The organism is Reichenbachiella versicolor, assembly GCF_003171675.1.
Lineage (GTDB): Bacteria > Bacteroidota > Bacteroidia > Cytophagales > Cyclobacteriaceae > Reichenbachiella > Reichenbachiella versicolor.
This window is the reverse complement of sequence record NZ_QFZQ01000008.1, coordinates 57,672-115,342: the sequence shown is the minus strand read 5'-3', so window position 1 is coordinate 115,342 and position 57,671 is coordinate 57,672. Positions and strand designations below refer to the sequence as shown.

47 protein-coding genes and 1 tRNA gene (2 of these 48 cut by a window edge) are annotated in these 57,671 nt (G+C 36.7%); 29 read left to right on the top strand and 19 right to left on the bottom strand.

Going from position 1 to position 57,671, the window contains the following annotated elements; genetic code table 11:
* Positions 1-251, bottom strand: the 5' portion of a protein-coding gene (locus tag DKG80_RS16575) for an NAD(P)/FAD-dependent oxidoreductase (protein WP_162555934.1). Its footprint begins 823 nt before the window's first position; only the first 251 of its 1,074 coding nucleotides appear in the window; the start codon lies at positions 249-251; its stop codon lies beyond the left edge, outside the window.
* Between the two features lie 597 nt (positions 252-848).
* Here DKG80_RS16575 and DKG80_RS16565 point away from each other — a divergent pair.
* The 5 genes from DKG80_RS16565 (at position 849) to DKG80_RS16545 (ending at position 8,215) form a co-directional block, all read left to right on the top strand.
* A complete protein-coding gene (locus DKG80_RS16565) occupies positions 849-1,502 on the top strand; it encodes an MBL fold metallo-hydrolase (protein WP_109832487.1) in 654 nt (217 codons plus the stop codon).
* On the top strand, positions 1,499-2,194 hold the full coding sequence (pssA, locus tag DKG80_RS16560; RefSeq protein ID WP_162555933.1) for a CDP-diacylglycerol--serine O-phosphatidyltransferase: 696 nt from the start codon (positions 1,499-1,501) through the stop codon (positions 2,192-2,194). The genes DKG80_RS16565 and pssA overlap by 4 nt, the downstream gene beginning before the upstream one ends.
* 112 nt (positions 2,195-2,306) lie before the next feature.
* Positions 2,307-5,696: a type IX secretion system sortase PorU gene (gene porU, locus DKG80_RS16555; protein ID WP_109832485.1), complete on the top strand. Its 3,390-nt coding sequence runs from the start codon at positions 2,307-2,309 to the stop codon at positions 5,694-5,696.
* A gap of 33 nt (positions 5,697-5,729) precedes the next feature.
* Positions 5,730-6,941, top strand: a complete 1,212-nt coding sequence (gene porV, locus DKG80_RS16550) for a type IX secretion system outer membrane channel protein PorV (protein ID WP_109832484.1) — start codon at positions 5,730-5,732, stop codon at positions 6,939-6,941.
* Between the two features lie 5 nt (positions 6,942-6,946).
* Complete coding sequence (locus DKG80_RS16545; protein WP_109832483.1) at positions 6,947-8,215, top strand: M16 family metallopeptidase; 1,269 nt, start codon at positions 6,947-6,949, stop codon at positions 8,213-8,215.
* Positions 8,216-8,324: 109 nt separating this feature from the next.
* Here the strand turns inward: DKG80_RS16545 and DKG80_RS16540 are convergent, their stop codons facing one another.
* Together DKG80_RS16540 and hemA are read right to left on the bottom strand one after the other, a co-directional pair.
* Positions 8,325-10,508 carry a WG repeat-containing protein gene (locus DKG80_RS16540; protein WP_109832482.1) on the bottom strand — a complete coding sequence of 728 codons (2,184 nt, stop codon included), beginning with the start codon at positions 10,506-10,508 and terminating at the stop codon, positions 8,325-8,327.
* Positions 10,509-10,510: 2 nt separating this feature from the next.
* Positions 10,511-11,782, bottom strand: a complete 1,272-nt coding sequence (gene hemA, locus DKG80_RS16535) for a glutamyl-tRNA reductase (protein WP_109832481.1) — start codon at positions 11,780-11,782, stop codon at positions 10,511-10,513.
* Positions 11,783-11,989: 207 nt separating this feature from the next.
* Here hemA and guaB point away from each other — a divergent pair, with 207 nt between their 5' ends.
* From guaB to DKG80_RS16495, 8 genes are all read left to right on the top strand, one after another.
* Entirely contained in the window at positions 11,990-13,456 is a 1,467-nt protein-coding gene (gene guaB / locus DKG80_RS16530) for an IMP dehydrogenase (RefSeq protein WP_109832480.1), read from the top strand.
* Between the two features lie 221 nt (positions 13,457-13,677).
* On the top strand, positions 13,678-15,654 hold the full coding sequence (locus tag DKG80_RS16525; protein ID WP_245907028.1) for a GAF domain-containing SpoIIE family protein phosphatase: 1,977 nt from the start codon (positions 13,678-13,680) through the stop codon (positions 15,652-15,654).
* A 1-nt stretch (position 15,655) separates the two neighbouring features.
* The gene (locus DKG80_RS16520) at positions 15,656-15,997 is read left to right on the top strand and encodes an STAS domain-containing protein (RefSeq protein WP_109832478.1); all 342 of its coding nucleotides are present in this window, start codon (positions 15,656-15,658) and stop codon (positions 15,995-15,997) included.
* Positions 15,994-16,413 carry an ATP-binding protein gene (locus tag DKG80_RS16515; RefSeq protein ID WP_109832477.1) on the top strand — a complete coding sequence of 140 codons (420 nt, stop codon included), beginning with the start codon at positions 15,994-15,996 and terminating at the stop codon, positions 16,411-16,413. Before DKG80_RS16520 ends, DKG80_RS16515 begins: the two co-directional genes overlap by 4 nt.
* Complete coding sequence (locus tag DKG80_RS16510; RefSeq protein ID WP_109832476.1) at positions 16,410-18,359, top strand: peptidylprolyl isomerase; 1,950 nt, start codon at positions 16,410-16,412, stop codon at positions 18,357-18,359. Before DKG80_RS16515 ends, DKG80_RS16510 begins: the two co-directional genes overlap by 4 nt.
* Positions 18,352-19,233: a peptidyl-prolyl cis-trans isomerase gene (locus tag DKG80_RS16505; RefSeq protein ID WP_162555932.1), complete on the top strand. Its 882-nt coding sequence runs from the start codon at positions 18,352-18,354 to the stop codon at positions 19,231-19,233. Before DKG80_RS16510 ends, DKG80_RS16505 begins: the two co-directional genes overlap by 8 nt.
* A complete protein-coding gene (locus DKG80_RS16500; protein ID WP_109832474.1) occupies positions 19,211-20,554 on the top strand; it encodes a peptidylprolyl isomerase in 1,344 nt (447 codons plus the stop codon). The genes DKG80_RS16505 and DKG80_RS16500 overlap by 23 nt, the downstream gene beginning before the upstream one ends.
* A 4-nt stretch (positions 20,555-20,558) precedes the next feature.
* Positions 20,559-21,524, top strand: a complete 966-nt coding sequence (locus DKG80_RS16495) for an AAA family ATPase (protein ID WP_109832473.1) — start codon at positions 20,559-20,561, stop codon at positions 21,522-21,524.
* Between the two features lie 114 nt (positions 21,525-21,638).
* On the opposite strand, the gene DKG80_RS16490 is transcribed toward DKG80_RS16495, so the two are convergent.
* The 7 genes from DKG80_RS16490 to DKG80_RS16460 all read right to left on the bottom strand — a co-directional run bounded on the left by DKG80_RS16490 (position 21,639) and on the right by DKG80_RS16460 (position 29,476).
* The gene (locus tag DKG80_RS16490) at positions 21,639-22,079 is read right to left on the bottom strand and encodes a hypothetical protein (RefSeq protein ID WP_162555931.1); all 441 of its coding nucleotides are present in this window, start codon (positions 22,077-22,079) and stop codon (positions 21,639-21,641) included.
* Between the two features lie 232 nt (positions 22,080-22,311).
* On the bottom strand, positions 22,312-23,157 hold the full coding sequence (locus tag DKG80_RS16485; protein ID WP_245907027.1) for a DMT family transporter: 846 nt from the start codon (positions 23,155-23,157) through the stop codon (positions 22,312-22,314).
* Positions 23,157-23,810, bottom strand: a complete 654-nt coding sequence (locus DKG80_RS16480; RefSeq protein ID WP_109832471.1) for an ABC transporter ATP-binding protein — start codon at positions 23,808-23,810, stop codon at positions 23,157-23,159. Before DKG80_RS16480 ends, DKG80_RS16485 begins: the two co-directional genes overlap by 1 nt.
* Before the next feature lie 358 nt (positions 23,811-24,168).
* Positions 24,169-24,588, bottom strand: coding sequence for a DUF1987 domain-containing protein (locus DKG80_RS16475; RefSeq protein ID WP_109832470.1), 420 nt, complete (start codon positions 24,586-24,588; stop codon positions 24,169-24,171).
* A 296-nt stretch (positions 24,589-24,884) separates the two neighbouring features.
* Positions 24,885-25,541: a response regulator transcription factor gene (locus DKG80_RS16470; protein ID WP_109832469.1), complete on the bottom strand. Its 657-nt coding sequence runs from the start codon at positions 25,539-25,541 to the stop codon at positions 24,885-24,887.
* Positions 25,542-25,544: 3 nt separating this feature from the next.
* Positions 25,545-27,305, bottom strand: a complete 1,761-nt coding sequence (locus tag DKG80_RS16465; RefSeq protein ID WP_109832468.1) for a hybrid sensor histidine kinase/response regulator — start codon at positions 27,303-27,305, stop codon at positions 25,545-25,547.
* Positions 27,306-27,364: 59 nt separating this feature from the next.
* Entirely contained in the window at positions 27,365-29,476 is a 2,112-nt protein-coding gene (locus DKG80_RS16460; protein WP_162555930.1) for a sensor histidine kinase, read from the bottom strand.
* Between the two features lie 149 nt (positions 29,477-29,625).
* Here DKG80_RS16460 and sucC point away from each other — a divergent pair, with 149 nt between their 5' ends.
* The gene (sucC, locus tag DKG80_RS16455) at positions 29,626-30,834 is read left to right on the top strand and encodes an ADP-forming succinate--CoA ligase subunit beta (RefSeq protein ID WP_109832466.1); all 1,209 of its coding nucleotides are present in this window, start codon (positions 29,626-29,628) and stop codon (positions 30,832-30,834) included.
* Between the two features lie 70 nt (positions 30,835-30,904).
* Positions 30,905-30,978 (top strand) — tRNA-Arg (locus DKG80_RS16450).
* Between the two features lie 92 nt (positions 30,979-31,070).
* Here the strand turns inward: DKG80_RS16450 and DKG80_RS16445 are convergent.
* The 7 genes from DKG80_RS16445 to DKG80_RS16415 form a co-directional block, all read right to left on the bottom strand.
* Positions 31,071-32,024 carry an arsenic resistance protein gene (locus DKG80_RS16445; protein ID WP_109832465.1) on the bottom strand — a complete coding sequence of 318 codons (954 nt, stop codon included), beginning with the start codon at positions 32,022-32,024 and terminating at the stop codon, positions 31,071-31,073.
* A 94-nt stretch (positions 32,025-32,118) separates the two neighbouring features.
* The gene (locus tag DKG80_RS16440) at positions 32,119-33,240 is read right to left on the bottom strand and encodes an NAD(P)/FAD-dependent oxidoreductase (protein WP_109832464.1); all 1,122 of its coding nucleotides are present in this window, start codon (positions 33,238-33,240) and stop codon (positions 32,119-32,121) included.
* Between the two features lie 331 nt (positions 33,241-33,571).
* Positions 33,572-34,261 (bottom strand): hypothetical protein, encoded by a 690-nt coding sequence (locus DKG80_RS16435; protein WP_109832463.1) that lies wholly within the window; start codon positions 34,259-34,261, stop codon positions 33,572-33,574.
* Positions 34,262-34,364: 103 nt separating this feature from the next.
* Positions 34,365-35,147: a type I methionyl aminopeptidase gene (gene map / locus DKG80_RS16430; protein WP_109832462.1), complete on the bottom strand. Its 783-nt coding sequence runs from the start codon at positions 35,145-35,147 to the stop codon at positions 34,365-34,367.
* Positions 35,148-35,251: 104 nt separating this feature from the next.
* Positions 35,252-35,860, bottom strand: coding sequence for an SPOR domain-containing protein (locus tag DKG80_RS16425; RefSeq protein ID WP_245907026.1), 609 nt, complete (start codon positions 35,858-35,860; stop codon positions 35,252-35,254).
* Positions 35,861-36,095: 235 nt separating this feature from the next.
* The gene (fumC, locus tag DKG80_RS16420) at positions 36,096-37,499 is read right to left on the bottom strand and encodes a class II fumarate hydratase (protein WP_109832460.1); all 1,404 of its coding nucleotides are present in this window, start codon (positions 37,497-37,499) and stop codon (positions 36,096-36,098) included.
* Positions 37,500-37,794: 295 nt separating this feature from the next.
* Entirely contained in the window at positions 37,795-40,212 is a 2,418-nt protein-coding gene (locus DKG80_RS16415) for a TonB-dependent receptor domain-containing protein (protein WP_221409148.1), read from the bottom strand.
* Positions 40,213-40,647: 435 nt separating this feature from the next.
* On the opposite strand from DKG80_RS16415, the gene DKG80_RS16410 reads away from it, so the two are divergent.
* The 6 genes from DKG80_RS16410 to DKG80_RS16385 all read left to right on the top strand — a co-directional run bounded on the left by DKG80_RS16410 (position 40,648) and on the right by DKG80_RS16385 (position 46,902).
* Complete coding sequence (locus DKG80_RS16410; RefSeq protein WP_109832459.1) at positions 40,648-41,343, top strand: DNA-binding domain-containing protein; 696 nt, start codon at positions 40,648-40,650, stop codon at positions 41,341-41,343.
* Positions 41,344-41,543: 200 nt separating this feature from the next.
* The gene (locus tag DKG80_RS16405) at positions 41,544-41,750 is read left to right on the top strand and encodes a helix-turn-helix transcriptional regulator (RefSeq protein ID WP_109832458.1); all 207 of its coding nucleotides are present in this window, start codon (positions 41,544-41,546) and stop codon (positions 41,748-41,750) included.
* 4 nt (positions 41,751-41,754) lie between these two features.
* Positions 41,755-42,984 carry a DNA cytosine methyltransferase gene (locus DKG80_RS16400; RefSeq protein WP_109832457.1) on the top strand — a complete coding sequence of 410 codons (1,230 nt, stop codon included), beginning with the start codon at positions 41,755-41,757 and terminating at the stop codon, positions 42,982-42,984.
* Entirely contained in the window at positions 42,984-45,563 is a 2,580-nt protein-coding gene (locus DKG80_RS16395) for an ATP-binding protein (RefSeq protein WP_109832456.1), read from the top strand. The genes DKG80_RS16400 and DKG80_RS16395 overlap by 1 nt, the downstream gene beginning before the upstream one ends.
* Positions 45,560-46,258, top strand: coding sequence for a hypothetical protein (locus tag DKG80_RS16390; protein ID WP_109832455.1), 699 nt, complete (start codon positions 45,560-45,562; stop codon positions 46,256-46,258). The genes DKG80_RS16395 and DKG80_RS16390 overlap by 4 nt, the downstream gene beginning before the upstream one ends.
* A complete protein-coding gene (locus DKG80_RS16385) occupies positions 46,255-46,902 on the top strand; it encodes a hypothetical protein (RefSeq protein ID WP_109832454.1) in 648 nt (215 codons plus the stop codon). Before DKG80_RS16390 ends, DKG80_RS16385 begins: the two co-directional genes overlap by 4 nt.
* 9 nt (positions 46,903-46,911) lie before the next feature.
* Here the strand turns inward: DKG80_RS16385 and DKG80_RS16380 are convergent, their stop codons facing one another.
* Entirely contained in the window at positions 46,912-47,439 is a 528-nt protein-coding gene (locus DKG80_RS16380) for an RNA methyltransferase (RefSeq protein WP_109832453.1), read from the bottom strand.
* 222 nt (positions 47,440-47,661) lie between these two features.
* Between DKG80_RS16380 and DKG80_RS16375 the strand changes: the two genes are divergently transcribed.
* The 6 genes from DKG80_RS16375 (at position 47,662) to DKG80_RS16350 (ending at position 54,535) form a co-directional block, all read left to right on the top strand.
* The gene (locus tag DKG80_RS16375; protein ID WP_109832452.1) at positions 47,662-48,192 is read left to right on the top strand and encodes a hypothetical protein; all 531 of its coding nucleotides are present in this window, start codon (positions 47,662-47,664) and stop codon (positions 48,190-48,192) included.
* A gap of 191 nt (positions 48,193-48,383) precedes the next feature.
* Positions 48,384-50,957 (top strand): DNA mismatch repair protein MutS, encoded by a 2,574-nt coding sequence (gene mutS, locus DKG80_RS16370; protein WP_245907025.1) that lies wholly within the window; start codon positions 48,384-48,386, stop codon positions 50,955-50,957.
* A gap of 193 nt (positions 50,958-51,150) precedes the next feature.
* Entirely contained in the window at positions 51,151-51,615 is a 465-nt protein-coding gene (locus DKG80_RS16365) for a helix-turn-helix domain-containing protein (protein WP_109832450.1), read from the top strand.
* The gene (locus DKG80_RS16360; protein WP_245907024.1) at positions 51,602-52,177 is read left to right on the top strand and encodes a PIN domain-containing protein; all 576 of its coding nucleotides are present in this window, start codon (positions 51,602-51,604) and stop codon (positions 52,175-52,177) included. Before DKG80_RS16365 ends, DKG80_RS16360 begins: the two co-directional genes overlap by 14 nt.
* 95 nt (positions 52,178-52,272) lie before the next feature.
* A complete protein-coding gene (gene lptB / locus DKG80_RS16355; protein ID WP_109832589.1) occupies positions 52,273-53,004 on the top strand; it encodes an LPS export ABC transporter ATP-binding protein in 732 nt (243 codons plus the stop codon).
* 37 nt (positions 53,005-53,041) lie between these two features.
* On the top strand, positions 53,042-54,535 hold the full coding sequence (locus DKG80_RS16350; RefSeq protein ID WP_245907023.1) for a GH3 auxin-responsive promoter family protein: 1,494 nt from the start codon (positions 53,042-53,044) through the stop codon (positions 54,533-54,535).
* A 54-nt stretch (positions 54,536-54,589) separates the two neighbouring features.
* On the opposite strand, the gene asnS is transcribed toward DKG80_RS16350, so the two are convergent.
* On the bottom strand, positions 54,590-56,041 hold the full coding sequence (gene asnS / locus DKG80_RS16345) for an asparagine--tRNA ligase (protein ID WP_109832448.1): 1,452 nt from the start codon (positions 56,039-56,041) through the stop codon (positions 54,590-54,592).
* A 130-nt stretch (positions 56,042-56,171) separates the two neighbouring features.
* On the opposite strand from asnS, the gene DKG80_RS16340 reads away from it, so the two are divergent.
* Together DKG80_RS16340 and DKG80_RS16335 are read left to right on the top strand one after the other, a co-directional pair.
* Entirely contained in the window at positions 56,172-57,164 is a 993-nt protein-coding gene (locus tag DKG80_RS16340; protein WP_109832447.1) for an adenosine kinase, read from the top strand.
* 215 nt (positions 57,165-57,379) lie between these two features.
* Positions 57,380-57,671, top strand: partial view of a TetR/AcrR family transcriptional regulator gene (locus tag DKG80_RS16335; protein ID WP_109832446.1) — the 5' portion only. The gene runs 257 nt beyond the window's last position; the window shows 292 of its 549 coding nt (coding positions 1-292); it begins with the start codon at positions 57,380-57,382; its stop codon lies off the right edge, out of view.

The window sequence follows — 57,671 nt, the reverse complement described above, 5'->3', positions numbered from 1 at the left end:
TGAAGAAACTGCGATGATAACACCTTCTCTAAACGTCGATAGGTTTCTAACATGGATGGAAATAAAGAATCGGCCATCCAAGTTTTAACCATTCTTCGTCCAGTAATAGGATTGTAGAGCCCCGCAGCCACCATCGAAGAAATATTTTTATTTGGCTCGTCCAATACGTCAATAGCCTTGCCTTTTTCTATCAATAGATTTGATAAAACTGCTCCTGCGATACCGTGCCCGACTATTAAGAAATCTTTCAATACTGGATGTTTAATTGATTAGCTATTCAATGGAACAAATTTGCAGACTAAGAATCTAATAAAGCGATTGAAAATGTAAATTTTCTATTTATCACTATATACCTACTGATATCCAACAAAAGAATTAGAATCCGAGTTTCTAATTTTCAATTTCCTCCTGATAAAAATCACATTGACAACCTATACACTCAACCAACACCCATTGTAATTTTAATGTCAATAAGCACAGACAAAAATTTATAATGACTATTGATTTGATCTTTTTTATCTCAGGTATAGCGATACTTTCTTGTCTCTCCTATTCTGCGTATAGTTGGTATTTGATCTATGCAAAAACTCAAGGAGCTGACTTAAAAACCGTTTTTCAAGAAGGTTTTTTTGAACCTAAATTTATTAAACACGAGAACAACGAGGTCACGTCTTACGAAAGAATAAAACTGAACATACTTTTTACTCTGCTTTATACCTCTTTTTCTATTTTCATATTACTATTTATTTCTACTATTCTGTTTTTAGATAAGTAAGTAATGCTTCGGCGTTGGATTTATTTGTGATTGACTAATAAACCGACAAATTTGTGGATTAAGTATTATTGCTATGATCCAAATTCAAAATTTCGTATTTAACCCATTCATGGAGAATACGTACGTCTTGTACGATGAGACTAATGAAGCTATTATCATTGACCCAGGCTGTTATGAAGATGTAGAGCAACGCGATCTGGTTGAATTCATAGAAGATATGAATCTAAAAGTCGTAGGATTAGTGAATACACACTGTCATATTGATCACGTCTTTGGAAATGCTTTCATTTCGAAAAAATACAATGTAGGCTTACAGATTCATAAAGAAGACGAAGCGACTTTAAAATCTGTAGAAGTGTATGCCCCAGCATATGGCTTCCAAGGTTATCATCCTGTCGAAGCAGAAAGTTTTTTTGAAGAAGGTGATCAAATCAAGTTTGGTAATTCGGAATTGGACATATTATTCACACCAGGTCATGCTCCTGGACATGTAGTGTTTTTTAATAAAGATCAAAAAATATGTATAGGTGGAGATGTGCTGTTCGATGGCAGTATCGGTAGGACAGATCTACCTGGAGGGGACTTCGATATCTTAATCAAAAGCATACATGAAAAACTATTCAAGTTAGAAGACGATGTGGTAGTTTATCCTGGCCACGGCGGTAGTACAACTATCGGAAAAGAAAAAATAAGCAATCCTTTTTGCGCTATCAATCAGAACTCGTGAATATCAAAAAACATATTCCCAACTTCCTTACTTGCTGCAATATATTCTTTGGCTGTTTAGCAGTCATAGAGGTTTTTCAAGGCAGCCTCAGTAATGTCATCTTTTTTACTATGCTATCTGCTATAGCCGATTTTTTAGATGGATTCGCTGCCAGATTATTAAAATCATACTCTGAGATAGGAAAAGACCTTGATTCACTCGCAGACATGCTCTCTTTTGGACTTGTTCCCAGTCTGGTTGTATTTAAAATGGTACAAAACCTAGGAGTATCTGAATGGTGGTGGAGCTATACACCTTTAATCATTGCCATTCTTTCTGGAGTGCGCCTTGCAAAGTTTAATAACGATGAAAGACAGTCTGATACTTTTTACGGATTACCGACTCCTGCCAATGCTATGTTTTTCTGTTCACTTCCACTTTTGATTGCTCATGAAGTTTTTGGTGAAATTGTCAATAATCCGATAATTCTAGTGATCATGTCTGTATCGATGGCTTTATTGTTGGTCTCAGAAATCAAAATGATTGCTTTAAAATTCAAAGGCTATGGATGGCAAGGAAACCAAAATAAATACGTTACTATCCTTATTAGCATCGGTTTATTAGTGACATTCAAATGGATTGCACTGCCATTGATTATTGTGCTTTACGTCATTATTTCTATATTAGCTTCTCTTTTCGACTCTAATAAATAATTTCTATAGGATAAATCTTTACCCGAATAACAATAGTCTACCAGCGTCAACCACTCCTCTCAAAGGAACAATTGTTTAAAACTTCGTGTATTGATATAGTAATTATTACTTCATGAGATTAATTCTAACATGTTTATTCATTCTAGGCTTTACAGCAGCTCATTCGGCTACTGACAGGTCTGTATTGTCTGAAGGTGAGTGGTACAAAATCGCAGTACTCGAAGATGGAATTCACAAAATAGATCAAAATTTGATCCGACAATTAGGCTGGGACCCTTCAAATATTGACGCCAACAAAATAGCTGTTTTTGGAAATAGTGTAAATGGTATACTTCCACAAAGAAATAGTGAAGCTCGTCCAGATGACTTGATTGAGATTCCAGTTTATACTGAAGGACTATCTGATGGCAACTTCGGATCCGATGATGGGATCTATTTCTATGGGAAAAGCTCTAATGGATTATTTTTTGATCAAGACAGTCAAACCTTAACCTTCGAAAAGAATTTCTATAGCGATACATCATTCTATTTCATCACCATCAAAGAGAATGCACGAAGAATAGAACAATCAGACAATCTAACTGATGGTAGTAATCCTAAGACTTCGTATCTAAAATTAACTCCTTACGAATTAGATGAGGATAACTTACTTGCTGCTAGTGGCAATTCTGGATCAGGTAGAATGTTTGTCGGTCACCTGATGACTCAATCAAGCAAGATTACCAATATTACTTACCCTAGTTTGGACGTAGTCGATGGATCAGAAGTAATTGTTCAATATCAGTTAGTCTCAAGGGACAAACAAGATTCCAATTTTGATATAATTCTAGGCGGCATGAATATTGGGAATGTTGAAATGACTCCAGTGCCAGATATCGAGTATGATAATGTCGCTGATATCCAATCAGGACTTTTTTCAACCAACACCAATAATACTTCGGGATGGTCCTCTGGAATAAAAGCATCTATTGTATTCAATAATAACACTGCGTCTAAAGGGTATCTAGACTACTTGCACATTGTTACCCGAAACAACCTGAATTTATCAAGTGGACAACTTCTAGTACATGTGGAAGAAGCAGGTTCGTTTTACGAAATCAAAAATGTGACTTCAAATACTCAGGTTTGGAATTTAAGTGACTACTCTCAGCCTACAACAGTAAATCTTTCTATATCGGGCAACACAGCAAAGTTCCTAGCCAAGGAAGAACAAACTAGGTTCATCGTATTTAACCCTTCTCAAGCCAAATCTCCAATTTATCATTCCGCCGTCAGCAACCAGAATTTACATGGTCTTCCTAGTGCAGAGGTGATCTACATTACACATGTCAATTTTGAAAATGTTGTTAAACAAATAGCTTCATTTCGAACTGAACAGGATCAAATGAGCACAGCCGTAGTTACTGTTGATAAAATTTACAATGAATATTCTTCAGGTCGTCAAGATGTATCTGCTATTCGAGATTTTATCAAAGATCAACACTCAAAGTATGGAGATTTAAAATTTGTAACACTAGTTGGTGATGCTTCTTTTGATTACAAAAACCGTGAAATCAACTTTACTAATTTCGTACCTAACTACCAATCACGAAATTCTATTCATGAGGTAAATTCATATGGATCGGATGATTATTATGGCTTCTTAGAAGAAGACGAAGGGGAATGGTTAGAAACTACCAATAGTACCGATAATCATACTCTTGATATAGGTATTGGACGAATACCTATTCAAAAGATCGAAGAGGCTGAAGCATACCTTATTAAACTAAGAAGATATGAATCTAGTCTCTACAATTATGGCAAGTGGCGTCAACACTTCACTTTTATAGCCGATGATGGAGATGCTAACATTCACCAATCAGCTGCTAATGATTTGAAAAACTATGTACACCAACAGTCTGATGAATTTAATTGCTCTCTGCTTTTTGTAGATGCCTATAAACAAGAAGATGCACCTAGCGGTCAGAATAGTCCTGATGCTAGTCAAGCTTTACTCGATCATTTTTCTAGAGGTAATCTTATCATGAATTATACTGGACATGGGAATACGGCTCGATTGGCTCATGAATTCTTGTTAACTGATGAAATGATTACTAAACTTAATAACAGGCTTTATACTCCGTTCTTTATTACGGCTACATGTAACTTTGGAGTATTTGACAACCCTAGACTTACATCAGGAGGCGAAAAACTAGTACTTAGTCCAAAAGGTGGTGCAATAGGAATGCTAACTTCTACTCGATCGGTATACTCAAGTAGTAATGAAGAAATCAATAAGGCATTCTATGAGGCTTTTCTTGATCAACCTGAAAACAAATATCATCGCCTAGGCGAGATCATGATGAATACTAAAAACAACAGCTTCCGAGGTGTCAGAAATAGAAATTACTCTTTGCTCGGAGATGCAAGTATGAGGCTTTTAGTACCTCAACAGCATATGGTTTTAACTTCTATCAATGACAATAATCTCGATCAGCCTGATACAATTAAGGCACTTGGAAAGCACGGTGTGACAGGACAAGTCCTGATTAATGGGGAAAAAGATAGTAATTTTAATGGAGTTGCTACCATTACTATTTATGATCAACCAGGTGTTTTTAAAACATATGGTGACGAAAGTAATGCGGATACTTACTTTGTAGAAGATGTATTGCTTTTTAGAGGAGATGTGACAGTCTCTGAAGGTAGTTTCAATGCTGAATTTGTTATTCCAAAAAACATCAATTACTCTTTTGAAAAAGGAAAAGTAAGCATGTATGCTGTTGACTCAGAGTTTAACCGAGATGCTTTTGGCGCTTTCTCAGACGTAATCGTAGGGGGAACTGCAGACAACTACGAAGTTGACAATACGAAGCCAACTATAGATGTATATATCAATGATACTGATTTTGTAAATGGTGGCACTGTACCTGTCAACTCTGTTTTGGTTGCTAAACTTTTTGATGAAAACGGCATCAACATTTCAAATATGGGATTTAACAACGATATTGTTATGTATCTTGATGATAATCAACCCATAGTTATCAACGAATTTTTTACTTCAAGCATTGATACTTATCAAGAAGGCTGGGTATCATATCCTATTCAAAATCTGGAAGAAGGCAAGCATACTCTTACTCTTGAAGCTTTTGACAACTACAATAATCGCTCTGAAAAAACCGTTACATTCTACGTTACTACTAAAAACCAAGTCAAGTTAGATTTAGTGAGAGTATATCCAAATCCTATACTACTCGATAATACCTATTTTAAATTTCAACACGATAGAGTTGGTGAGGAGTTGAATATTCAGATTTGTATCACTAATTTTCAAGGACAGGAAATTTTAAAAAAGGAGTATCGTTACCTCGATAGTCCTCCGGTCATTGATAATTTGATGTGGGATGGAAGAGATGCTTGGGGCAACAGATTAAATCAAGGAACATATATATATAAGATTCAAGTACAGAGTACTTTTGACAATGCTAAAGCTCATGCTTATCAAAGGCTGGTCGTTCAGTAAAGTCAAGCTCCGTATTATCGCAACAACAAAAAGATGAAAAACTACAGGATTAAATTCAGCATACTTGGACTCATTGCCATGTTGGCAACGTTGTCTACTAACGCTCAAACCATCGGTGGAGGTACTACAGACCCAGACTATAGAGTTATTTTGACTGCGGTTCCATTCTTATCTATCGCACCAGATTCACGAGCGAGTGGTATGGGGGATGTTGGAGCAGCCACCAGCCCAGATATCAATAGTGCACATTGGAATAATGGTAAATTGGCATTTATTGATGGTAGTTTTGGAGGATCACTTTCATACTCTCCGTGGCTAAAGAACATTGTTCCAGATATGGGACTGACTTACCTATCTGGCTTCTATAAAATTGACAAGGTCCAAACTGTAGGAATATCTATGAGATATTTTGACTTAGGTAAGATTTACCTTACTGATATTGAAGGTGTTCAATTAGGAGAAGATAATCCACGTGAATTTGCTTTTGATGGCACGTACTCAAGGAAATTAAGTAATAACTGGGGTATAGGTGTTTCTATGAGATATGTGGCATCTAACTTAGTAGGGCCGTCAGGTGGTCAAGATAAAGTTGCTTCCAGTGTAGCAGTAGATTTAGGAACTTACTATACCAAACCTGTGACTCTAGGTAGGACAAACGCTGAATATGCATTTGGTGCACATATTTCTAATATTGGTCAAAAAATGTCATATACTGGAAATGCTGAACAAGAAGATTTTATCCCTGTCAATCTAAGAATCGGTACTTCGTTAAAACTAGAGCTTGATCCGTATAACTCTCTCACCTTAGCTGTTGATCTTAACAAGCTATTGGTACCAACACCACCTGTTTATGCTGAAGATGAAGATGGCAATCCAGTATTTGATAATAATAATGAACGTGTAATAGAAAAAGGTGAAGACCCAGATAGAAATTTGATTGCTGGAATGTTCGGTTCATTCTCTGATGCACCTGATGGCTTTTCTGAGGAAGTAAAAGAATTTACGGTCTCTTCTGGTGCTGAATATTGGTACAGAAATATTTTCTCAGCAAGAGCTGGATATTTTTACGAAAACAAAGAAAAAGGAGGTCGTCAGTATGCTTCTTTAGGTTTAGGTATTAGATATCAGACCTTTGGTCTAGATATGTCTTATTTGATACCTGGCGATCAAAATAATCCACTTGCTGAGACTATCAGATTTACATTGATCTGGATGGTAACTAAAGAAGAAGATCAGCAAAACTAATATCTATGACATTAGACAGAACTGTAGCTCCTCCTTCGGGGGAGCTTTTTTATTCTCCTTTTGCAGAAGCGCAAAAAGTTGAAGGAAGTAGAATCCCAACCTATTACATCAATGCTGGTGAGCAATCTATAGTCAAGTTACAACTCAAACTAAAATCTGGAATTTGGTATGAGTCTTTTCTTGCTGAATCATGGTTTGTAGCCAAAATGCTCATGGAGGGCACAAAATCCAAAACTGCCCATGAACTATCAGAGGCGTTTCAGGCACTAGGTGCATTCATAGAAATAGATCCGGGATTTGATGACGTTTCTTTCAATATTTATAGTTTGACAAGAAACTATAGTCAAGTACTTGATTTATTCAACGAAATACTGACTGAACCAACCTTCCCAGAAAAAGAGCTTGAGACTCTCAAACAAATTCGTTTGAACGAACATCGAGTCAACAACTCCAAAACGAGTATGGTTGCTTCGAAAAAAATTCGCGAATCACTTTATGGTTTAGACCATCCGTATGGCAAAGCTATTCAAGAGGAAAATATTCAGTCCATTCAAAGAAATCAGCTAACAACCTACTTCAATGAAAAATTCTTCAACTGCCCTGAGCTATTTCTATCTGGCAAAATAGATGACGAGCTTCTTAAACTGACCCAAGACAAGTTGACTTTCCCTTTTCTACTAAATGAAGAGAAAGCCAATCCTGCCATTTCCGGTATGGAAAAACAAATCGAAATAAATCGCCCAGATAATCTACAATCATCAATCAAATTAGCTTGGCATATACCCAGTAAACTTGACCAAGGTTATTTTGACTTAGCCATATCCAATACACTTTTAGGTGGCTATTTTGGATCGAGACTAATGAAAAATATACGAGAAGAAAAAGGTTATACATACGGTATTCATTCCTACCCTGTTCATTTGAATCATGCTTCATTTCTTCTTATCAGCACGGATGTAAAAGGAGAATATGCAGAAGACACAATTAACGAAACATTTAAAGAGATTGAGAAAATTATAAATCAACCTACTACAGAAGAAGAAATAGAAATGGTTGTTAATTATTTATCAGGTACATTCTATTCTTCAGTAACTACTCCATTTAAGCTCATGGGTAAATTCATGCAGATTCATAACATAGGAGCTGGTTATGAACACTATGAAAGGTATTTTGAATCATTAAAGTCCTTTGATGTAGACAAACTTCAAAGCTCAATTAAGCAATACTTAAATGTAGATCAAGTGAGAAGGGTTGTTGTGGGTCCTATGTCTTAAATTTAGAATCAGTTAAATTTAAGACTATAAAAACAAGAGGCAAATTGCCCTTTAAAAATGTAAGAGGACAGAATAGATTACTGAACAATCAGCATTTTAATACTTAGTTTTATTTACCTGCTAGTTGGCACAAATAAAAACCATCAGAATATTCAGTAATCTGATTGTATTTTAAATGGAGTTCAAAATTGCCCTCTGTATTAATCAAAGCATACTTCCCTCGACGCTTAGCGATGAATGAATGATTCATTGTTTGAATTACACTATCAAATGAAATCGGCATTACTTGCTCTCCAGTAGCTAAAAACACACCAAATTTTTCACCATCTCTGACAATAAGAGCGCCATCCATACATCTAACTATTTCATCATGCACCGGCTCTATTATCATCTTACCTTGGTCGGTTAAAACACCTTGTTTTCCATCTCTTTGAATAATAATTGTACCTTTTTCACATGGCATTATTTTATCAATATTCGGCTGTACAATAATTCTCTCTTGAGTGTCAATCATTCCCCAACTTCCATTCATACTCACGATCGCCATACCATTATTAAAAGAGAATACATTATCATATCGGTTAGCAATCAATAATTGTTCTTGTAGATTGACAAATCCCCAGCTATTATTAATCTTAACAGATATCTTTCCTTCATTGACATCACGAATCTGTTGATAACGTGTACTAGGTTGGATCAAAATAACTCCATCCAACCGAGCTAACCCTACCTTATCTTCTTGTGTGATTTCTAAAAATCTTCCGCCTAAGTATCTTATCGTATCATATATAGGGAGTAAAGCCTCGTTACCTCCCAAAGTCACATAACCGTATTGTCCAGATTCTGTTACCTCTAAGTACCCATTAAAAGCTGGTACTAACTCATTGTATGTTTGATATACTCGAAAACCTTCAGGGCTGAAAATGTCGGTACGTTGGTTGGATTTAGCCAGAATATAACCTCCACTTTGGAATGACATCTTATCAGCGTTTCTATCAATTATAATGTCTCCTTTTCGATTGATCATCATTGCAAAACCAAGGTAGTTTACTATTGCTACCTTTTCTTTGAAAGGTTCTGCATCATCAAACTTGGCACTGATTTTAAGGTTCCCATCTTGATTCATATACCCCCAGTACTTTCCTTTTTTAACAGGTACAAGCGGATCATTTGATACTTTAACATCAGCTAATGCCCATTTAGAAATCAATTTCCCGAGGTGGTCGTAAATACTCCATTTACCGCTTTGTTGAGTATAAATATAATATTCGTCAAGCATCACATTTTCCAAGTCTCCACCTACAAGGATATTTCCTTTTCCATCAAGTACATTAATAGTTGACTCAGTCTCAACCACTATCAAATCTTCATTTTTCTCATAACGCTTTACAGAAGAAAACTCATTGACCACCGTATCCAAATTCTCAAAACGCAAAACCGCATTTCTAAAAACCGCAACCATTGATTCTGAAGCTGGCAATACGGAATCCGCTTCAAACTCGACAATTGTATTTTTCCAACCCTTTAATAGATACTTTTGAAAACTCACGCGGTCTTCCCCTATAGACTTGAATCTAGGGGGTACTGTGATCTTGCCCTTGACATCGATTATTCCATATGAACCTCCTTCTTGGATCACAGCTTTCCCACTTTCTAATGGTTCTATTGAATTCAATAATGGTTCTATCAGTACTCTGCCATCAGTATCAATTAATCCCTTTTTACCAGAAGCTATCGTGTAGGTATAAACATTATTATTGAAATTCTCTACTAAACTATATTTCGAAGGAAGTACTTCTTTACCATAGCTGTTAATCAATCCAAAGTAGGAACCCTGACCAGTCCTATTCGATACGATCAGCAGCTCACCAGATTTTTGTATAGAATGATATTTGAAGTCAACTTGTACATCTCCCTTGAAGTTCAGTACTCCGTATAATAACTCATTCGAAAACCTCCCTATTACCGACGCAAAAATCAACCCTTTGTGAACTCCCTCTAATGTATAATATCGAGAATCAGAGATATGCTTTCCCTTGATTGTCATAAGCCCCCAACCATTTCCATCATTATAGCCAATGACATCACCAACTGGAAGCTGCAGTCCATTACTCCACCCTATTTTTTCATATTGGGGAGTTATTAAGGTATTACCCTCAGCATCTCTAATACCAAACTTTCCATTTTTAAGAAAAATCTCTACAACGTCAGTGGCCAGAGAAAAGTGAAGGGTAGAAAAAGTAAATACTAGAATTAAAAAAAAACCTCTGATAGGCAAAGGAACTGAACTCACTACTATTTCTTTACTTCCTCAGACTTTGTTTTCTCGAGATTGAAAAGATCATTTAATACTTCTACTAAAGACTCTTCTTCACCTCTTTTACATGCCGCTTTTAACTGAAGCACTGGTAACTTGATGATTTTTTGCATCATACTCTTGGTCACAGTATCCACTAGGTCAGATTCTTTTGGAGTCAATTTTTTTACGTATCTAGAAATTTCTGCTTGGCGAATTTCTTCTAAAGCATTTTTAAGCTTATTAATAACAGGAGATACTCCCATTTCTTGAGCCCAAGTCCCAAACTCTTTAATAGCATCGGCTATAATCGAATTCACATCTGGTATTGCTGCTAATCTTCTTTCTAATACAGCATTAGCCTTAGCTGTAATATTATCTATATTGTATAGTAACAATCCGTTGATGTTCTCAATATCCTCCTCAATACTTCTAGGTACTGATAAATCGAAAAGATATTTATGACTGTGTAAGTCAGTAAACCACTTTTTAACTATTAAGGGCTCAGAAATATTTACAGAAGAAATGATTACATCAGCCTCTATAGCAGCTAAAGCTACATCCTCAAATTTCACTACTTCATATCCTAGTTCTTGAGCTAGAGCCTCTGACCTTTCGATACTTCTGTTACAAAGCATCACATGCTTTGTTGACAAGTTATCAAGATTACGAGCTACATCTTCACCAATCTCTCCAAGACCTACAACTAAAATTCTAGGTGTTTCTAAAGCCTGTGTGAGCTCTTGAACTAGATCAACAGTAGCATAGGATACTGACGCAGCCCCGTCTCTAAATGCAGTTTCTTGTACAACTCTTTTATTGGTATAAAAAATGGAATGGAGTAATCTATGAACAAATGGACCAGCCATTTCTTGATCGGCAGACCACTGATAAGCTTTCTTTACTTGATTGATGATCTGAAGATCTCCAACGACTTGTGCTTCTAAACCAATAGATACAGCATATAAGTGATTGATAGCAACCTCATTGGTATCTAAATCAATAAAATATTGCAAATACTCAGCACTGTCACCTAGCCCTTTCACTAGAGACAGAAGCTTTACTAACAATTCTTTCTTAGAAGTATTGCTAGCGTAGTAAATTTCAGTTCTATTACAAGTAGAAAGGACTAACGCCTCACTTATTTCACTGCATTCAGCGATCATATCAAGAAGCTTTTTGGTAGAAGCTTCATCCAAAGACACCTTTTCTCTAATTTCTATTGGTGCATTTTTGTAAGAAAGACTAATTGCTTTGAACTGATTATGCATAATGATTTATGTTGACTGCAAAATTATTACAAATAGAAAAATAGTGTTGTCGTTTACAAGTCAACGATGTAATTTAGATCGTTTTTAAATAATTAAACTAATTGTCGTAAATAGTCTCAAATCTTAAAAAAGATATCATGAAAAGAGTGGCTTTTAATTTCTAAAAAATCCTAGCTTTGCACGGCAAATAAAAACAGTTATTTGCCCATGCATTTCGATAATTCCAAGCTTGTTTTCGAAGCCCTCACTTACGACGATGTTCTATTACTTCCGGGTTATTCTGAGGTTTTGCCGAGAGATACTGATACAAGTACATATCTCACTAAAAACATTAAATTAAACATTCCATTAGTATCCGCAGCGATGGATACTGTAACAGAGTCAGCTCTAGCTATTTCGATGGCTCTTGAGGGTGGAATTGGTATCATTCACAAAAATATGACGATTGATCAGCAAGCTGCTCAAGTTCGTAAAGTAAAAAGGTCGCAAAGTGGAATGATCCTAGATCCAGTCACACTTCCTGAAACAGCCACTGTGCGAGATGCTCTAGCTTCAATGAGAGAATACAAGATTGGCGGTATCCCAGTTGTAAACTCAGAGAAAAAACTAATAGGGATTATAACTAATAGAGATCTTAGATTTCAAAAGAATAAAGATCAGTTAATCAAAGAAATCATGACCTCTGATAATCTAGTCACAGCAACAGACAAGATTGGATTGAATGAGGCAGAGAGTATCTTACAAGACCACAGAATAGAAAAGCTTCCTATTGTAGATTCTGAAGGAAAATTGACTGGATTAATCACTTACAAAGATATTCTTAAAAATAAAGATAAACCTAACGCGTGTAAGGATGAATTCGGCCGTCTTAGAGTAGGTGCAGCTGTAGGAGTGACTCCAGATATCGAGGAAAGGGTACAAAAGCTTATTGAAGCGGGTGTAGATGTAATCTCAATAGATACTGCCCACGGTCATTCAAAAGGTGTTATCGATACTTGTAAGAGAATCAAACAAAAATTTGATATTGATGTAATAGTTGGAAACATAGCAACTGCCGAAGCCGCTGTGGCATTAGCGGATGCAGGAGCAGATGCCATAAAAGTAGGTGTAGGACCTGGATCTATTTGTACGACTAGAATTATAGCTGGTGTAGGTATGCCACAACTATCGGCTGTGTACGAGGCAGCTAAAGCCGTTGAAGGAAGAGGAATTCCTATTATCGCTGACGGAGGTATCAGATTTTCTGGCGATTTTGTAAAGGCAATAGCTGCAGGGGGCAACTGCATCATGATTGGTAGCTTACTTGGAGGTACAGAAGAAGCTCCCGGAGAAGTAATAATTTATGAGGGTCGAAAATTCAAGACTTACCGAGGTATGGGGTCATTGGAAGCAATGGAAGACGGGTCAAAGGACAGGTATTTCCAAGATGCTGAAGATGATGTAAAGAAACTAGTACCTGAAGGAATTGTAGGACGTGTCCCTTACAAAGGCATGGTGGCTGAAGTTCTTTACCAAATGACTGGTGGTCTTAAAGCTGGAATGGGATATTGTGGAGCAGGATCAATTGAAGACTTGAAGAAAGCCAAATTTGTAAAAATTACCGGGTCAGGAATGAAGGAATCTCACCCTCATGATGTACATATAACCCGAGAAGCACCAAATTATTCAAGATAATTCAAACTGAATTTCTTTAAAAAATCTAAACGGATCGTACTGAGTATGATCCGTTTTTTGTTTGTAATCTCCAATAATTACTAAATTGCTGCGTTCAAGGCATCATTGCTTGATTACAAACTGAATATTCACTAATATAGATGCTCTCTCAAAAAGGGATAATCCGCCTTAGCGTCATTTTTGCAACGATCTTTTGGTCACTTTTGACCATAGTAGATTTAATGGCAGCTTTTAGTGAAAAAAATGAGATCGCCTTTGGTCTTCCAAACATCATATCTAATCTTTTACTAGCTTTCTTTATTTGTGCCATTCTGATTTACTACAGATACAGCATTAGTAAGGCTGAAAGTGTCAATTTCGTAGATCTTCTCTGGAAAGTATTTGTTTTTGGATTAGTAACCACGATAGTGACCCTAGTAATTGAGTTTTTCTTCAATATTCTAGATGGACATAGACTAACTGAGAATAGCATTATTATCAACTTCTTCTACCATATTAACATGGGGTTGATAATTGGGTTCGTGTCTTCTACCTACGTAGTCTGGAAACGATTAATCCTTTACCAAAAAACCAAATCTCTTCTAGCTACTTGGCAGATATACGAATACTTACTGCTTGCTACCTTAATATATGATTTATTCTTTCATCATTACAATGAGCCATCTTTTATCGCGATATATGCTGTTTTAGGAATTATTGGTCTGGTATTGTCTTTTAACCTGAAGTGGATTGCTTACTTGAATTTTAAACAGAAGTGGAGAAGTTTACTTTTCATTCTTCTGGTAGTAGTTTACATCTGGTACTTTGTACGCACATTGATGTTCTACTCTGATAAGTCGATATTGATTCGCGACTTACTCGACAATGTTTTCATACTCTCTATGATTACTTTCATTGTCATATATGCGGCAATTTCTTTCTTAGTTATACTGTTCAATTTACCAACAACATCAGTATTTGAAAGAAAATTAGATGAAGCAGTGAGTTTTCAAAGATTAAGCCAATCCATTCCAGCTGGTGAAAGTGAAGAGAAAGTCTATGAAATACTCATGGAAAGTGCTACGAGCGCCGTATTCAGTGAAGCAGCTTGGATAGAAATTAGAGATGAATCTAAAAACATCAACGTTACTTTAACAGACAGAATAGAAAAAACAGCAATTCCAAAAATCAAATCCGCTGTTGAAAGCAGTAGATTCAAAAAAATACTCAACTCAGAGTTTGATCAAAACAATGATCAGATTAAACTAACTGCCAACATAAAACATCCTGATTATAAATCAGTACTTCAGTTTCCTGTCAATGTTAAGGGTGAAAAAATTGGAAAACTAGTTTTACTTAAAGAGGTAAATGATGGCTTCAACAAAGAAATGATTGACATCATTGATACCTTTGTGAATCAAGCCAATGTCTCAATTGAAAACTTCCGATTACTACAAGAAGCCCTAACAAATGAACGATATCAAGAAGAATTAAAAATAGCAAACAGAGTTCAGCGACAACTACTACCTGATAAGCTTGTGCAACATGAGGCATTTGACATACATGCTTTTACTCAGGCTGCTGATGAAGTAGGGGGTGATTATTATGATATTTTCGAATTGGACGATCACCGCACAGCTTTGATTATCGGAGACGTCTCTGGTAAAGGAACTTCAGCTGCATTTCATATGGCACAAATGAAAGGTATCTTTCATAGCTTAGTTCATCTAGACCTTAATCCTGAAGATTTCATGGTCTATGCCAATGACGCTTTGAGTAGGTGTCTGGAGCAAACATCATTTATTACAGTGTCTTATTTCGTAATCGATAGTCAAACGAATAAAGCCACATTTGCTCGTGCAGGACATTGTCCATCATTATTCTATAGTGCAAAAGACAGTCAGGCTTCATATTTCAAGAATAAAGGTCTTGGACTTGGGATTTTAAGAAACTCTAAGTTTCACAACTACGTACAAGTCAACGAGTTTGAATTTGCGGTAAATGATGTATTGGTACTATATACAGACGGGATCACCGAGGCGACAAATAAAAACAAAGAGCAATATGGCTCTGAAAGACTACTCAAAACATTAACCCAAAACGCTGAATTGGCTCCTGAGGCAATTCAACAGAGTTTAATTAATGACCTCTATTCGTTTTGTGAGGAAGATAAACTATCCGACGACTATACATTATTAATTCTAAAGTTTAGAAAATAAAATGGTAACGATTGATACACATTCGATAGCTGATGAAGGAGTATATGAACTCTCTGTCCATGGAGAGATAGATGCTTCATCATCCATTTATTTAGAAACTGCTTTGAAAGAAGCAATGCAACAGAGTAAAAAAATTCTGATAGATATGTCAGAATTAGAATATATCTCTTCAGCAGGCTTAGGTGTATTCATGTCTATATTACAAGATCTTGAAAATGAAGAAATCCAAATGGTACTTTTTAATATGTCTGAAAAGGTCATAGATGTTTTTGAAATCTTGGGATTAAATCTATTGATGAATATTCAACCATCGAAGGAGGAAGCGCTGGCAGAATTAAAATGACACATCAGTTCAAAACATCGTGTAAAAGAGAGAAACTCAAAGACATTCGTCATTTTTTGACTGAAGTGCTTAATGATATAGGTCTCTCTGAAAAGGAATCAAACAAAGTAGTTCTAGCTGTAGACGAGGTCTGTGCAAATTTGATGATCCACTCTAATAAAGATAATCCTAATGAAAACTTAGAAGTTTACGTACAGGATGAAGGTGATAAGATTAAATTTGAAATTGTAGACCATGGAGAAGCCTTCGACTATACACACTATAAAGAGCCAGCTATCGATGATATCGTTATGAGCAAACGTCGAGGAGGACTTGGTATAATGCTTGTTAAAAAAATAATGGATCAGGTAGAATTCAAGTGTGAGAAGTCTCGAAATGTATGTTGTATGACCAAGAACATTGACAAGAAAAAATGAATCGTACCCTCCTTTTATTATTACTAACCACCCTTTTCACTCACTCCTTCGCAAAACCAGCTATTAAGGACAAATCCAAAGTCACTCTATTCAACATTGGTAACGATAAACATGACTTAGCTGAATTTGAATACTATTTTCTAAAAAACTCAGAAAGACCAAGTTCTGATTCAGCCTCTCAAAAGGTTAATGATTACTTAAAACTATATATTGATTTCAGACTTAAAGTCAAAGAGGCGCGAAGCCTTAAAATGGATCAAGAAGAGGGATTTATTAAAGAATTGAACGGATACAAAGAACAACTCATTGAGCCGTATCTACTGACCTCAAAAATCAACAACGAACAGGTTAAAGAAACTTATGAAAGAATGCTGTGGGAAGTTTCAGGATCTCATATTTTACTCAAGAATAAACCTAACGCAACACCAGAGGATACTCTTGAAATTTACGATAGACTTCTAGATATTAAGAAAAGAATTGAAGCTGGTGAAGATTTTGGCAAATTGGCAAAACAGTATTCTGATGACAAGAGTGCATTAAAAAATAACGGGTATTTAGGTTATTTCTCAGCGTTGCAAATGGTTTACCCATTTGAAAATGCGGCTTACTCTAACCAAGTTGGATCAATAGTAGGTCCTTTTACTACCAGATTTGGATATCATATTTTACGAGTGGAGGATAAGCGACCAGCTAGAGGTCAAGCGCTTACTGCACATATAATGATTAGATATCAAGGTGATGAAACTGCTCAATTAAAAGCTAAAGAAAAAGCAGAATCCATTTACCAAAATCTAATGTCCGGAAAAGATTGGGATGAACAATGTGCACTTTATTCTGACGACCAGAATACTGCTAAAGTTGGAGGTAAGCTCAGATGGTTTGGTACAGGAAACCTAGTGCCCGAGTTCGAAGATGCAGCCTTTTCTCTTAAAAAAGGAGAAATCTCTAAACCCGTTAAAACTCAATTTGGATGGCATATTATTAAACTTTTAGATAAAAAGTCTATTTCATCATTAGAAGAACAGAAATCCACAATAGAAAAGCGAATCTCAAGAGATGGACGTTCTAAAATTAAGAAAGAAACTGCAATCAAAAGACTGAAAAAAGAGCATGAATACATACTTGACACTATCCTAAAGAATCAAGCTTTCTCAGCTGTGGACTCTACTTTACTAACTGGACAATGGGAAATTTCTAAAAATGATTTATCTGAAAAATCTCTAATAACAATAGGGAAGAAAAAATTCCCAATCTCTGATTTTTGGGCTTTTGTGGTCGCAAAACAAAAGCCAAGAAAGACTACCACTCGAGAAGAATACCTTCAACAGCTTTTTGATCAGTATGAAGAAAAAGTAATATTTGACTTTGAAAAAGAAGATATCACTGTCAATAACCAAGAATATAAAATGATCCTTGATGAATATCGCAGCGGTATTTTACTCTTTAACCTCATGGAGAAAAAAGTGTGGAATAAAGCAATTGAGGATACTACTGGGTTAAAGAAATTCTATGAATCCAATAAAGAAAAATACATTCTTGGAGAACATGCTCTGGTCAGGAAATTTGTATTAACAGATACTTCTATAATTGAATCAATCATTGATAACCTACATATGACTAATCAGCAGCTAGATTCAATATACAACAAAGAAAAATCACTATCACTACAAGTTTCTAATGAAAAAGTCATGAAAGGTGATAACACTTTTATAGATAAAAATTGGAAAGAAGGAATACATATTGAAAAACACACAGAGTATACTACGCTTTGGTCTATTTCAGAAATTAAGAAAAAAGGATACAAAGAACTTAAGGAGACCAGAGGATTGGTAATTTCTGATTATCAATCTGAACTAGAACAATTGTGGCTAGATGAATTAAGGAAGAAGTACCCCATAAAAGTCTCAAAATCTGCATTAAAAAAATACACGTCTGAGTTTGAATAAATTATTTATTACACTGCCTGCTTTAGTCTTACTGACCGCGTCCTGCGAGCAATTGAGAAATTTGTATAAGCCATCCAGTGATACGAAGAAAATTGAACGAGTAAAAGTTGCAAGAGTAGGCAATACCTATTTATATGAAGATGATATAGTAGGTATAGTTCCAGTTGGATCTTCATCCAAAGACAGTTCACTAATCATGAAGAAATTCATGGAACAATGGATCAAAAAGCAACTTACGATTAACCGAGCAACTCAAGAGCTTGAGTTTGACGAGGCAAACATTGAGCGAAAAGTTTTAGATTATAGATATGCTCTCATGGTGCATGAGTATGAGAAATATTATGTCAATCAACACCTCAATAAAAATATTAGCGATGAGGAAATAACGAAGTACTACAATGAAAAATTTGAAAATTTTGTACTCAGACAAAACATTGTTAAGTGCTTATTTACAGTTGTTCCAAAGGAAGCACCTCAAATAGATAACTTCAGAAAGCTTATCAAATCATATCCTAACGGAGAGTTGGAAGAAATACAGTCGTATTGCTATAGATTTGCAACTAAATCATCTCTAGAGTCAAACTTGTGGATTGAATTTGATGAAGTGATCAACAATACTCCTATTACTGAAATAGAAGATAAGGTCCAATACCTCAAAAGCAATAGCTATATAGAAACTAAAGATGATGAGAATTTTTATTTCATCAGATTATTGGATTATAAAATTTCTAATCAAATTTCTCCACTCGAATACATCCGAGACGATATTGAGAGCATTCTGATAAATAAGAAAAAGGTAGAACTAAGAAAACAGCTCGAGCAGGACATCCTGGCAAGTGCTAAGCAGAATAATGATTTTGAAGTCTTTAAATAAGGTAATATTAGGGGTATTCTTCACTTTGACAAGCTCATTGGCATTTGCTCAAAGTGATGGAATGGTATTGGAAAAGGTAGTAGCCAAGGTAGATGACTACATCATTCTTAAGTCTGAATTAGAAAGAGGTTATTTAGAAATGCTCTCCAGAGGTGAAATAGTTCGTGGAGATGCAAAGTGTAAAATGCTCGAAAACCTTGTTATCAGTAAACTTATGGTGGCAAAAGCAGAGATAGATTCAGTCGTCGTACCAGCAGAACAGGTGGAAGCTAACCTTGATCAAAGAATGTCTTACTTCATTCAACAGATTGGTTCTGAAGAAAAGCTTGAGGAGATTTATGGAAAAACAGTCGCTGAATTCAGAGAAGAACTGTTTGACCAAATTCACGAACAAATGGTAGTTCAAAGGATGCAAGGTGAAATTGGGCAGTCAGTGGAGACTTCTCCAGCTGAAGTACAACAATTCTTCTACGCTATACCAAAAGATAGCTTACCCTATTTCTCAACCGAGGTAACCATAGGTCAAATAGTAGTAGAGCCTAGTGTAAGTGATTCTAGAAAACAAGAAATCAGAGAGCAATTATATGGGTTCAAAAAAGACATTGAAGCAGGTATAGATTTCGGTGTACTAGCCCAAAAATATTCAATGGATCCTGGATCCAGACCTAAAGGTGGTGACTTAGGTTTTCAGAAAAGAGGCCAACTAGTACCTGAATTTGAAGCAGCTGCATTAGCCCTTGAACCAGGTGAAATTTCAGACCCGATCGAATCAGATTTTGGTTTTCATCTTATACAATTAATAGAACGAAGAGGTAATACTTTTCATGCACGACACATTTTATTGATTCCATCTCCTACTCTACAGGACGTTCAGGACAGTAAAGATTACCTTGATAGTCTAAGAACTAAAATTGTAAATGATAGCTTAAACTTTGAATACGCTGCAAAAGAATATTCAGATGATCAGCAAACCAGTGGAAACGGTGGTTTTTTCAGCGATGCTAGCGGATCCAATAAAGTTTCTGTTGAAACCCTTGACCCTACATTATTTTTTACAATTGACACTATGACAGTAGGAAATATCACTAAACCTATCGATTTTAGATTAGGAGATGGTAGTCCTGCTGCTAGAATAATATATTTCAAAGAGAAAATACCTCCACATCAAGCTAACCTTCAGCAAGACTATCAAAAATTAAAAACGGCAACTTTGGCTAATAAGCGAAACAATATTATGTCTGATTGGTTTCAAGAGGCTAGAGGTGATGTCTACATCGAGATAGACGATAACTATAAGTATTGTAAAATAATGGAAGAATAATTCTATGAGTGAATTTTCAAATGATGTAGTAGCGGCCGATAGCTTACATAAAGCTTATACGGACCTTACAAAAGAGATTTCAAAAGTCATCGTAGGACAAGAAGATGTTGTCCGGCTACTTTTAAATTCTATTTTCTGTGAAGGTCATGCACTTTTAGTAGGTGTGCCTGGTCTAGCTAAAACACTTCTAATCCGTACGTTATCAGCAGCTCTTGATCTAGACTTCAACCGTATTCAGTTTACACCTGATTTGATGCCTTCTGATATAGTAGGAGCTGAAACACTTGATAAAGAACGAAACTTCAAATTCATCAAAGGACCAATATTCTCGAATATTATCCTTGCTGATGAGATCAATCGTACACCGCCTAAAACACAAGCTGCACTGCTTGAATCTATGCAGGAATATTCTGTAACTGTTGCTGGTAAACATTGGAAATTGGATAAACCATTCTTTGTATTAGCGACACAAAATCCTATCGAACAAGAGGGTACTTATCCGCTACCAGAAGCTCAGTTAGATAGATTCATGTTTATGATTCAGTTGGACTACCCTTCATATGAAACTGAAGTAAATATTGTCAAAAACGAAGTAGGTGCATCTGTAAGCGATGTTAAACCTGTATTGGATGGAAAACAGATACAAGCTTACCAACAATTGATTAGCAAAGTACCGGTAGCTGACAATGTAGTCGAATATGCTGTAGAGCTCGTACACAAAACTCGTCCATCTTCAGAAAGGGCTACTAACATCACCAAACAATATTTGGAGTGGGGAGCTGGACCTAGAGCTTCTCAATTTCTTATAAAAGGAGCTAAATGTAACGCACTATTCAACGGAAAGTACTCTCCTGATATAGAAGACGTTAAAGCCATTGCTGAACCAGTTTTAAGACATAGAATTGTTAGAAATTTCAAAGCAGAAGCGGAAGGAATGTCTATTGAAAAAATAGTCGAAGGTATACTATAACACCACTAGGAAATAGCACCCCTCTACCTAACTAGAAAATAAAGGCAATGAACTATATCTCTTCAATTAACAGTGGCTTATCTCAACATCTAACATTATATGAATTAGATTAGACTAACGATCTGCTATTTCAAACATCTCACTTATATAAGAAGCCTGATTATCAAAATAGGCCGTAATATTTGATACCTCTATCACCTCTTGCATGATTAGTCCTTCACCATGGTCTAATTCTAAGAAAAAGTGACCGCACTCATGCATTATTATATACTCCAAAGTTCTTGGATAGGACTTATACCTAGAATTAACAATAATTGTCCCTTTTGATCTATTGGCTACCGCAGCACGAATTCCATCTATATCCCCGAATTTGATCGTATAAGAACGATCGATTCTTTGTTCAGCTCCATGTTTTCTAGCTGCGCTAAAGAATTTCTTAACGTAATCCTCCAACTCCATATCAATTTCCTGAATTGTCTCAACCTCTTCTTCATTACAAGAGTTTAAAAACACTACAGACATTAAGGTCAGGAAAACAGTTAAAAAAAACTTCATTCCACTCTGATTTAGATGACATTACATTGTCTTATCATCATCTAAAAGCTGAGTTAGCCATCCCATTGTTAAAGCCGTCAATAAAAGCAACGAACCTTTTAAAAGCAAACAGTAACCGTACTTCAAACGTTTACAAAACTAATCTTAAAAAAATTATTCTAAGATTTTATAATAAAAAGTTGAATTATATGTCCAAACGATGTTAATACAAAATTTTATTTTGATTAGACGTTTATACTTTTAATCGATTCTTGTAAAGAATATTTAATAAGACTCCTGTTACAATTAAACCCATTCCAGTATAGCTCAACCATGAATATGATTCTCCAAAAACCAATAAACCAAACACAACTGCATAGAGCATTCCAGTATAATTAACAATGGACACGTTGGAAACTTCCTCCAATTGATAAGAACGAGTTAGAAAATATTGAGCTATCTGAGTCAGAGTACCTACCATAAAAAGCACAAGCCAATCCAAACCCTGTGGTTGTACCCAGTTAAAAAGACAATAGATACCTGCAAAAGGCATAGTTACCATCGGGAAGTAAAGTATGATAACCAAAGGGTGTTCTGTGGTTTTTAACTTACGAACTAAATTGTAGGCTAATCCTGTAAATACTGCCGAAGTAACGCCTATAAGTAAATGAATAAGGCTAACTCTAGCGTCTACTCCTTGAATAAGTAGTACACCTATAAAGGAAACTCCGAAAAATATATATTGCTTCCAAGAAACTTTCTCCTTTACTATAAAAACACCCAGTACAGCAGTAAAAATTGGCGAAAGATATTGCATGCTCGCAGCTGCAGCTAAAGGAATCTGTTGAATCAAAGAAAAATACATCGTAAGAGCCAATGCCCCACATACCCCTCTCATCAGAAGCAACTTCTTATTATTTCCGAAGACATGAACTTTACTTCTAAAAAGAAAAAACAAGCTCAGAACCAGTGAAACCAAAGATCTGAAAAATACAACTTCCACCGCTGGTAAATGAGATACTAGCTTGACACTCACTTTCATAAGTGAAAAGGTAAATGCTGCAATTAGCATATACCAAATTCCCTTGGACCCAATCATTATTCTGAGATTTTACCATCTGCCATGACTATTTTTCTATCTGTCATGTCAGCCAGCTCTTTATTATGTGTAACAATCACAAAAGTCTGTCCCAATTGTTTTTGTAGTTCAAAAAATATTGAGTGCAAGTGATTAGCATTTACCGAATCTAAATTTCCACTAGGCTCATCCGCAAAAATTATACTTGGTTTATTTATTAGAGCCCTTGCTACAGCAGCACGTTGCTGTTCCCCTCCTGATAATTGTGATGGTTTGTGCGTTCTTCTATCATACACGCCCAACATTCGCATAAGTTGATCAGCATAGTCACTGACTTTTTTACCTGAATTACCTCCTATATAGGACGGTATTAAGATATTTTCTTCTAAAGAAAACTCTGGAAGCAAATTGTGGAATTGAAAAACGAAACCAATTTGCTTATTTCTAAAAGCAGCTAATTGATTAGGTTTCATACCATTAATAGATTGGTTATTGATAGTAATGTCACCAATATCTGGTTTATCCAAAGTCCCTAAAATTTGGAGCAAAGTACTTTTACCAGCTCCTGAGGCCCCAACAATAGATATGACCTCGTTTTTGCTTACAGAAAGGTCAATACCTTTCAATACATTTAAATCGCTATAGGACTTATGAATATTATAGGCTTGCAGCATGTCAGCAAATATAGAAGTTATAACTATTCACTTTGCTGTTTTTAAGAAGAGTGGAAAAAAATGCAAAAAAAAGAGCTACCGTTTCCAGCAACCCTTTAATCCACCTGTATTATCCCTGTCTTTAATTTCTTTGATAATATGTACTGAACTTAAAAAGAGCCACCACCGTTGCAGTGACTCTTTATCCACCTGTATTATCCCGTATCTTTGATAATGTAAGTGATTTAAAAAAGGGCCATCGCATTGCAACGACCCTTTAATCCACCTGTATTATCCCGTATCTTTTGATAAAGAGATGATTTAAAAAAGAGCCATCGCATTGCAACGACTCTTTATCCACCTGTATTATCCCGTATCTTTATGCAGCTGCTATCTGAGTAGCCTTTACTGCGTTAATTTTCGAAACTTCTTTAATGTTGAATCTCATGTCAAAGAATCCTTCCAACTCTTCACCAGCTTCTCTCATATCTTCGTCTCCTTGTTCAAAGAACCAATTAACTGTTACTTTTTTACCCATTCCATCTATCATCGCTAATTTTTGCATGAACATGTATAAGTACTTAGAAGAACTAGTATTATAATACTCGAAAGCCAAGTTGGTAGTCATCGTACTGTCCCCATCTAGTTCAGCATATGCATCCAAGCTTTTCAAAACATAGTCATAAAATGCATTTGGATTCTCAGGATTCGATTTACCCCTCATATCAAAGATCCCTTTTTTTGGATCGAAGTATATAGATGGTGTCACTCTCGATGGTCTGATAAAATATCCGTTCATGACTTGTTTGCTTTAGTTGTGAGTAAATCATTTAATTAATCACAATTCAAAAGTAGAACAGTTGAGAGGGCTCTGAAATAGAGGATTTTCGTAAAAAGTTTTTTACGAAAAAAACTAACAAAAACCTGCCTCAATTGACTGAAATCATAGTTTTTTTAAAAACGGTGTAGGGAATAAGGCAAAAAAAATACGCTTAACATTTGAATAACGTAAGCGTATTAGGTGATGTCTTTGACCTCTCTAAGAGAAATTTTTATGACTATAAAGGAATTACCTATATTTTAGATCATACCTGATCAATCCAACTCGATTATTTTCTCTTTAATGGCATATTTTACTAGTTGAGCTGTGCTTTTCAAATTGAGTTTTTGCATGATATGGTTTCTATGAGCATCAACGGTGCGAATACTAATAAAAAGTTTATCAGCTATTTCTCTATTTGATAAACCTGTTGCGATCTGACGAAGTACTTCAATTTCTCTTTTACTAAGATCTTTATTTTCACTTGCAGCTCTCTCTCCCTTGCTTTGCTTGTAAAATCCTTTAAAAATGACCTGAGATACTTTCTCTCCGAAATATTGCTCGCCTTGCATTACTTTTTTGATTCCTTCAGCGAGAAGTTCCTTTTTAGTATCCTTGGCAAGATAACCCGCTACCCCAGCTTTGATGGCTTCTGAAATATGATCTTGAGTCACGTCCATGGATAGCATAATTACTTTGATATCTGGATAATCAGCAATTAGCTTCTTTGCAGTCTCAATACCATTTAGACCTGGCATATTGATATCCATTAGTACTACGTCTGGCAGATTATCATCTACTTTTTTTAATGCTTCTTCACCACTCTCAGCATCACCTATGATATTGAACTCATCATAGATGGATAGCATCGTGATTATACCTTCTCTTACAAGAGAATGATCATCTACTACTAGGATATTAATTTTCGACATAGATCAGTTATTAAGTGGAAACCAAGATTTTACTAAGGTACCTTTATCTGGGACAGAATCAATCTCAAAATGCCCGTTTTGCAAAGATGTCCTTTCTTTCATATTCTTTATACCATTCCACTTAGTTTCAGTGTCGAAACCTATCCCATCATCCTTTACTTCTAGAATGATGTTGTCGCGAGTTGTTTCTACACTAATAGAAACGTTGGTGGCCTTGGCGTATTTAATTACGTTATTAAGCGCTTCTTGAGCAATTCTATATATCGTAGTCGACAGTTCCAAATCATATTCATCTGGTAAATCAATATATGAATCCAAGTGAAAGTCTCCTATTGCTCGAGTCTCTTCTATAAAGTACTCTAGAGTTTTCTTCAATCCAAAATCTTCCAAATGTCGGTTAGCCAGATTTCTAGATACTCTTCTAACCTCTTCAAGCGTAGTCGCCAGTAACTCCTCCACTTCATCCTTAGCATTAGCTAAAACAGGCTTGTCAATATCTATGCAGGAAAGTTTAAATTTAGCAGCGACCAACATCTGACCTATACCATCATGTATATCTCTACCCATTCTAGCGCGTTCTTCTTGCTGGGCATTATATATAGAGCGAGTAATCTCTCTTTGCTCAGTAATATCCTGAACTACACCCATAATTGTGGTTACCTTACCTTGTTTATCTGTAGTGATGTAACCTGAATTTCTGACAATTTTCACTCTATCTTCATCGAAGAGCAGTCTATGTTCTATATCATAGAATTTCTTTTTTGAAAGAAGTGTCTCTTTTACATAGGGTTGATCCTGAGGATGCACCCTTTCCATGTATATCTCAGTCAGACTGTGATGCTCTTTGATTTCGAAAATGTTTCTAAATTCCTCCGAAAACATCATTGATGATTGTCTAGAATTCCATTCGAAACTTCCTAGTCTTGCCACTGCCTCAGCGTTCTCAAGAATCGCTTGATTTTTTTTAAGCTTCTCTTCAGACAGTTTTCTAGAAGTAATATCTATTACCGTCCCTGAAGCTCTCAATGGACGCTTATCTAATGAGTATCTTGTAATTTTTCCTCTAGCCAATACCCATCTCTTACTAGTATCACCATGACGATGAATAGGAAATTCATGATCAAAATTAGGAGCGCGTTCTTCAATCACATCCTGCATAGCTTTGACCACATCTTCATCTATTGTTTCACTTTTTTCTTGAAAGTACTTAAAGTCCAAAATGGCATCCTCCTCTGATAAGCCAAGTATTGAAAGGCTTTTATTATTATAGACTATAGTATTAGACATGAAATCTAAATCCCAAACTCCCATATCCGTACCTTCTAGAGCAAGCTCTAACCTTTCCTTATTTAGAATAAGCTCATGTTCAGCTGATTTCTTTTCGCGATTGATCTTTTTTTCGTTCATCGCGCGTTCAATGACCAGCGGAAGCATAGATAAACTATCCTTGGACACGATGTCCGTAACTCCCATTTTCAAGGCTTCAACAGCATTCTTCTCCCCAACCGTGCCTGACACTATTATAAAAGGAATATCAATCTCTCCTATTAACTGAAAAGCATCTATGGCTGTGCAGTCCGGAAGATTATAATCTGAAATAATTAAGTGTGGGAGAAAATCAAAAAGCTTTTCTTTGAACTCATCCAAAGTATCCACTCTGATATAGTCGTTATCAAAACCTGCCTTGTTGATTTCATAAATTGCCATTTCGGCATCTTCAACAGAGTCTTCTAAGATTAGAATATTAAGCTTAGTGTGTTCCAATACTTATTTTAAGATTTAGAATATTTAGAAAATTAATCAAGTTGAATAATACCTACAATTTATGGCCGTGGAATCGTAAAATGGAATGTAGTTCCTACTCCTAATTCGCTTTCTGCCCAAATTTTTCCTTTATGTTTCAATATAACTTTTTGGACAATAGCTAACCCAACTCCGGTACCTTCAAAATCCTCCTCTCTGTGAAGTCTTTGAAAAACACTAAAGAGTTTATCGTACCTACGCATATCAAAGCCTACTCCATTATCAATAATCATAAATTCATATTGATCTACCTCTTTCTTACATTGAATCTCAATTAAAGGATGAGGTTCATTCGCTGAAAATTTAGCAGCATTACCTAATAAATTAGCAAAAACTTGTTTGATCAGTGTTTTTTCAGCGAATATCACAGGCATATCTTCATATTTTATATGATCAGGATTTAAAGCATATTCTTGTATCACACATTTTATTATTTCGTCTACTTCAACTGGACTTAGTCGAATAGCTTTTCTGCTAACTCTTGAAATTTCCAATAAATCTTCAATCTGCCGAGACATCTTCGAACTATTTTTCGATATCACATCGAGAAGCCTATTCCCTTCATCACCCAAATTCTCACTATGGGAATCTTTAATCATTCTGGAATAACCTTGAATTGCTCTTAAAGGGGCTCTTAAATCATGAGAAATAGAATAGCTAAATGACTCCAATTCTATGTTAGCTGTCTCTAGTTCTTTGACCTGCTCTTCAAGCTTAGAATTTAGGGCATTAATCTTTTCTTCACTTTGCTTTCTGTTAGTGATATCATTCACAATTCTAACCAAGTATTTCAATTCTTCATTTTCACCTTTAATCGCAGATACGGTGACTCCTGCGAATATATGATTCCCAGAATTAGTTAAGTTTTTCTTTTCAATATAGTAGCTGTCTATACTTTTCCGAATGAGGAAATCGAGCTGTGTGGACTCTTCCTCGTTTTCATCCAATGGAGAGAATTTTTCTATACTCTGACCTATTATATCCTCTTCTTTGAATCCGTGCATCTTTAATAATGCATGGTTAGCCATTAAAACTCTATTTGTTAAGTCCGTCAAGCAAATACCGATGTCGGCATAATCATATATACTTTTGAAACGTTCTTCACTAAGCGTCAAGGCTCTATCTACCTCTTCACGACTTTCTGTCAAGTATTTTATGTCAAGTAAACTTTCAAGGTTTCCTTGCATCAATTCGAACAACTCTTGTTCAAAAGAATTAAGAGAACGTTTTTGGGTGGATTCATCATAAAATCCAATCACACCGAAAGTTTCATCATTAATTACTAAAGGCAGACCAGCATAAAAAACACCCTTATTTTTTGCGGGGTACAATCCTCTTTTTTTGATTGGTTCTATCAACGTAAGCTTATCTTGACCTACCGTCTCTAGTATTTTTTCTCGTAAAAACTTCAGATCACCTGACTTTGAAAATGACCTCACTTTTAGAAAACCAATAACCTCCAATTCGTCGTTCTCGTCAACTCTTGCAACGAAGCCATTTTCAAGTTTTAGAATCTCACAGCCTAGCAATAAGTACTGTTCAATTAAACTACTCAGTGGCAAATGTCTAATAGCCTGAAGATCGTACATCTTTCTAAGACCATCCTGAAACTGTATCGCACTCTCCTGCTGAGAATCGAAATTATTTTTAAGACGGGTAACTATTAATAAAATGATGAAAGATACGATCATGTAGTCATATACTTCCTTGTCATTTTCTCCCCAAATTGGTAATTCGTGAGCGTAATTATCCAAAAGGATAAGTATCCACTGAAGAATTAATGCAAAGTTTACCAGTTTAACCCTCCATTCTTTCTTAATGATAATTACTGATAATAAAACTCCAGTAAAATATCCTAATCCTCCTCCTTCAATACCTCCAGTTTTAAACCAAGAAAATATCGAATAGATCATTAGTATGACCAGCCAAAGGTTTACGTATTTAGACGGGTCCTTGCCATTTCGAACTCTTAACCAGAAAATAAAGGTCGTAATACAACCAATAATGTAAAACACGAATACCAAGTACTGATGCAAAGCAAACAATCTGTAGAAGGCAACATAAGCCATCGTCAACATCATGCAGACTAGTGCGGTACGGAAGATCTGGTGTTCTAGAAATTTTTCTCTCAAGGTGCTGAACTAAGGATAATGCTGAAAGATATTGAAATACGCATTAATAAACAGACAATTTTCCTGACTAGGTAGAAGTAAAAAATTCGTCAACTTGATAAAGCGCAGGGGTTAATTTAGATTCGCACCAAAATATATATAGAAGTAAGATGAACATTCACGAATATCAATCCAAAGAGATCCTGAAAGGATACGGAGTAACGATCCAAGAAGGAATTGTTGCAGATACACCAGACGAGGCATTGGTAGCTGCTAAGGAGCTCAATGAAAGTACAGGTACTGAATGGTACGTGGTCAAAGCTCAGATCCACGCTGGTGGTCGAGGAAAAGGTAAAATCAATGAAACTGGATCTAATGGTGTAGTTTTAGCAAAAAGTCTTGATGAAGTTCCTCAAAAAGCTAAAGATATTTTAGGTGGTACACTTGTAACTCACCAAACAGGCCCAGAAGGTAAATTAGTCAACAAAGTATTGATTGCACAGGATGTTTATTATCCAGGTGAAAGCGATCCAAAAGAATACTACATGAGTATCCTTCTGGACAGAGCTAAAGGATGCAATGTAATAATGGCGTCTACTGAAGGGGGTATGGACATCGAAACTGTTGCTGAAGAAACTCCTGAAAAAATCATCAAAGAATGGATAGACCCTTCAGTTGGTCTGCAAGGATTTCAAGCAAGAAAAGTGGCCTTCGCTCTTGGTCTAGAAGGTCAGGCTTTCAAAGAAATGGTGAAGTTCATCTTTGCTCTTTACAAAGCTTACGTGGGTACCGATTCATCTATGTTCGAAATCAATCCTGTATTGAAAACTTCTGATAACAAAATTTTAGCAGTAGATGCTAAAGTAGATCTAGATGACAATGCACTCTTCAGACACAAAGATCTTCATGAGCTTAGAGATCTCTCAGAAGAAGATCCTGCAGAAGTAGAAGCTGGACAGTCTGGTCTTAATTATGTGAAACTAGATGGAAATGTAGGGTGTATGGTAAATGGTGCTGGACTCGCTATGGCTACTATGGACATTATCAAGTTATCTGGTGGAGAGCCTGCTAACTTCCTTGATGTAGGAGGGTCTGCTAACGCTCAGACTGTAGAGGCTGGTTTCCGTATCATTATGAAAGATCCTAACGTTAAGGCAATTTTGATTAACATCTTTGGAGGAATCGTAAGATGTGACAGAGTTGCTAACGGTGTAGTAGAGGCATATAAAAACATCGGAGAGATCAATATTCCTATCATTGTAAGACTACAAGGTACTAATGCTGAAGAAGGAGCTAAGATCATCGACGAATCAGGATTGAAAGTGTACTCTGCAGTATTATTGAAAGATGCTGCTGCGAAAGTGAAAGAATTGATTTAAGTTGGCAAATGATAGTCCATAGTTTAGAGAATAGGTCTACTGACTATGGACTAGCAACTATCAAACAACAGTACCCGTAGTTCAACTGGATAGAATATCAGATTTCGGCTCTGAGGGTTGAGGGTTCGAATCCTTCCGGGTACGCTAAGCCTCGTCAATTAATTTTGGCGAGGCTTATTTTTTATGTAACCGATCTTATACTAGACGTAATCATATCATTTCAACTAAAAATGAATCTATGTAGAAACTGAAAGACCTCTTTTATAAACTTTCTTCTTTAGGAAGTACGTTATGGTAATGAGGTGAGGGAATTCTACTAACATACCAACTACTAAAACTAGATGAATGAGTGGTTCGTCTGGAAAAAATATTAAGCTTACGGCCAACATTAGCGGAGCATTTCTCGCTGCTGTTGTCATCGTCAGGCTCACCTCTTCCTTTTTTGAAAAAGAAGAAGCTCTTGAGATGAATCTGGCTAGAAAGAAGGTTAGAATAAAGAAGCTCAATATAGCTGCAAACATTTTAGGAAGAACGAAAGCATTCTCTATCAGGGATTCAACATTTGAATTGAAAATAGAAAAAATCAACAGAACTATAGCGATAAAGGTTAATCTCTCAGATAAAGAAACGCTCTTCTCAAAAAGAAACGGTTTAAGTTTATTAACAAGCAAGCGTACCATTTGCGCAATAACAAATGGTAAAAGCACCCAATAAACCATTACTTCAAAAAATGCATCGAAAGGGATACTAAATGAATTCGATGTACCCGCATAAAGATAGACTGGTAAAAGAAGAATTTGCAATAGTAAATTGAATGGCAACAAGGCTGAATTTAACTCTACATCTCCGCCAGCTAGTTTTGTAAACCCTAAATACCAATCAGTACATGGAGCGACCATGTAGATAATCAAACCAATAAAAATTGCACTTTCATTCGACACAAACATTGACGCTAGTAAAAAAGCTATAGTCGGTATTGCCACAAAGTTTGATAATAAGGCAGTCAAAAGATATCTCTTGTTCTTTATCTGCTTGAATAACTTATCCAACGAAATATTGTAAAACAGGAAAAACAACATTGCAAGAATGAAATAGTCTGTCCAAGAGCTTTGAAACGATGTGAAAAGGCCAACTAAAGAGCCTGCTACTATTGCAGCAATCATTAAAAGAGATTCCAGATATGGTTTCATAACTTATTAGGCATTGTCTTTATCAGAAGACATGCATTTATAAAAGAATACTTAAAAAATGTTTGTATTAGATCAATCAGTCAATATCAAACTTCTAGCAAACACATTCTCCATCACAACAGGATAAATCATCTAGATAGAAATTGAGCTCCTTATAATCCTTAAGCACCGTTTTAAGGAGTTTTCGTTTAACGCGCTTTCTCTTAGCAATTGTCTCAGCTACTATAGCAAACCTCTGTCGGTACTTGTATATGAAGCAAAACAGAGCATTATCATGCTTCACTTGAGGGCCTACCAGAAACAAGTTTTTTGTTCTAGTAGCTTCATCCAATTCAGTTAATAGAGGATATCCTTGTTTGTTGAAAATAAAAAGATCTTGGACAAGTTTCAGACTACTAGCGAAGCCTGTACAGTTAATGGGCTTTTGACTAGTCTCGAACTCTTTGCCATTCTTAGTCTTGACTAGATATTTATTGTCTATAAATTCAACACTCTCAACTTTTGTTTGTGAATGATAATCTAATTGATCTATTACGCTATTAATCCTATCTCTAGTGAATGGTGAAAGACAATAACTAGAATCACTTTCTACATGCTCCAAATAGTTTGAATCATCCAAAAGAATCACTTTCTTCCCCTGATTAATAAGATTACACGCAGCGTCAAATCCAGACTCATAAGCGCCTATTACAATGTGTTCATCTCCGTCCAATTCAGAAAATGAAGGAACTTCTGAATAATGCGTACTTAGGCCACTACCCTGAAAACTTTTTCTTTTGGGGTATTGATACTCTCCAGCTGCCCATATTAAGAATTTACATTCGTAGCTTCCGAGACTTGTATCTAGTGTAAATAATCTTCCGTCTTTCTGTATTTCTTTGACTTCTACGCCTGTATAAACAGGTAATTTGTGATATGCAGAAAGTCCTTCAAGGTAAGAAGCATATTCCTCTCCAGTAGGGTGCTCTGTCATTAGAGATAAGGCAGGAGAAGTATCAGGAGTAATGGCATTTAAATCTGCCATTTTAAAGAAATTACCTGTAAAGGAAGGAGAAATGAATTTAGTTTCCTTTGGCCATTTTTTAAACGAAGCACCGACTTCATCTTTTTCTAGAACTATGAAATCTAATCCTAACTTACTTAATATGACTGAAACACCTAATCCAGCTGCTCCTGCCCCGACTACAATGACATCTGTTTTGTTATTTTCTATCATTATTTACTCTTGAAAAAATCCTCAATAGTGAAGCATGTACTAGTCTCTAGAAATGAGCTGTCTAAAAAATGCAACATTGATGCAATAATAAATATTTAGTCATTTCATAAAGATTCTAAAGTCGTTAGATTTTTAATTAACCCAATAAGTATACCTAAGCATTCGGGTAAAAAAGATCTACTAAACCAAAGTACCTTTTATTACTTCCTTTCAAATACAAAAAGATTGAATTCATCAAGTAAAATGGATAGAGAAAAGAGTAAACACTAATCCATAGAGCAAAAAAAATCCTAGTCTTTAACAAACTAGGATTTTTTTCTTTCAATTGTGATTACTTCTCTACTTCCTCTCGTTCTCTGTGACCACAGTACGAACAATGGAAATGCTTGATTTCTTTCTTAGTAACCGTATCTATCTCTTCACTGGTCAGTTTTAAAATTTTAAAATGACATCTAGGACATTCTCTATCGGCTGTTCCTTTATAAGTTTCGATGATGGTTTTGTCAGTCACTTCATCCAACCATACGTCAAAGTCAAATTTGAACTCATCCTCCTGACGAATCATTTCTTCAGTCAAGTACTTGTCTTCCTCTTCCTCATTAAGAAGTCTCATCAAGTTTCCTGTGTGAGGGTGCTTCCTAGGTTTGAATCGGATATCTGATAGCTTTCTATCCAAAATAAAAGGATAATACACTTTCAAATATGCTCTGGCAGCAAATCCAACAGTCAAGCCTGCTGCTGCTGCCATTCCTGTTTTTAAACTAAAAACAAAGATGTGTGTGAAATCTCTTTCATTGAGAAGTAAAACACTTACCACTATACCAATCGCCAATGCGAAACCTATAGAAGCAGTCATCATAATCATGACTTCGTTTTTAAGGATAAAGTTGTACTTCTTAGATCTGTTACCGATTAGAACAGTAATCAAAGAATAAAGGATATAGATCGAAGCTGATATTACTACTAATGCAAGTGCACCAGTGAAACCGTAGGTTGACCAGAATTGGTACGTACTTTCCATAATGAATTAGTTCAAGCGAATTTAGGGTGAAAAAATAGGTAGAATTTAGTAAACTAACGAACAAAGCATTTATTTAATTGTATGATCTGCTCGAGACATATTTTTAACTTTTTACACTTTCTAGTGCCTCTTCTATATATGTAAAGGTAGATAATACTTCTGCCTTTCCATCCACTACTGCCACATCATGTTCAAAGTGAGCAGACGGCTTTTTGTCAGCCGTAATGATCGTCCAGCCATCTGACAGCTGACGAACATTCTTTGTTCCCAGATTAATCATCGGCTCTATAGCGATGACTAGACCATCTTTCAGAGCCGGCCCTCTACCTCTCTTTCCAAAATTAGGAACCTCAGGGCTCTCATGCATCTCTCGACCTAATCCATGACCAACCAACTCTCTCACTACACCGTAGCCGTTTCTCTCAGCATATTGCTGTATAGCAAAACTAATGTCACCAATTCTATTCCCCTTCTTCACTTGCTTGATTCCAAGATCTAAGCACTCTTTGGTAACTTCTAATAAGCGCTTGGTTTCAGGAGCTACCTCTCCTACTTCAAAAGTATAAGCATGATCACCATAGAAGCCATTCATCAAAACGCCACAATCGATACTAATCACATCTCCGCTCTCCAGTGGGGTATCATTAGGTATACCATGAACGACCTGCTCATTAAGAGACATGCATAGGGTATTGGGAAAATCGTACAGACCAAGGAAACCTGGCACACCTCCATTATCTCTAATGAAAGACTCTGCAAGTGAGTCTAGATAAAGCGGAGTGACACCGGGTTTTACTTCTTTCGCTAGCATGCCCAAGGTTTTAGAAACCAGTTGAGCACTTTGGCGCATCAATTCTATCTCGTCCTTTGTCTTATAATGAATCATTTCCTTGAATTAGTGTGCAAAGATAGCATTATTCTAATTAGTGTATAGACAAAAAAAATCCCCGACCTATGGCCGAGGATTCAAATTTCTTTTAGAATGTTGACTTAGATAACACCTTCTAAGACATCCTTAATAGGTACTCTTTTACCGTCTTTGTATGCTACGATCCATGCACCTTTGACACCCATTTCTCTCAAATATTTCTTGAAAGTATCAGCTTCCCAGTAATCTCTGAAAAGACCTACTGTGTATCTCAATGTACCATTATCATCGTCTACTTCAAAAGATGGGTTGTTCTTAGCAAATTCTTTTAAGTCTTTTTGTTTGAATGCTCCGATCTGAACTTTGAAAACGATTCCTTTGATAGGGCCTGAAGATCTTGCAATGCTTCCACCTTCGCTTCCACCTGCTGCTGCTTTTCTTTTCGCTGCTGCCAATTCACTTCTCATACTAGAGATTTGATCTTGGTAATCAGAGATCTGATCGTCTTTTTCTTTCAACTTAGTATCAAATCCTGCCGCATCCTTTTTAAGGCTGCTAAGTTGACCTTTCAAAGACTTGTTTTCTTCCAACAAAGCTTTGTATTGCTGAGGAGTCAACGATTTGATTCGTTTTTTCCACTCCTTCTGCTCACTCTTTGACATTTGAGCAGATGCATTGAAAGCAAATGTCAAAGCCATCAAAATTGAAAAAACACTTATAATATGTCTCATAACATTGGGATATTTTATTCTACTTAAAGTAACACTTTAACTGAAACGTGATTCGAATATAGCTATTAATTGACAATAATAGTACTTTTTCAATTTTTGTTAATATTACTTTGGGTATAATCACACTTCACAACCTATTGATATAGAGCGTATATACAAAAACCGTTCGAGGGTTTCTTGTCTTTAAAAAACCTCTCGAACGGTAATGTTACTCTTTCTCAGATTCTAATTAGTCCTATTTCTTAAGGCTTCCTACCATGTCAGCTGGAACTACCCATTCGTCAAACTGCTCATTGGTCAATAGCTCCAATGCAAGAGCTGCTTCTCTCAATGTCGTTCCTTCTTTGTGTGCTTTTTTAGCAATTGCAGCTGCATTTTCATATCCGATGTGGGTATTGAGTGCAGTTACTAGCATCAATGACTTTTCTAGCTTCTCTTCTATCACTGGGTGATTTGGCTCGATTCCTACCGCACAGTTGTCATTGAATGATTCACAAGCATCTCCGATTAATCTTGCCGAGTTAAGCAAGTTGTAAACCATCATTGGCTTGAAGACATTTAGCTCGAAGTGACCCGTCATACCACCAGCAGATACTGCTACATCGTTTCCGATAACTTGAGCTGCTACCATTGTCAAAGCTTCACACTGAGTAGGGTTTACTTTACCTGGCATAATAGATGAACCTGGTTCGTTTTCTGGAATCTTGATTTCACCAATACCACTTCTAGGTCCAGAAGATAGCATTCTGATATCATTTCCAATTTTCATTAAGCTAACTGCTAATTGCTTCAATGCTCCATGAGACTCTACTATCGCATCGTGTGCTGCCAATGCTTCGAATTTGTTGGCTGCTGTCACGAATGGAAGTTCAGCATGACCTGCGATTTTCTCAGCTACAAGTTCAGAATATCCTTCTGGAGTATTCAAGCCTGTTCCGACAGCAGTACCGCCTAGCGCCAACTCTGAAAGGTGAGCTAAGGTGTTTTTCAATGCCTTCAAGCCAAAGTCTAATTGAGCTACATATCCTGAAAACTCATGACCTAGTGTAAGTGGTGTAGCGTCCATGAAGTGAGTTCTACCTATTTTCACTACATCACTGAATGCTTCAGCTTTGGCCGCCAAGGTATCTCTTAGTTTAGTCACCTTAGGAATAGTAACGTCTATCAACATCTTGTAGCCTGCGATGTGCATCGCTGTAGGGAAAGTATCATTTGATGACTGAGATTTGTTGACATCATCATTTGGGTGGATGAATTTCTTAGCATCGGTCAAAGTACCACCATTGATCACATGGGCTCTGTTGGCGATGACTTCGTTACAGTTCATATTAGACTGTGTACCTGATCCCGTTTGCCATACTACCAATGGAAACTGATCATCAAGCTTACCTTCTAGGATTTCATCACATACTTGTCCAATCAACTTGCTTTTTTCTTCATCCATCACACCAAGGGCAGCGTTGGTCTCAGCGGCAGATTTTTTCAAAATCGCAAAAGCTCTAATGATCTCAATAGGCATCTTCATTGACTCGCCACCTATTTTGAAGTTCATTTTAGATCTCTGAGTTTGTGCGCCCCAGTACTTATCAGCGGGTACTTGTACCTCGCCCATGGTGTCTTTTTCGATTCTGTATTCCATTGGTTCTTTCTTTTTATTACTTCTACTATTAATTATTTGCTACACGATCGATGTGTTTGCGGGCGCAATTTAATCTTTAAGACGCACATCGCCTATGGGCATATTATGATTTAGATACTGTGAGCGAGAAGAGTATGGTCAGGTAAGATTTATTAGGCTACACTTCATCTTATCAAAGGTTCGGAAACTATTAAGTAACAAGTATGCATTTAGCTTAAAAATCATTAGGTATGCTACATAACTTTGGATTCTGCTCAAACTAAAGTGAGTCTAAACTTTAGCTACTGGATTGTTATTAGAATTTATACTTCCCAGCTAGTCTGATGGTCTGCGTCTCATAATGGTTTTGATAATCTATTCTGACACCATCCGCTTTATAAGTTTGACGGATATTATTGGTATTGAACATATCACTAATTACTAAGCTTATCTCACCGTTGCCTCCCAATAGCTTTTGTTTGATACCGAGATCAACTGAGCCCATACTTTCCTGTCTTCCTTGCGGAATATTAGTTGGTGCGAAATAGATACCAGTCAGTTGGACTTGAAGATCTTCAGATACTGACCAAGTGTTAGTTAGCTTAGTATTCAAAGTGTTTAATGTAGACCTTTCTAACTTATAAGTATGCTCATATGGAAAAAGTAAAACACCTTGATAACTACTAATTTTGTTCTGATACATATTGGCATTGGCGGTAAGTTTCCACCAATTGCTAATTTCTTGGTTGATAATAACTTCAAAACCGATCAAATTCTGCTTACCTGTATTAGCGTATGATTTCAAGATTATATCCCGATCTGTATTGGTTGTATCTTGAGAATATACTCTCATGAATGGGTCGATAATCCACTTAGAATATACTGCTCCATAAATGGAGCCTGACTTCCATAAGTATCGATAACCTACTTCAGTTGATTGAGTGTATTGAGGTCTTAGATAGGGGTTGCCTATTTTGACCAACTCATGATCATCTGACTTGGGATACATCCTCAATTCAGGTTCACCTGGTCGATCGACTCGATAACTATAAAATAATGACAGGTTTTGAGATTCATTAATGTTATATGTAAATCGAGCATTTGGGAACAAATTGAAATAATCATAAGCATCATTCTGATTGTAATAAACATTGGCAGGATCCATATCATACGCTACGGATGTATACTCTGTTCTTAATCCTGCTTCGACTTCATAGTTCCCCACGTCATGTACCCAATTGGCATATGCCGCTTGAATAAATTCTGACCAATTCGAATATCTCCCAAGCCCCTCGTACAAAATAGACTCGTTACCTCTCCACTGTGTGTAATCGACGGGTAAATCACGGTACTGGATTTTTGCACCAAGTTCGATTCTACCACTGCTCAGGGGCTTTTGATAATCTATTTTACCAGAATAGATATATTCTTCAGCCAATATATTGGTCACATCTCGACCTTGACGGACGGCAGAGCTATCATTGATGTAATAGGTTTCGTCTTCCCATCCTTTAGAAAACTGAGCTATAATACTAACGGTATGTCCTGGCTGATAAAAACTATGGGTATAGTCTGCCATATAGTTCATAAATCCAGTGACCTCTTCTTCATTCCAGTTGATATAGCGTTCACGGATCCAGTCTTTGTCGAGATAAGGAACCTGAGCTGTGTCTACATGACTCTCCCAATCATATATGCCTGAAAATGTTAGGGTATTGTGGTCATTGAGGTAAAAATCTACACCACCTTTCAAGATGTAGTGTGTTTGCTTTCTATTTTCTGGTACTTGCGAACTGATCACTGAACCATCTTCATAGTGTCGCGTGCTGAATTCGTTATTTGGAAGCTTCTCTTGAAATAGTATCTCTGACTGCAAAAATGCGCTAAGTTTATCCTGACCGTAGTTCAAATCAAGACTTGGAATGTATTTTGGTGTGTATTGAAAACTTCCTAATTCTGTAGATAAATCCTCCTTACGCTTGGAGATAGCTCCTAGCCCAACGGCCAAACCTAAAGATCCATGCAAGCCCTTTTCAGATTCTTTTTTATAAATGATGTTGATAACTCCCGCCATACCATTTGCATCATATTTAGCAGAGGGGTTATTGATGATTTCAATTTTTTCAATGTTGTTCGCTGGAAGATTGTCAAGACCTTTTTGATTGCCAAATCCTGTCAAACTCGATTGCTTACCATCTACCAATACAATCACTTTGTCACTTCCTCTTAGTAAGACCTTGCCTTCTTGACTAAATGTTACACCAGGCATGGCCTTCATAGCGTCCATTACTGTTCCACCAGACTGGGAAATAGTCTCAGACATACTGTAACTCTTTTTGTTCAGTTGAGCGGACAATTCTTCAGCATCCCCAGTAATAACTACATCCTGCAGTTGAGTAGCAGATTCCATTAACTCTATGATTCCTAGATCATAAAAATCGTTAAGCTCACTGATGAAGATTTTCTTTTGGTATGTCTCTCGACCCAGCGCTGAAACTTCTATTGTGCATAAACCTTCAGAAAGTCCATTAATCACAAAACGCCCTTGTTCGTCGCTGATAGCACCAGAAATTTGACCATTTTGATGACTCACCTTAATTGTGGCAAATAAAACTGGTTTTTCGGTTTCTATTTCAATAACTCTACCTGAGAGAGAGGTATAAGTAGAAGCCTTAGAAAGAAAGGTAATCAACATCATGACTACCAGAATGAGAATTTTATTGAGTACACTCATGGGTGCTTAGTCTTGAACAAATTGAGGCGCAATTTAGATAGTAACTCAAATTTTCATGTCAATTAGCCATAATTCACTGTATGAAAATTTAGCAAAGAAGGTATGTTCTAGCGAATTCCAATTATAGTTTTATCACAAATTCATCAATCTGACAGTGTTCTTTTTCATAAACCATTGGATCGATTGTATTAATTACTATATTTGAAAACAGTTATAAACAAAACCAGCTCACCTTAACTAATTTTCTATGACCTATATACACGTAACATCAGCTCCAATCCACACAGTTTTTAGACTATATGTATCTCAGCAATTCGCTGTGATCAATGGTGTACCTCTTACCCCTTTGGCTTTGTCTCTGATGAGGTGAGTCTGCTCCCAATGTGTGATTGATTCCTTTCGTAAATTATTTTTTTAACCATAAATAGTAGAATTATGCCTATAAAGTATGCATTGTTCCAAAACCACCTAACCTCAGATCCTGACGACTACATGGCTGTCGTGCAGGATCAAGATTCAAAATCCAAAGAAGAGATCATCGATGATATGATCAGTCGAGGTAGCACTGTCACTAGGGCAGAGGCTCTTTCTGTATTGGAAGAGTTCGAAGCGAGTGTAGAAAGATCTTTGGAGGATGGATTTAGCATCAATACACCGTTGTTCAAAATATCTCCTTCGATCCAAGGGGTGTTTTATGAATCGGATAATTTTGACCGAAGTCAGCATTATGTAAGACTCAATGTGACTCCTGGCAATAGGATCGGTGAGATAGCTGGTGGCATCGATGTGAAAAAAGTCAATGCTGTTTCTCCTCAACCTACCTTGGTTAGTTTCAAAGATGTAATATCTGGAACTAGCAACGAGACGCTTACCAGTGGTGGCGTTGGAGAGATCAATGGTAGCCTCCTCAAAATCGATCCTAGTGATGCTGAGCAAGGTGTATTCATGATCGCTACGAACGGCACAGCCACTAAGGCTGATACCATCGTCCGCAACAAACCTAGCAATGTGATCTTCATGATCCCTGGTAGTTTGACTGCGGGTGAGTATCGTCTGGAGGTGAGGGCGAGACTTAAGGGTCGTAAAGAACTGAAAATTGGCGCTCTAAGTTCGCCACTACAAGTTCTCTAAAATTCGTTTTAGTACACCCTTCCCTGTCCAGAACCTGTCCCCTATGCGGGACAGGTTCGTTCCCTTATGCAGGACAGGTATTGTCCCTCATAAGGGACAACAGTTGGACAGGGAAAGGGTATTTTATTTTGATAATAATCTCAAAAATTATGCATAGGCTGAGTACTGTGAATTAATTTGCGTAAAACAAAAATTAATTTGTGAATACCCTAGAATTGAATAGAATCAAAGTAGTTCTCGCAGAGACAAAAAACAAGAACAAGTGGCTGGCTGAAAAAGTTGGCAAAGATGTATCTACGATATCTCAATGGTGCACCAACTCGCGTCAACCTTCATTGGAAATGCTTTACAACGTCGCCAAAGCTATGGACGTTGATGTTAGAGAATTGCTTCACCCAACAAAATAGATCAATGGCTAGAAAGAATACATATATTGATTTGTTCGCTGGCTGTGGGGGGTTATCGCTGGGACTATACAATTCAGGTAAATGGAAAGCTCAATTTGCTATAGAAAAAAGCCCCGATGCTTTCGAAACTTTAGAATATAACCTCATTGACAAGAAGAAGCATTTCGATTGGCCTTCATGGCTACCGAAAAGTAGTCATGATATTAATGATGTAATTACCAATTATAAAGATGAATTAAAATCGCTTCGTGGTAAAATAGACATGGTTGCAGGAGGACCTCCTTGTCAAGGGTTTTCAACTGCCGGCAGAAGACTAGAAAATGATAATCGGAATAAGTTGATCGAATCGTATATTAAATTCATTCGATTGGTGCAGCCCAAAATTATTTTCTTTGAAAATGTAAAAGGCTTCACTCAAAGGTTCGATAAGAATAAAGTTAAGGGAAGAGTATATGCTAAATATGTGCAAAATGCCTTGAAGCGTGATTCCAAAAGACTCGATTCATTAGGTTATGAAGTAGAAGGGCACCTCATTAATTTTTCTGACTATGGAGTCCCTCAAAAAAGGACGCGCTATATTCTAGTAGGAGTACGAAAAGACTTGTCGTCAAAATCAATACCTCAAGATTTTTTCAATGAAATTAAGTCCAATAGAGAACAATTCTTAGTGAGCAAGGGCATTGGTTTAAATAACTCTTTGGAAGATGCAATTTCAGATCTTTTAAGAATCAATGAAGTGGTATCTCCGGACACTAAAAATTTCAAATCTGCGCTATATAATTCGCCTTCTTCACCTTACCAGCTACTATTAAGAAAAGGCGTTGATAAAACGATACCTGATAGCCATCGATTCGCTAACCACACACCTAAAACAATCGAAAAACTGAATTACATCCTTGATCATTCTGAAAAAGGTAAAACGCTTAGTGATGGAATTAAAGAGAAATTCAATCTAAAAAAACGGACTATTATACCCCTATCAGGTGATTCTCCTACCCCCACAATCACTACATTACCTGATGACTATGTTCACTACTGCGAACCAAGAATCTTCACAGTAAGAGAGTATGCAAGAATTCAATCTTTCAATGATTGGTATGAGTTTCAGGGGAAGTATACCACAGGTGGTAAGCTTAGAACTCAAGAAGTTCCTAGATATTCTCAAATAGGTAATGCTATCCCTCCGTTGTTCGGTGAGCAGGCTGGTAGTGTTTTAAATCTTCTTATAGACTAATGGCGGAGCAAAATAGTTTACACTTTAAGACAAACGTCCAGCTAAAGAGTATAATTGGTAAAGACCTTATCAATGATGATAATATTGCCATTTTAGAGTTAGTTAAAAATTCATTTGATGCAGATGCCAAACAAGTCTTTGTCAAATATCTCAATCTCAAAACCCAAAACGATTTATCAGCTAAAATTTCAAATTCCACATCAAGAATAATTATCCAAGATGATGGAATCGGTATGAATCTAGATGACATCAAAGACAAATGGTTAAACATAGCGTTTTCACAAAAGAAATCTAACACGAAACAGCATAATAGACGAATGGCTGGTGCCAAAGGAGTGGGGAGATTTTCTTGTGACCGATTAGGAGAATTCTTAAACCTCTATGCGAAAAAAGCAGACGAAAATAAATACGTTAAGCTCTTTATTGATTGGAAGCAGTTTGAAATTGAGGATGAGAAAAAAGAGATTCAAGCAGTCAACCTCAAATATGAAGAACTTACTCATGAGCAATTCAAAAAAACAGGATTGGAAACTTTTGATCACGGTGTTTTACTTGAAATCATCAAACTTAGAAGTTCATGGGTCTATCCTGTCAAGGACAAAAATGGCAAGATCGAAAAGTGGAACTCAGATAAACTTGTCGAGCTCAAAAAGTACCTTGAAAAATTAATAAACCCGAATCAAGCATTCGAAAATGATGATTTCGGAATATTTATTGATGCACCAGAGTTCATTGAAGAAAACAATTCAAAAGAAAAATTTGAACGATTTATAGGTAAGGTTGAAAACAGGATTTTTGAGAAACTTGACTTTAAAACAACAAGTATAGAAAGTAAAATCATTGACGGAGGGGGTATCATTCTAACCACGTTAAAAGATAAGGGGGAAACAATTTTTTGGGTCAAAGAGGAAAATGAATATTCTGATTCTTTAAAAGACATTACCCTAAACTTATATTACTTAAATCCATATGCAAAAGCTTTTTTTACACGGCAAACTGGCGTAAGGTCAGTTGATTATGGATCTGTCTATTTATTTTTAAACGGTTTTAGAATTCCTCCTTATGGGGAACCAGAAAATGATTGGCTCAAATTAGATCAGAGAAAAGCACAAGGCTACGCACGTTTTTTTGGAACTCGAGATGTTGTTGGAACTATTGAAATCAATGACAACATCGGACTTTTCCCAATCGTAACCAGTAGAACTGGATTGGTGCAAAATAATAGTTATCAATCACTTACCGAAAAAGACGGTTTCTTTTTCAAACAATTCAAAAGATTAGAAAAATATGTAGTCGATGGTTTAGACTGGGATAGAATTCCAAAAAACATAGATTTTCAACTAATAGAAAGTAAAATTAAATCAGGTGAATCGAAAGATGAAGATCTAATTTTCGAAGAGGATGAAAACTCAAAACAAGAAAGAATTTATTCTACTATTCACTCAATCATTTCAGCAAAATCTAAAGACGTAATTGAACTATATATAAATGAGCATCTCATTACACGAAAAATCGAAGAGGAAAGGCAAAACTCTGAGAAAGAGTTCAGTCAACTGTTGGAGGATTTTGGTAAGAAAAAAATTGACTCCGACACATTAAGTAGAATTCTTGAAAAAAAAGCAGAAGAGAATAAGTCGCTTCAAAAGCAACTTAATGAGTTTTCCAAATACACAACAAATGAAATAACCTCCAAAGCTCTTTTAGAATTACAGGATTACAAGGAAACAATTGAAAAACAAAGTCAAATTATTCTTGATCTACAACAGGAGCTAACAGATTTAAAGGAAAAAAAAGAGCTTGCTGAAAACTCAGTCAAATCAATAAAACAACAGGTAAAAACCTATCAAAAAGATCTATCGCTTGAAAAGCAAAAAAACCAATATCTTCTAGCCACCAGAAAAACATTAAGCTCTGACGCTGACGGCTTAATTCATACCATTAAGATAAATAACATTGAAGTTAGAGATGGTCTCGAAAACATAATTGAAGACTTAACAGAAGGGAGTTTTGAAGTTCAAAACCTAATTGAACGGCTTGGTTTTCTAAAACTTAATGCAGAAAGGTCCCTAAAAATGGCTGAGTTTGCTACACGCGCGAATTTGAGTGAGGATATTGAGAAAAAAGATGTTGATGTGGTATCATACATCAAAGAATATATTGACCTATATGGTAAAACATTTTCTGACAAAGTAGATTTTCAGTTTGAACTTAATAACGCAACTTTAAACAAAAACATTAGTGTTTTAAATCTTTCAATCATCCTTGATAACTTGATTTCAAACTCTATCAAATGGAACGCAAAGAACATACTATTAACTTTTCATAATATATCAGAAAAACAATTAGACCTAGTCTTTTCTGATGACGGTCTCGGATTATCTAACGATTTACTAGATAACCCTAATTGTATTTTTGAGTTGTCTATTCGAAACATTCCACCTAGTCAGGAAAGTGGTTCAGGAATCGGATTATTTTACACCAAAGACCTTTTAAATGAAATGAACTCAGATATTACATTTTTAGGGAATAAGATTAACTATTCTGGTGCTTCTTTTAAACTAACCTTTGAAACTATATGAGTATCAAAAAGCTTCTCTATATTGATGATAATAAAATTCCTTCTCAAATAGACAAACTCAAAAGAAAGCTAAAAAAACAGGGATTTGAATTAGATGAAACCTTCATAAACCTTGGAGACGAAAAATTCAAAAAAAGAAATGAAGACGATAAAGTTATTCTTGATAAGAGTAAAATTCACTCTTTCATAAAAGATGAATACTCAAATGAACATTTTGATATCATTGCCTCAGATTATGACTTTAAAGACTCTTATCTGGACGGGTATACTCTTTTGAAAAAGCTAAAAAATGATAGTCAGTCTCAAAAATACAAATTCAGAAAAGCAAAGTTTTGCTTGTATTCTGCTGACCAAGATCAAGCAATTAAAAAATTTGACACACCTGACAAAATAAGGGACTTGATCAGGTTAAAAATAGATGACTTTATAAAAAGAGAAAATATTTCTGAAGAGCTAACCAGAATTTTTTTGGCTCCTGAAAAATCATATTTGTTCAAAGAACATATCACCTCTTATTTAGAACAATATCCCGACTTAATTTTCAACAATGTCTACCCTAAATTCAGAGGCAAGAAACTTTCGGAAATCGCTAATGAAATAGATAAAGATTTGCCAAATGGTATTAATTTTCAAAAAGCGTTAGTAGAACTTACTGTAGCTCATTTAATTAATTTGAATGATTTTGAAAAAGAATGACTACTATAATTATTCCCATTGATCCCTCAACTTCTTTTTTATTCGAAATAATTGAACGCCTTGATAATATAGGAATTGAGTTTAAGGTTATAGAGGTTCACGCGAACGAAGAATCATATTCATCTTCACTCAAACAAATTGAGGCCATTGAAAAAGGCTCACTCGTCATCTTTTTAGGACATGGTACAAACGAACAGCTATATGGAGGTGAAAATGAACCTGACTTCACACAAAAAGGATTAATAAAGAAGGAACAAATGAGAGTTTTTGAAGACCAGAATCTATTCCTTCTTTCATGTAATTCATCAGGGCTATTAAAAAGTTATTCCAAGGTTTCAAAAATAAAAAAGTCTATTGGTTTCGGAGCCTTACCTACATCTAAAGAAGAAGTTCTTGATGAAAAAAAGCTTATAGTGAAAAACATTTCTGCGGAAGAGTTAGCAGAAAAGTTTAAGGAAACCATATTAGACATTACCTCAACATGCTTAATACAATACTTCAATAGGGGGCTACATTTTTCTGAATTAAAAGACTTGATTCACCTTCACATAGACAAGAATATTAATCAATGTATCCTTGAAGAAAACAACCCCTCACTTGCTGATCTTTTGTTTAACATGAAGGCAAATATGATTCAGCTCTAATAAGAATACCTACCTCCCCATCATCACATAATGCCAAAGCACCACTCCAATTGTCACTGAGATATTAAGCGAATGCTTTGTCCCAAACTGAGGAATCTCTAGACATTGGCCTGCCGCATCTATAGCCTCTTGCTCTACGCCAAAGACTTCGTTGCCAAATACGAATGCATATTTTTTATCTCCATCAGGCTTGAAAGTATCAAGCATAGTAGCACTCTCGGCCTGTTCAATAGCATAGACCTCATAACCATCAGATTGGAGTTTTTGTATGGTTTCGACAGTCGACTGCACATGTTCCCACTCCACAGATTCGGTAGCACCAAGGGCAGTTTTATTAATATCACGATGTGGAGGCTTACCCGTGATCCCACACAAATAAATCTTCTCTACGTTGAAAGCATCGGAAGTACGAAAAGCCGATCCGACATTATTCAAACTACGGATATTGTCTAGGATGACAATGGCTGGGTTTTTATCCTGAGCTTTGAATTCTTCTACAGACGGTCGGTTGAGTTCTTCGTTCTTTAGCTTCTTCATGACGGCGAAGTTACAAGGAGTCCTTGAGAGATTGGGGATTGTTTTTCAAGAATGAAGTTCCTTGACCCAAGGGTAAGAGGCACCTTAGGAGTTTTGTTTAACTCAATACAAAGGTCAAGGAATTAAACCCAATGGGTCATCGCCTTTCGATCAAATCTACGTGTTCTTAAGTACTTGTATCTCTGAAATCATTAAATTTCGAGTTGAAAACGTTTTCACGATATGACCAAAGCAATACTCATCCCTACGCTTCTGATTTTCCTATCCATCTTCAGTGTTGATATTTATGCTCAAGAAGTTCGTAACGATAGCCTCATCATCAAGCATAGAAAGCGTGACAAGCAGATTTTGGTTACTAAACAATCACACGACCTTAGGATTACTACCACAGACAAGAAAGTATTTACCGGTCAATTCCGATACAGGACTCCAGATGAAGTCATATTGCTAAATGGTAAAAAAACCGTCAAAGTAGCTATAGACGACATAGCCATAGTTCAACGTATTCCTAATCCAGCTTCAGGTTTGATTTCTTTTATTGTCAAGTCAGCAGGATATACTAATCTAACAGTAGGCGCAGGTCTAGCTACCGCAGGTGCACTAAGTGTCGACAACAACAAAGCTGTAGGTTATACCCTAATAGGTCTTTCCCTACCATTCTTCTACTATGGTATCAGCTATTTGGTAACGGGCAATGGTCTTGAGAAAAAGCTTAGAGTGAAAAAACAATGGGAGATTGTCGACCCTCAATAATTCTTCTTTCTCTCATTAATTATTAGCCTTTTAGGTCATGTCTGAATGAACCGTCTAATTCTAATTGGACGGTGAAAACTAATACCACTGTGTCCAAAAGCAGATTTTTGTATAATTATCTTTTGGATTACATATAAATTCGTGCTTCAATTCAGAAAAATATGGCCGCCAAGACAAAAGAAACCCCGCTAATGAAACAATACAACGCCATCAAGGCTAAACACCCTGATGCGATGTTACTTTTTAGAGTGGGAGACTTTTATGAGACGTTTGGAGAAGACGCTGTCAAAGCCAGCAAAGTATTAGACATCGTCTTGACTAAACGTGCTAATGGTTCAGCTGCTCATATCGAATTAGCTGGATTCCCTCATCACTCACTGGATACTTACTTACCAAAACTGGTAAGAGCCGGAAACAGAGTAGCCATCTGTGACCAGCTAGAAAATCCTAAGGACGTCAAAGGTATTGTCAAACGTGGAGTGACTGAATTGGTAACGCCAGGGCTAACACTCAACGACAACGTCCTCGACCAAAAGAAAAACAATTATCTAGCTTCGATCTGTTTTGACAAGAAGTCAAATGGAATCGCATTTCTTGACCTAAGTACAGGGGAGTTCATGGTATCAGAGGGTGATTTAGACTACATCGACAAGCTCATCCAAGGGTTCAAGCCTTCAGAAATCATCTACTGCAAAAACAAACGAAACGAATTCGAAGAACTGTTTGGAGATGAATTCAATACATTCTGCTTGGAAGAATGGATTTATGGATTTGATTTTGGATATGAGAAACTTCAATCACACTTCCAAACCAAAAACCTCAAAGGATTCGGAATAGAAGAATCTCAATTGGGAATAGCTGCAGCCGGAGCTGTCCTTCATTATCTAGAAGAAACAGAACACAAAGAGATCAAGCACATCTCTGCCATCTCTAGAATAGATACTGACAAATACGTTTGGCTAGACAAGTTTACAATCAGAAATCTTGAATTAGCCTATCCAGCGCAGCCAGATGGTGTACCATTGATCTCAATCCTTGATCATACACAAACCCCAATGGGGGCACGCCTCTTGAAGAAATGGATGGTACTTCCTCTAAAGGACAAGGCCATCATTGACAATAGACTGAATGCTGTAGAGTCATTCATTCAAAATGCTGATTTAGCTGAATCCACTCTAGAGCAATTGTCCGGTATGACTGATATCGAGCGATTGGCTTCGAAAGTAGCTGCGCTCAGGGTGAACCCTAGAGAGTTACTTCATCTGAGAAAAGCACTAGAAAAGATATTGCCAATTATTGATGTTTTGGGGTCGAGCGATTCTGAAGTTTTTCAGGCATACGCCAAAAAACTTGATCCGTGTGTGGACTTGGTAGAGAAACTCGAATCTCACCTAAAAGAAGAACTTCCACTCAATGCTACCCAAGGAAATATCATAGCGGATGGCATCAATGAGGAGCTAGATGAACTGAGAAAAATCGCCTACTCAGGCAAAGACTTCCTTCTCCAAATCCAAGAGCGTGAAAAAGAACGCACGGGTATTTCATCTTTAAAAATCGCATACAATAAAGTCTTTGGGTATTACCTAGAAGTATCTAATGCTCACAAAGACAAGGTTCCAGAAGAATGGATCAGAAAGCAAACCTTAGTCAATGCTGAAAGATATATTACTGAAGAACTAAAAGTCTATGAAGAGAAAATCTTAGGAGCGGAGGATAAGTTAGGTTCGATAGAGTTTAATCTCTTTCAGGAGATCGTGCAGTATACCGCACAGTTCGTCTTAGCCATTCAAGGCAATGCAAAGATCATCTCCGAAATCGACTGTCTGTTGTCATTCTCTACAGCAGCACAGAAAAATAACTACTGTAGACCTACAGTAAAGGAAAGTCAAGAGATAGACATCAAAGAAGGGCGCCATCCAGTAATCGAAACACAACTACCGAATGGCGAAGAATATGTTCCCAATAGTATTTTCTTAGATGATGCTTCACAGCAAATCATAGTCATCACTGGACCAAACATGGCGGGTAAGTCTGCTTTATTGAGACAAACAGCATTGATCGTTTTGATGGCGCAAATGGGATCATTTGTTCCGGCTGCTTATGCCAAAGTAGGGATAATTGATAAAGTCTTCACAAGAGTTGGTGCTTCTGACAACCTTTCTAAAGGTGAATCTACCTTCATGGTAGAAATGACTGAAACTGCCAGTATTCTAAACAACCTCAGTGAAAACTGCTTGGTACTTATGGACGAAATTGGACGTGGTACGAGTACTTACGATGGTGTCTCTATAGCATGGTCAATTGTCGAACACCTCCACAACCACCCAAAATTCAAGGGTAAAACGATGTTCGCCACTCACTATCATGAACTGAATCAAATCGCAGAAGACTTTCCAAGAGTCAAAAACTTCAATGTATCCGTCAAAGAACTTGACAACCGTGTGATATTCATGCGAAAACTCAAAGAAGGAGGAAGTGAGCACAGTTTTGGTATCCATGTAGCACAAATGGCCGGCATGCCTAACGAAGTGGTCATCCGAGCCAACGAAATTCTTCACCACCTTGAGAAAGACAAGATCAAAGAAGAAAATAAAAGCAAGCTCGAAGAAGTACCTAAAAACAACTTCCAACTAAGTATGTTTGGCGCTGACCCCAACTACGAAGAAGTACTAGGAATGCTCAACAAAATAGATGTAAATACTATCTCACCAGTAGAAGCATTACTCAAACTGAATGAGATTAAAAATGTGTTGAAGGGGAAATGATTTAATTTTATAAAGTTCATTTGACAAACCTATCGAAATCTATTGTTAAGCTGTTCAGACGTACTATTTGTTGTAATTATCTTATGGGTTCCATATAAGAAGTAGCAAAGTCACTTTTAGTGATATCATTTGTGTCATTTTATGTCTTTCGTTTCGTTTATTTCGTTTAGACTTACATAAAACGATTACAAAGATGTCAGATTCCAACATTAACATATCACCAAATCGCCAAGAGCGACAGATTGCACAAGAGGGCTTCCAAAAGCTGACAGAAATAATTGACGAAATCAACCACCCAGAAAACATACCCGAAATATCTATTCAGGAAACAGGGGATCCAATAAAAATTCCGTTGAATGTTTTAAAGCTTTTAGCAGAAGTGTTAAAGAATATAAAAGATGGAAATTCCATTTCTATTATTTCGAAAGGAACAGTCTTTACAACTCAAAAAGCTGCAGAATTCTTGAATTGTTCTCGCCCCTACATCACAAAGCTTATTGATGAGGGAAAGTTGAAAGCTACAAAAGTTGGGCGTCATCGTAGAATTCAATTTAATGATTTGGTTGAATTCAAAAAGAATAAGCTCAATGAGCAAAAAGATGCACTTGCGAAATTGATGCACGACTCAGAAGACTTGGGACTATATGAGATTGATTAATAGTGCAAGGTTTACTGCTGTACTAGATGCTAATGTTCTATTCCCGATTGTAATAAGAGACTATTTACTTTGGCTCGCCACTTACGAACTATATTCTCCAAAATGGAGCAAAACTCTACTTGATGAATTCAGTTCTATCTTTTCAAAAAAGAAAATGGACTTGACAATGGAGCAAATTCGAAAACAGATTGACTGGATGAACAAAGCATGTCCAGACGCACTTGTTGAAAAGTATGAAACTCTTATTGAAACAGTGAAGCTTCCAGATCAAGATGACAGACATGTAGTAGCTGCTGCATTGAAATGCAATGCCAATGTAATAGTCACCAATAATCTCAAAGATTTTCCAACATCATATATCGAGTCATTAGGCCTTAACATTATTGATCCAGATACCTTTATAGCCGATATGATAGACTTATCCCCTGATAAATGTACAGATGCATTTCGTGAGATGGTATTAAAAAAACGAAAACCACCGTATGACGAAATACAGTATTTGGAGATACTAAGAAAAAATGGATTACATCAAACAGCAGATGAACTATCCAAATACGTTTAAGCAGATACAGTTATTAGTTTCTTAATTCAATTCAAAAACACTAAAATTGCTCAGTGCAATAAAGTACGTATATGAGCGAGCAAAGCGAACATAGAATGGAGCTAAGTGCGAGACACTTAGTCAAAAAGTATAAAAAGAGAACTGTAGTAAACGATATCTCGGTAACTGTAAAGCAGGGAGAGATCGTTGGGCTTCTTGGCCCTAATGGCGCTGGTAAAACTACTTCCTTCTATATGATCGTTGGACTTGTCAAACCCAATGATGGTCAAATTTTCCTCGATGATCGTGATATCACTGGTCTTCCAATGTACCAAAGATCAAGATTAGGTGTAGGGTATCTAGCTCAGGAAGCTTCAGTATTCAGAAATCTATCTGTAGAGGAAAATATCGTTTCTGTAATGGAAATGAAGAAGTACACGAAGCAGCAGAGAAAAGACAAAGTCGAAGAACTACTGGAAGAATTTAGTTTAGGCCACGTAAGAAAGAACCTCGGAAAGGTCCTATCTGGAGGTGAAAGACGCCGAACTGAGATTGCACGTGCACTGGCTATTGACCCACACTTTGTACTACTAGATGAGCCTTTTGCTGGAGTAGACCCCATCGCTGTAGAGGAGATTCAAACTATAGTAGCAAAACTTAAAAATAAAAATATTGGTATCCTGATCACTGATCACAATGTACAGGAAACCCTATCCATCACGGATAGAGCCTACCTCATGTTTGAGGGAAAACTTCTGAAACAAGGAACAGCCGAAGAACTAGCAGCTGACGAACAGGTACGTAAAGTATACCTAGGACAGCACTTTGAGTTGAAGAGAAAAGTATAATCTCATGCCCTTATTGAATTCCATCTTGACATTTGTCATGAAGAAGCGGATACATGATATCGAGCTTTTTATGAAATACCCACATGACGTGCAGCGAGACACCTTTCATTACCTACTCGATACTGCGAAGAAAACTGACTTCGGCAAGCAGTATGATTTCAGAAATATTGAGAACCCTGATCAGTTTGCACAGGATGTACCGGTTCACACATATGAGCAATTATATCCTTACATAGAACGCCGTCTAAAAGGTGAGAAAAAAGTGCTTTGGCCTAAAGACATTAAATGGTTCGCAAAATCATCCGGAACCACTAATGCCAAAAGCAAGTTCATTCCTGTATCGAAGGAGGCTCTGGAAGACTGTCACTACAAGGGTGGAAAAGATTTAATATCGCTTTATGTAAACAACTATCCAGACTCGCAGATGTTCAGCGGTAAAGGTCTTGCCATAGGAGGTAGTCATCAAGTCAATGAGTTAGATCCAAAGCAAGAAACACATTACGGAGATGTATCAGCAGTCATCATGCAAAACTTACCACTTTGGGCGCAGTATGTAAGAACCCCTTCTCTGGAAGTGGCGCTTATGGACAAGTGGGAAGAAAAAATCGAGCGTATGGCTATGGAAACCAAAGATGTTGATGTCACCAATATCTCTGGGGTACCTACTTGGACTATCCTTCTTATCCAACGTATCAATGAAATAATGGGCACTGACAACATTACTGAAGTCTGGCCCAATCTTGAGGTTTTCTTTCATGGTGCTGTATCTTTTACCCCGTATAGAAACCTCTTCAAAGAGCTGATTCCGAAAGACAGCATGCGTTATATGGAAATCTATAACGCCTCCGAAGGTTTTTTCGGTATTCAAGATCAAATAGATAGCGACGAGTTTCTACTGATGTTGGATTATGGCGTTTACTATGAATTCATTCCATACGAAAATATCCAAGACGAACACCCAAAAACTATCCAGCTTGAAGAAGTAGAACTAGGAAAAATCTATGCAATGATCATTACGACAAATGCTGGATTGTGGCGATACAATATTGGCGACACCATCAAGTTTACCAATCTTGATCCTTACAGATTTAAAATTGCCGGTCGTACCAAGCATTTTATCAATGCCTTTGGGGAAGAGCTAGTTGTTGAAAACGCGGAACAAGGAGTTAGTGCTGCTTGTGAGGCCACGGGAGCAACTATCGACAATTTCACAGCAGCTCCGTTATATTTTTCGGATAAGAGAGAAGGTGGTGGTCATGAATGGATTATTGAGTTTAAGTCGAAACCTGACAGCTTAGAAAGGTTCGTTAGAAAATTAGACGAAAAGATACGAGAAGTAAACTCAGATTATGATGCGAAGCGGCATAAAGATATGGCCTTAAAGCTTCCAATAGTCCACCCAGTTGAGATAGGAACATTCTACGCTTGGATGAAACGAAGAGGCAAACTAGGAGGGCAAAACAAGGTTCCTAGGCTGGCCAATAATCGAGAGTATATCGAGGATATATTAGAGATGCTTGAAAAAAAATAACCCTTCCAAATCTGAAAGGGTTATCATCAACTTTCTTTATTCTACAATTCGTTCTTAGAATTCAGCATTACCTGGAGTTCTTGGGAAAGGAATTACGTCACGGATATTAGTCATACCTGTGATAAATAGAATCAACCTTTCGAAACCAAGACCATATCCACTATGTGGTGTCGTACCAAATTTACGGGTATCCAAAAACCAACCCATTTCCTCAGCTGGAACATCCATTTCCTCCATTCTCTGAGTCAACTTATCTAGCCTTTCCTCTCTTTGCGATCCTCCAACTATTTCACCTATTCCTGGAAACAAGATATCCATTGCCGCTACAGTATTCCCATCATCATTTTGACGCATGTAGAATGCTTTGATATCCTTTGGATAGTCAGTCAAAATAACCGGCTTATTGAAGTGCTTCTCTACCAAATATCTCTCATGTTCTGACTGCAAATCAGCTCCCCAGCCTTCTATCAAGTATTGGAATTTCTTCTTCTTGTTCGGTTTAGAATTTCTAAGAATATCGATTGCTTCAGTATAAGTCAATCTCTCAAACTGATTCTCAACAACGAACTTCAGTCTATCCAAAAGATACATGGAAGGCCTGTCTATCTCTTTCTTGTTCTTGTTTTCTTCTACCTCTCTGGCATGAAGAAAATCAAGATCATCAGCACAGTTATCCAAAGCATACTTCACTACGTACTGAAGCATTTCTTCAGCCAGATCCATATTATCATTCAAGTCAGCAAATGCAACTTCAGGCTCGATCATCCAAAACTCAGCCAAATGACGAGTAGTGTTTGAATTCTCCGCTCGGAAAGTAGGCCCAAAGGTGTAAACTTGTGAAAGCGAAAGCGCGAACAACTCAGCTTCTAACTGACCTGAAACAGTCAGGTTAGTTTCTTTGTCAAAGAAATCTTGTTTGTAGTCGATAGCACCTTCCTCATTTTTAGGAAGATTATCCATATCCAGCGTGGTGACTCTGAACATCTCTCCTGCGCCTTCTGCATCGCTACCTGTAATGATAGGTGTGTGGATGTTATAGAAACCTTTATCATTGAAAAATTTGTGAATCGCATACGTCATCGCATGACGAATTCTAAATACCGCACTAAAAGTATTCGTTCTAGGTCTTAAGTGAGCTATCTCTCTCAAGTACTCTAAAGAATGCTTCTTCGGTTGAAGAGGGTATTTTTCAGGATCAGCCTCACCCAAAATCTCAAGTGACTTGACTAAAAGCTCGACACTTTGTCCAGAACCTTGAGACTCTACTAATTCACCTTGAGCCGATAGACAGGCTCCAGTCGCTACTTTTTTCAATAGATCTTCACTAATATCATTGGGATCAGCTACTAATTGAAGGTTCTTAATTGTAGAGCCATCATTGAGCGCGATAAAAGTCACATTTTTATTACCTCTTTTCGTTCTTACCCAACCTTTAACTAATGTGTCCGCAGATGCCTGTCCTGCACTGAGGATGTCTGCGATTTTGGTGCGTCTTATTGTGCTCAACGTCCTATGATTTAATGATTATAAATACCTGAATGCTATATCAGAGCGCAAAAAAAGTGTTTTTCCTAATGCTGTGCAATTAATTGATTTTTCATTCTCTTTGCCTCCTCACAATTAATGATACAAACCCATGGCTAAATACGACATATATGGTATTGGAAATGCGCTAGTGGACTTACTTTTCGAAGTAGACGAGCAATTTCTAGCAGACAACAACATTGAAAAAGGATTGATGACTTTGGTAGAAGAAGATCGCCAAAAGGAGTTAATCAGCAAGATCGATGTGAAGGAAGAGATGATGAAAGGTGGAGGATCTGCTGCCAACTCAATAGTAGCTGCCAGCCAATTTGGTGCAGCATGTTATTATTCATGTAAAGTAGCTAACGATCAGTTTGGCCATTTTTATTTGAAAGACTTAAAGGAAAATGGAGTTGATACGAAACTCACTGAAGAAACCACTCCAACAGGTCATACAGGAAGATGTCTTGTAATGACAACTCCTGATGCCGAGCGTACGATGAATACTTTCTTAGGTATTACTTCTGACTTTTCTGTAAATGAAATAGACGAAGATGCCATCAAAGACTCGAAGTATATCTACTCTGAAGGATACTTGGTGCCCTCTCCAAGTGGTCGAGAAGCAATGATCAAAGGAAAAGAAATAGCAGAAGCTAACGGAGTTAAAGTAGCAATGTCATTCTCCGATCCAAGTATGGTAAAGTTCTTCAAAAATGAAATGATCGAAGTAGTAGGCAGTGGTGTTGATCTTTTATTCTGCAATGAGGAAGAAGCTATGCTCTACACGGATACAGAGACAGTTTGGGAAGCAAGAGAAGAATTAAAGAAAATTGCCAAGAAGTTTGCCATTACACTTGGTAAGAACGGAGCTATGATATTTGATGGTGAAACTTTTGTAGATATCGAACCTTACGAAGTAGAAGCAATAGATACAAATGGGGCTGGAGATATGTTCGCCGGAGCATTCTTATTCGCAATTAATCATGGACACAGTTACGCTGAAGCTGGAAAGATCGCTTCACTAGCATCTTCTAAGGTAGTTTCTCAATTTGGCGCTAGACTAGAATGGACTCAGGCTAAGGATATCTTAAACCATCTCGTTTAAGATTTGAACAACTGCCCACCTGAAGTTGAATCTTAAGATGAGTTTAGAATGAATACTCCGTGGACTTACAAGTATTAAAGTTCTCAAGATCAAAATAACTTCATTAACACACTCTTTCGCAAGACTCTGAATCACACAGAGTCTTGTGATTGCTTTTAAAAATAGGTGCATGACTCAATTTTTGCCGCCTTATTGAGAAGTCATTACATTTGAGAATGTCCTCTACTCAAGAAGAAATTCTCAAACTAGGCGAAAGTCTCATCTGCACAAAGGGTTATACCGGTTTTAGCTACAAAGACATTTCTGTCCCTTTAGGCATCAAAAATGCCGCCATTCATTATCATTTTCCATCTAAAGCTGATCTTGGTATAGAAGTCATCAGACTGAATCAAGAAAGATTCCAAGAATTAAAAGAAACAGTACAAGACAACAGTCCAGCTGAAAAAATCGACGCGCTAGTCAATCTGTACAGATCGAATCACGAAAAAGGTTATCTGTGCATTACCG

Coding starts and splice junctions, on each gene's coding strand:
- DKG80_RS16565 (WP_109832487.1), top strand. CDS start 849: ATGATCCAAATTCAAAATTTCGTATTTAACCCATTCATGGAGAATACG.
- porU (WP_109832485.1), top strand. CDS start 2,307: ATGAGATTAATTCTAACATGTTTATTCATTCTAGGCTTTACAGCAGCT.
- porV (WP_109832484.1), top strand. CDS start 5,730: ATGAAAAACTACAGGATTAAATTCAGCATACTTGGACTCATTGCCATG.
- DKG80_RS16545 (WP_109832483.1), top strand. CDS start 6,947: ATGACATTAGACAGAACTGTAGCTCCTCCTTCGGGGGAGCTTTTTTAT.
- hemA (WP_109832481.1), bottom strand. CDS start 11,782: ATGCATAATCAGTTCAAAGCAATTAGTCTTTCTTACAAAAATGCACCA.
- guaB (WP_109832480.1), top strand. CDS start 11,990: ATGCATTTCGATAATTCCAAGCTTGTTTTCGAAGCCCTCACTTACGAC.
- DKG80_RS16525 (WP_245907028.1), top strand. CDS start 13,678: ATGGCAGCTTTTAGTGAAAAAAATGAGATCGCCTTTGGTCTTCCAAAC.
- DKG80_RS16520 (WP_109832478.1), top strand. CDS start 15,656: ATGGTAACGATTGATACACATTCGATAGCTGATGAAGGAGTATATGAA.
- DKG80_RS16515 (WP_109832477.1), top strand. CDS start 15,994: ATGACACATCAGTTCAAAACATCGTGTAAAAGAGAGAAACTCAAAGAC.
- DKG80_RS16510 (WP_109832476.1), top strand. CDS start 16,410: ATGAATCGTACCCTCCTTTTATTATTACTAACCACCCTTTTCACTCAC.
- DKG80_RS16500 (WP_109832474.1), top strand. CDS start 19,211: ATGATTTTGAAGTCTTTAAATAAGGTAATATTAGGGGTATTCTTCACT.
- DKG80_RS16495 (WP_109832473.1), top strand. CDS start 20,559: ATGAGTGAATTTTCAAATGATGTAGTAGCGGCCGATAGCTTACATAAA.
- DKG80_RS16490 (WP_162555931.1), bottom strand. CDS start 22,079: ATGAAGTTTTTTTTAACTGTTTTCCTGACCTTAATGTCTGTAGTGTTT.
- DKG80_RS16485 (WP_245907027.1), bottom strand. CDS start 23,157: ATGATTGGGTCCAAGGGAATTTGGTATATGCTAATTGCAGCATTTACC.
- DKG80_RS16480 (WP_109832471.1), bottom strand. CDS start 23,810: ATGCTGCAAGCCTATAATATTCATAAGTCCTATAGCGATTTAAATGTA.
- DKG80_RS16475 (WP_109832470.1), bottom strand. CDS start 24,588: ATGAACGGATATTTTATCAGACCATCGAGAGTGACACCATCTATATAC.
- DKG80_RS16470 (WP_109832469.1), bottom strand. CDS start 25,541: ATGTCGAAAATTAATATCCTAGTAGTAGATGATCATTCTCTTGTAAGA.
- sucC (WP_109832466.1), top strand. CDS start 29,626: ATGAACATTCACGAATATCAATCCAAAGAGATCCTGAAAGGATACGGA.
- DKG80_RS16445 (WP_109832465.1), bottom strand. CDS start 32,024: ATGAAACCATATCTGGAATCTCTTTTAATGATTGCTGCAATAGTAGCA.
- DKG80_RS16440 (WP_109832464.1), bottom strand. CDS start 33,240: ATGATAGAAAATAACAAAACAGATGTCATTGTAGTCGGGGCAGGAGCA.
- DKG80_RS16435 (WP_109832463.1), bottom strand. CDS start 34,261: ATGGAAAGTACGTACCAATTCTGGTCAACCTACGGTTTCACTGGTGCA.
- map (WP_109832462.1), bottom strand. CDS start 35,147: ATGATTCATTATAAGACAAAGGACGAGATAGAATTGATGCGCCAAAGT.
- DKG80_RS16425 (WP_245907026.1), bottom strand. CDS start 35,860: ATGAGACATATTATAAGTGTTTTTTCAATTTTGATGGCTTTGACATTT.
- fumC (WP_109832460.1), bottom strand. CDS start 37,499: ATGGAATACAGAATCGAAAAAGACACCATGGGCGAGGTACAAGTACCC.
- DKG80_RS16415 (WP_221409148.1), bottom strand. CDS start 40,212: ATGAGTGTACTCAATAAAATTCTCATTCTGGTAGTCATGATGTTGATT.
- DKG80_RS16410 (WP_109832459.1), top strand. CDS start 40,648: ATGCCTATAAAGTATGCATTGTTCCAAAACCACCTAACCTCAGATCCT.
- DKG80_RS16400 (WP_109832457.1), top strand. CDS start 41,755: ATGGCTAGAAAGAATACATATATTGATTTGTTCGCTGGCTGTGGGGGG.
- DKG80_RS16395 (WP_109832456.1), top strand. CDS start 42,984: ATGGCGGAGCAAAATAGTTTACACTTTAAGACAAACGTCCAGCTAAAG.
- DKG80_RS16390 (WP_109832455.1), top strand. CDS start 45,560: ATGAGTATCAAAAAGCTTCTCTATATTGATGATAATAAAATTCCTTCT.
- DKG80_RS16385 (WP_109832454.1), top strand. CDS start 46,255: ATGACTACTATAATTATTCCCATTGATCCCTCAACTTCTTTTTTATTC.
- DKG80_RS16380 (WP_109832453.1), bottom strand. CDS start 47,439: ATGAAGAAGCTAAAGAACGAAGAACTCAACCGACCGTCTGTAGAAGAA.
- DKG80_RS16375 (WP_109832452.1), top strand. CDS start 47,662: ATGACCAAAGCAATACTCATCCCTACGCTTCTGATTTTCCTATCCATC.
- mutS (WP_245907025.1), top strand. CDS start 48,384: ATGAAACAATACAACGCCATCAAGGCTAAACACCCTGATGCGATGTTA.
- DKG80_RS16365 (WP_109832450.1), top strand. CDS start 51,151: ATGTCAGATTCCAACATTAACATATCACCAAATCGCCAAGAGCGACAG.
- DKG80_RS16360 (WP_245907024.1), top strand. CDS start 51,602: ATGAGATTGATTAATAGTGCAAGGTTTACTGCTGTACTAGATGCTAAT.
- lptB (WP_109832589.1), top strand. CDS start 52,273: ATGGAGCTAAGTGCGAGACACTTAGTCAAAAAGTATAAAAAGAGAACT.
- DKG80_RS16350 (WP_245907023.1), top strand. CDS start 53,042: ATGAAGAAGCGGATACATGATATCGAGCTTTTTATGAAATACCCACAT.
- DKG80_RS16340 (WP_109832447.1), top strand. CDS start 56,172: ATGGCTAAATACGACATATATGGTATTGGAAATGCGCTAGTGGACTTA.